This is a genomic window from Bifidobacterium reuteri DSM 23975, from assembly GCF_000741695.1.
Taxonomy (GTDB): Bacteria; Actinomycetota; Actinomycetes; order Actinomycetales; family Bifidobacteriaceae; genus Bifidobacterium; species Bifidobacterium reuteri.
The window spans coordinates 57,672-115,342 of sequence record NZ_JGZK01000006.1; the positions used below are offsets into that span (position 1 = coordinate 57,672).

Here is a 57,671-nt window from a genome sequence, read left to right on the forward strand (position 1 = left end):
GAGCGCACCTATGCCGCCGCGCAGGCTCATGCGGATACCGTCGGCGAAGAGACCGTGGGGTCTCTTGCCAAGGGCAAGAATTTCGACAAAAGGACGTCGCCGGGACGTGAGGGTTCCGTGGGCATGCTGGTGGCGGACGCCAATAGATTGTCTATCATGAGGCATGTCTATGCCGGCAACAGGTTGCCGGTGGTCGGTTTCTCCAATGACGGCAGCCTTCGCACGGATCGGCTCGACCTGAATAGGGACGGTTCGGTGACGGTGCGAGAGGTGGACAGTCTTCTGGCGCTGCAATTCAAAGCCGCCCATGAGACGCTGACCGGCCGTATGCTCAAAGCGGTGCTTGCCCAACAGTTCGGCAGCAAAGACGGGCGGATAGAACGCCGGCCGCTGGGCATTTCCTCCAATGTGGCATATCACTATGTGGTATGCGGTGGGGAGAACGGTGCACAGCCTGCGGTCTGTGAACAGGACACGGACTCGTCTAAGGACTCCGGTGCAGGTTCGGAAGCTGATGGGACACAGCATGACGATGCCGTGTCAAAGGCCGAGGAAGCGTATGAGAAAGCCCCGGTTCGCATCGTGGACCTGACGATCGACGGTACTTCGATTTCCGATGATGATCTGGTGATCATCGCATCCAACTCATATCTCCTGCAAGGCGGAGACTCCTTCTCAGCATTCCGCGCAGGCAGCAACTACGGCGAACTCGACATGCCATACAGCCAGCCGCTTATCGAGTATCTTGCCGCTCATCCTCTGGTACGGCCAGAAGTCCCTGTGACAGGTACCCAGGCCTGAGCGCAAGCCGTCTGCTTTCGGCTCTCCGGTGGTCTGCCTTGCGACGATTGCCAGAGTATCGGCCCCTATGACGAGTGAAGCCCGGCACTTACTTACGTACCGGGCTTCACTCATACCAGCAGGGTCTTGACGCGGATATGCAGTCAAGACCCTGCTGCAATCTTACTTGATGGCGTTCAGCCACTGCTCCTTGGTGGCCTTCTCGGCTTCGAGCTTGGCCTTCTTCTTCTCATCCGTTTCAGCGGCGATCTTGGCGTCGAGCTCTGCAAGCTGGGCGTTCAGTTGCTCCTCGAAGCTGGACTTTCGCGCATCGGCCTCAGGATCGGACTGCTTCCACGCGGCGTCCTCGACGGACTTGATCTGCTTGTCCACGGCATCCAGACGGTTCTCGATGCGGCGCATGTCCTCACGAGGCACGTAGCCGATCTGATCCCATTCCTCTTGGATCTTGGCGAGTTCCTGACGGGCCTTCTTGGCTTCGTCGTCGGTCTTCACCGGCACCAAGGCCTCGGCCTTGACCAGCAGCTCCTCCTTCTTGGCCAGATTCTCCTTCTCCGCGGTGTTCATCTGGTCGCGGTCGGCCTGGCGGGCGTTGAAGAAGGTGTCAGCGGCCTCGCGGAACTTGGTCCACAGCTCATCGTCCTCGGTGCGGCCGGCACGACCGGCCTTCTTCCAGCGGTCCATCAGATCGTTGAACTTGCGGGAGGTCTCTCCCCATGCAGTGGAATCCTTGAGCTCGTTGGCCTCGGCGATGATCGCTTCCTTGACCTCTTTTGCATGGTTGCGTTCGTTGTCGCGAGCCTGAGCCCACTTGCGACGGGCCTGGTTGAAGGTGGTGCGGGCGGCGGAGAAGCGCTTCCACAGCGCTTCGGCCTCGGGCTTGTCGATTCGGGTGGTGGTGCGCTGGTGGTTCTGCCATTCGTCGAACAGGGTACGGAACTTATCGGCGGTGGAACGCCAGTTGGTGTTGTCACCCAAGGATGCGGCCAGCGCTTCGGCCTTCTCCACAATGGCGGTACGCTCGGCAACGGCCTTGGCGATGGCGGCTTTGCGGGCTTCGGCCAATTCGGTCTTCTTGGCCTCACCGGCGGCCTTCAGTTCCTCGAACTGCGCCTTCAGCGCGGCGATATCGCCTACGACCGCGGGCTCGTTCGTCTCCTCGCCCAGCAGCTTGAGCGATTCGTCGATTTCACGGGCCTTGATGTTGGCGGAAGACAGACGGCCGGCGAACAGGTCAAGCTTGGCCTTGAGATCCAGGAAGCGACGGGCGTACAGCGCCAGAGCCTCTTCCTTGGAAACGTCAGGGAACTGGCCGACTTCGCGTTCGCCCTCGCCTTCCTTGACGAATACGGCACCATTGTCGTCCACGCGTCCGAATGCCTCGGAGGCCTTGACATCTGCGTCAGTGTAGGCGGTGGAGGTGGTGGTCGGAGCTGCGGTGTGCTGCTTGGCCGGCGTCTTCTTGGCGAAGGCGGCGGGGGAGGGGGCATGCGGCTTCGGCATTGAGGCAGGGGTCGGAGTCGGTTTGGCCTCGCTGACCGCGGGTGCGGGTGTCGTTGCCTGCTCTTCGGTTGCAGCGGTGTTTTCGGTTTCGGTGACAGTCTCGTCGGCCATGGCCAGCTCCTTACAAGCGTAGTGTGAGTGGGTGGAAGCGCCTCGGATGCCGACAATTGGCATGGCGTTGACGCAACCCTCACCTATTATATTGATTTCGTGGCTAAAGGTGCATCAATATCAGGATTCCCGGAGTGGCTCCCCTCCGAACGTGTTGTGGAGCAGCGTGTCATCGATACGCTTCGTAAGGTTTTTGAGCTCAATGGCTTTATCGGCATTGAGACCAGAGCGGTGGAAACTGGCGCTTCCCTGCTGAAAAAAGGCGAGACCAGCAAAGAGATTTACCTGCTGAGCCGTCTGCAGGAGGTCGGTCATGAATCCGACACTCCGATTGAGGATCGTCTCGGACTGCACTTTGATCTGACCGTTCCGCTGAGCCGGTATGTGGTGGAGCATTCCGGCGATCTGGCCTTCCCGTTCAAGCGCTGGCAGATTCAGAAGGTCTGGCGCGGCGAGCGCCCCCAGGAAGGCCGCTTCCGCGAGTTCGTCCAGGCGGATATCGATGTGATCGGTGCCGGCGAGCTGCCCGACCATTATGAAGTGGAACTGCCGCTGGTCATGGTCTCTGCGCTGGAGGAACTCCGTGCGTTCGGCCTGCCGAAGGCCACGGTGCACGCCAACAACCGCAAGCTGTCCGAAGGTTTCTACTGCGGACTGGGGCTGACGGACATCGAGGGCGTGCTGCGTGAGATCGACAAGCTTGACAAGATCGGTGCCGATGAAGTGACCAAACTGTTGGTCGAAACCTGTGGTGCCACTGAAGCGCAGGCCCGGGCATGCCTTGAACTCGCAGACCTGACCGCCGCCGACGGCGCCGAGCTGGCCGCCAAGTTCGATGAGCTGTGCGAGGCGCACGGCATCGCCAAGGATTCCGAGGCATACACGCTGGCCCGCCAGGGACTCGATACGCTGGCGATGATCGTGGATGAGGCCGCCGCCATCCGTCCGGGGTCGGTGATCGCGGACCTGAAGATCGCCCGTGGCCTTGATTACTACACCGGTTCCGTGTACGAGACCTTCCTCGACGGCGCTGCATCCCTAGGCTCCATTTGCTCCGGTGGCCGCTATGACAACCTCGCCTCTCAGGGCAACCGCAAGTATCCGGGCGTGGGCCTGTCCATCGGCCTGAGCCGACTGGTGAGCTACATGCTGCATACCGCCGGTGCGCACGCCAATCGCGTCTCCCCGGCTGCAGTGCTTGTGGCGGTCTGGAACGAGGAGGATCGCCCGGCTGCGAACCGCATCGCCGCCCAGCTGCGTGCCCGTGGCATCGCCACCGACGTGGCTCCCACCGCGGCAAAGCTCGGCAAGCAGATTAAGTATGCGGACAAGCTCGGCATCCCGTACGTGTGGTTCCCGGCCAGCGCCACCGAAGGCGAGGAATCCACCGGTGACGAGGTCAAGAACATCGTCACCGGCGAGCAGACCGCCGCCGATTGCACGTCGTGGGAGCCGGATACTGTGGTTGCCCAGCAAACCGTCGAAATCTGACGTATTCGAATCATATTCGAGTCAAATCGAGGAGAAGCATATAATGAGCCAGACGGCTTACAGAACACATCATGCCACCGACGTGACCGAGGCCCTGGTCGGCCAGAAGGTCACTCTCGCCGGTTGGGTCGATCGTCGCCGCGACCACGGCGGCGTGGCTTTCATCGATCTTCGCGACAACACCGGTCTGGTGCAGGTCGTCATCTACGACGAGGAAATGGCCCGCCCGCTGCGCAGCGAATTCGTCATCCAGGTCACCGGCGAAGTGCGACTGCGCCCGGACGGCAACGAGAACACCCATCTGGCCACCGGCAAGATCGAGGTCGTGGCCGAGAACATCGACATCCTCGCCAAGGCGGACGCCCTGCCGTTCCAGGTGTCCACCGCGCTCGAGAACGAGTCCGAGAACAAGCTCCCGGGCGAGGACGTGCGTCTGAAGTACCGCTACCTCGACCTGCGTCGCCCGTCCATGCAGTACAACCTGAAGCTGCGTTCCGACATGGCCAAGGCCGCCCGCCACGCCCTCGAGGACATGGACTTCACCGAGGTCGAGACCCCGACCTTCATCAAGTCCACGCCGGAAGGCGCACGCGACTTCCTGGTGCCGGCCCGTCTGGTGCCTGGCTCCTGGTACGCCCTGCCGCAGTCCCCGCAGCTGTTGAAGCAGCTCCTCATGGTCTCCGGTGTCGAGCGCTACTACCAGCTCGCCCGCTGCTACCGTGATGAGGACTTCCGCGCCGACCGTCAGCCCGAGTTCACCCAGCTCGACATGGAGATGAGCTTCGTGGACCAGGAGGATGTGATGGCCATGGCCGAGAAGGTCATCGCCGCCATCTGGAAGGTCGCCGGCTACGACGTCCAGCTGCCGCTGCCGCGCATCTCCTGGCAGGAGGCCATGGACAAGTATGGTTCCGACAAGCCGGATCTGCGCTTCGGCAACCCGCTCGTCGAGCTTACCGACTACTTCAAGAACACGCCGTTCCGCGTGTTCCAGGCCCCGTACGTGGGCGCCGTCGTGTTCAAGGGTGGCGCCGCCACGCCGCGTCGTCAGTTCGACGCATGGCAGGAGTGGGCCAAGCAGCGTGGCGCCAAGGGCCTTGCGTACGTGGTCTTCGCCGAGGACGGCGAGCTCAAGGGACCTGTCGCCAAGAACCTGTCCGATGAGGAGCGCAACGGCCTGCGCGAGGCCGTCGGTGCCGAGCCGGGCGATGCCGTGTTCTTCGCCGCCGGCTCCCGTGAGTCCTCGCAGCTGCTGCTCGGCGCCGTGCGCGTGGAGCTCGCCCGCCGCGAAGGCTTGCTCGACCCGAAGAAGTTCGCCTTCACTTGGGTTGTGGACTTCCCGCTGTTCAAGCCCACCGACGATCCGGACGATGACGATGTGGCCGTGGGCCACTCCAAGTGGACCTCCATGCACCACCCGTTCACCATGCCGAGCAAGGACTGGATCGACAAGTTCGATCAGGACCCCGAGCACGCCATGTCCGATTCCTACGACATCGTCTGCAACGGTGAGGAGATGGGCGGCGGTTCCGTGCGTATCCACCGCGACGACATCCAGGACCGCGTGCTCAACGTGCTGGGCATCGGCAAGGAGGAGGCCGAGGAGAAGTTCGGCTTCCTGCTCGAGGCCTTCAAGTACGGCGCCCCGCCCCACGCGGGCATCGCCCTCGGTTGGGACCGTACCGTGTCCATCCTCGCCGGCACCGACACCATCCGCGACGTCATCGCCTTCCCGAAGGCCGGCGGCGGCCGCGATCCGCTGACCGGCGCCCCGGCTCCGATTTCGGACGAGCAGCGCGCAGAGACTGGCGTCGACTACGACCCCGACGAAGATGAAAATTAAGTGATGGAGTGTCCTCGTCGTTGCTTCGTGGTTGCAGCACTGCGGTGTTGCGACCGTAACGTGGCGGGGGACGCGCAAGTCGCCTGAACATATACAGTGCCCGTATGGCTTTGGCCGTGCGGGCACTTCGCGTATATGCCGGGCGTCTCGTGCCGGCGCCCACCGTGTAGGGATTGCCCCACCATGTAGGGAATTTCCCATGGTGTAGGGAACTTCCCACCGTGTAGGGATGCAAAACGGCTTATTTCCGCCATTGTTCAAAAACGCATCCCTACATCATGGGGAAATCCCTACACCGTGGGGTTGTTGCGGGTGCGAACGGGCATCATTTTGCCTGCGTGCGCGCCGCTGGTGTTCGCCTTGACGTGCGTTGACCGCAATCGTCGGGTCGGCCAGCGCTCGGAATGGGCGTTCCGGCCGGCCGGTGAGCGGAACCTGCAACGCGTTGGCGACATGCTGCGCGAATTCGCGCTGATTCGGCTCGTTCCACAGATCATCGGCGAACACCTCGATAACCGTCCATCCCATGGCCCGCAATTCGCGGCGTTTGCGCTGGTCCCGCACGTATTGGCTGCGGAAGCGACGGTGATGGTCGCCATCGTATTCGATGCATACTTTGCTGGCCGGATACGCCATATCAACGGTGTATCCGGCATTGCCGTTCGCCCTGGTGATGACGTGATGCATGTCCGGCGAGGGAAGTCCGAACCGCAGCAGTGCGAGCCGGGCGCGTGTCTCCTGGACGGAATCGGAGGTTCGGAGCAATTCCAGCGCCTTCTCGCAGCGCGTACGTCCCACGATGCGCCGGAACGCCGCAAGCCGGTTTCGGAACTGATCGACGGAATACCGGAACCGTCGGGCGATCGCCTCGCCGAGCACCACCAGCTCGTCAAGGTCGAGATATTGCGCGTACTGGATCCACGTATCCAGCGGATGCATGCATGTCAGGCCGTTCGTCAACGTGCATATTGCGAACGGCTGGTTCCAGGTTCGATACAAGACGTTGTTCATCGTGGAGCGGTGTCTGTGGTCCCGAGTGGTGATGTAGAAATCGCTCGCCGGCAGCGTGCAGCGTCGTGGGCGTTCGATGGCATAGAGCTCCAGCGCCGTATGCAGCGAGAAGCAGATGGTTCGGTCGGTGCGCATGTGCGAAAGCAGTGTCTGACAGTCCGCCGATTTCGCGGCGGACTGGGCGGAGAGGTCCTGACGCACGTAGTTCTGGATTTCACCGGACTGCGTCGTCTCGCGGTAGTTGTATGCGGTACTCATGCCGGGCATGATAACCGATTCGCGAGCGGCATCGGCATGAAAACGGGTAATGTGGATAACTCAACGTGCATGGTTCGCTTCTGCGATGCGAATAACGAACATGCGTACGAAGAGCACGATGCAGTTGCCGCTCGTGACTTTGCTCATGTCACAAGTCGGTTATATCGTGAACGTGCATTGTTGGAGGTCTTCCCCATATGCCAAGGAGACCGGCGAAAGGAATCGATCGACGTTGCGTCTGTGAATGATGACGGTAAGAAGCGGAACCCACGCGTTGAAGCGTGCCGCCGCGTGTCATCATTCGAGGGATTGAGTCACTGGGTCGTATCGGCTGCATTATGGGTCAACATCGATGCATGAGTCAGCATCGATGAACCGCAAACAGCCAGCGGGTCTGTCGTCGTTCCCCATCGGTTCCATACCGTCATCACCGGGCGCGAGCCCAGCCTGACTATCGAGGCACGCCATGAACGAAAGGCGTGACTATGCAACCAACCATGCTTACGGTGACCGATGTCACCTTCACCTACCCCCACGCGCCGGAACCCCTGTTCCAACACGTCGGCACAACGTTCCCGCTGGGTTGGACGGCCGTGCTCGGCGACAACGGCATCGGCAAATCCACGCTGATGTCGATCGTGCGCGGCGAACTATGCCCGGATTCGGGAACCGTGACGCCCAATCCCCGGCGGTTGGTTATCGGGTATTGTCCGCAGGATATCGCTGTCCGGCCGGCGAACCTCGAGGATTTCGCGGCCGACTGGTCGCCCGAGGCCATCGCCGTGCGTGACGATCTGCAATTGGGTGATGACTGGCCGTATGCGTTCGCGAGACTGTCCGGCGGGGAACGCAAACGTGTGCAGATCGCCTGTGCGTTGACGTTGCGACCCGATGTGCTGATCCTCGACGAACCGACGAACCATGTCGACGCCGACACGCGAGACCGCATCATCGCTGCAATGCGCCGGTATCGCGGCATAGGCATCGTGGTCTCGCATGATGTGGACCTGATTGACGCCGTATGCGGCCGTTGCGTGATGTTCGAACGTCGGCATGTCGGTTCCCGTAACGTGACGGTGTTGAGCACGTTCCGCGGCGGATATTCCGAGGCCGTGGCGCAGATTGGCATGCGCGACGCGGCAAATGCGGCCAACGCTGACGCGCTCCGGCGCGAAATCGCCCGTCTGACCGCCGCGAAGGCACAGCGATACGCCAAGGTGCAGCAGGTGGAGTCACGCAAAAGCCACGGCGAGCTGATCGACCGGCATGATCATGACGCGCTGAATCGTCGGAAACTGGCGAAAATGACTGGACTCGACCGTGGCGTGACTCGCGCCTACGGTCAGATCGACGGACGATTGGCCGAGGCCCAGCGGCGTGCGGAGAGTATATCGACACCGACGAAACGATACGATGGTGAGCTGTGGCTGGACGTCGTGCCGTCGCATTGCCGCGAGGTGATTCGGCTTGGTCCGGGCGTGATTCCGTTCGGCGCGAATTCTACGGATGCCGTCGTGGACGCCGCTGAGGACGTTCCGAAGGCAACGGGTGGTACGGCCGCGGATGCAGTGGCCTCGGCGGATGGTATGACGGGCACGGTTTGTGCGAACGTAGCGGATATTGCGGGCAAAGGTGCGAAGGTCCCGGTAAGTGTCGTGGATCCGATGGCTACAGTGGCCTCGTCAGGTGAGTGGTCTCCGGGCCCGTTACCGTTGGCGGACGGTATGATTGCTGCGACGGCTGCCGGCGAGATTGCCGCAGACTCGGCTACCGCCGGCATGTTTGCCACTGACACGGTCAGTGCTGAAATCAGTGCCGGATTATCAAGGGTCATGTATTTCGGTGATCGCATTCGGGTGATGCCGCCGCAGGGAGGATCGTCGGCTGTTGGATTGCGGATTCCGTTGATTTCGATTGGACCGCGGGACCATATCGCAGTGACAGGTCCGAACGGGACCGGCAAGTCGGCGCTGATCCGAGCGATGCTGGCGCATACCGTCGATGTGCCGCGTCTGGTCATTGCACAGAACACCACGGATACGGATCGCGAGGATGCTATGCGGCGATTGGATGCGTTGCCGGCCGATGTTCGGGCGCAGGTTCTTGGCGCGTATGCGAGGCTCGACGCGGACCCGGATAAGTTGCGTGTGACAGGTCACCCGTCGCCTGGCGAATTGCGGAAGCTGTTGTTATGTCTGGCGTTGCCGGCCCGTCCGCAGCTCATCGTGTTGGACGAGCCGACGAATCATCTCGATCTGTCGTCCAAGAAGGCGTTGGCCAGCATGCTGGCGGGGTATCCCGGTGCGCTGGTCGTGGTATCCCACGACAAATGGTTCCTGCGTCTCGCCGGTTTTGGGGTGTCGGAGGAGGGACCTGCGGTGTAGGGGCGGCTCCTGAGGATTGCCACATGGTGTAGGGCCATGGTGCGGGGATTGTCCCACCGTGTAGGGATTGTCCCACCGTGTAGGGAATTTCTCATGATGTAGGGAATTCCCCACCATGTAGGGATGCAAAACGGCTTGTTTCCGCCATTTTGTAAAAACGCATCCCTACATCATGGGGAAATCCCTACACGGTGGGCCAATCCCTACACCGTGGAGCGAAGTGCGGGTGTCGTCACGACGTGGACGGTGTGGTTGAGGGCACGTTGCGGATGGTGAGATTGCCGTCGAGTCGTGGATGGCATGGGGGCATTATGATTACGGTGCGGGCGGCGCGTGGACGGGATTACGGTGTGGCTGGCGCGGGTGTCGTCACAATGCGGGCGGTGTGTGGGTGTCGTGACGGTGCGGTTGGCGAGGACGGCGTCGTGATGTGGACGGCGTGTGGGCGGAGCTACGGTGCGGACGGTGTGATTGCCGTCGCGGCGCAGGTGGCATTACGGTGCGTCTGGCGCGGGTGTCGTCACAATGCGGTTGGTGCGCGGGTGGCGTCACGGTGCGGCTGGCGTATTGTATACGGACGCACCGGCATGTGGACATGCCGCAGCAGATGCATCGGTATGTACGCGACGGGAACGGTCGGGCACACTGCGGATGTGCATGCCGCAGCAGACGCGCCGGCGTATGGGTGTGCCGCAGCGGATGCATCGGCAGGCGAGTGTACCGACATGTGGCAATCTGCGGCGCCGTCGAATCGGTGAAGTGGCGACGTCGGTTTCGCAGCGACGCGGAACGGGTCATAGACAAAACGTATAGCCGCGCCGCCGCCGTCCGCGTCCAATGACGCTATGCTGGGCGGGCAAGACGGCAGGCGCTCGCCGACGGACGACCGTGTGAACGGTCACGTTCACGCTGGTGTCCGCGAACAACGCCGCAGGCATCGGGACCGTATGAAGAACGGTCTAATGATGACGACGTGCGCCCGCCGCGCACATGGCGGACAACGCATGACTGACGACGCATGACAGACGATTTAGGGGGATGAGGCATATGACGTTGGAGATTCTGGATTGGCATGACGGCGATCTGCTGGCCAAGCCGGTGTTCGACAAGCTCAACGAGCTGGTGGCGGCCGGCGTGCCGGGAAGCAAGATCCTTGGCGTGACCATCAATTCCGACGAGGAGTCGGACACCGATCTGTGGTGCCCGAAGTATGGCATCCCGTTCGAGATCACGGGCAACGTGGTCGTGGTCCACACGCACAAGACCCGCAAGGCCCCGCCGGAGTTCGCCGCGGCGTTCGTCACGGCGGATACGCGCGCCGACCTGAACGGCGTGGTCAAACACACGCTCGAGGTCTCCAAAGTGAGCTTCGCGCCCATCGACGCCGCTGTGGAGGCCACCGGCATGGAATCGGGCGGCATGTCGCCAATCGGTCTGCCGGACGGCTGGCCGCTGCTGGTGGACCAGCACATCCTCTCGATTCCGAAGCTGTATCTGGGCTCGGGCATTCGCCCGTCCAAGCTGGTGGTGGACGGCTCCATCTTCGCCGACATTCCCGGCGTGCAGTTCGTGCCCGCCCTTGGCAAGCCGCGCGGGTAGGCAGTGCGGTTTACCGAGGGTTAGACGTCGAGCAGGTCGCCGGCGGCGATGGCGCGAAGGGCGGCGAGGTGCGCGGTCATCGCAGCCCTGCCTTCGGGGGTGATGCTCGCCCAGACGACCATGTGCCGGTTCGATTCGCCCCGACGCTTGGTCAGGACCACGTAGCCACAGTCGGCGAGGGTCTTCAGATGCCGTGAGCACATCGCGTCGCTCAATCCGAGCGTTTCGCGGATTGCGGAGAACGGCATCTCCCTCATACCGGAGAGCAGTCCGCAGATGCGCAGCCGCATCGGTTCGTGGATGATCTCGTCGAAGCGGGGCTCGACGCTTCCGTGTGCGTGATCAGGCGTCATGGTTCCCGCTCCTCACGAGTTGGACGAAATAGCGGTCGTAACCGTATTCGCCGAACCAGCTGAGCACTCCCATTGCCAGGGCGATTACCGATGTCTGGTCCGGCAGCCAATGCAATCCCAGTCCTCCCAAGAGGATGGCGGCCAGTCCGAGGAAAGCGAGCGCATACATCGCTATTGCCATCACCCACATCGTCGCATTACGTGGGGCGATTACCCCTCCCAACGTGTCGAAGTCGGAGCCTATCTGACGCTTGCGCCAGTCGTTCACCTGGAATCCGACGTATGTGGCCACCGCAAGGAGAATCCATGCCATTGTGCCGGATGCGGGGAACAGCATGGTGGCCCGGTCGGTGTGGAAGCCTATGTCGGACAAGAGGTCGAGCATGATGTCGTTGAGTGCGAGGCACATGATGATGCCGAGCAGACCGTTGAGCGCGTAGTACCATTGCGGTGCCATGATGCGGTCGGCGTTGACTTCGCGGTCCTGCTGCAATTGGGTCAGCAGGTCTGCTGCTGCGGTACGGTCGACGGTGGTCGGGGCAAGTGCAGCGTCCGAAGTCGGGACGTGGGGCTTGGGGGTGCTCATGATGGTCTCCGTCCGTGAGTCGGTTGGTGTTGATCGGATGAGTTGTGTGTTGATTCATGGCCTTGACAATGTTGTCTCGGCGGCGGGAAGAGCTTCTCGGTGAGGTGGTGGACGAACTGTCTCTTTTACTTGTGTGCAAGTAAAGTATAACTCTTTACTGCGAGTAAAGCAAGTTCTCCGCGTCGGCTGAGCGCCGCACGCCGATATCGTATATTCAAGGCGGTCGAGATTCGCTGGGATGGTCTGGATTCGCTGGGATGGTCGAGATTCGCTGGGATGGTGGATTCGCTGCGGGCAACCGGGAGACTGAATAGGGTCGATTGGAAGGGAGTAGCTGGGCTGGGCAGAATCGATTGGACGGAGCGATGTAGCCGGCAGGGGATGATGCGGTCGGCCGGCTGAGAGACCGAAGAAGCTGACGCAATTCAAGGTGTGGCCGGCATGTGGACGTGATGTGAACGCGCAGGAAACAGAGCTGTGCTATTCTCCCCTTCATGTCTGAAACGAACAATGAAGCAGTGCGTTCGCGCACGACACACGAACAACGGTCATTGCAGGACGCCTCGTCCGAGCGCAAGCTCGCCCCGCTCGTACCTGCTGCCGAGGACCCGAACCGTGCACTGGTCGAGCTCACCCATGTCGAGAAGCACTTCGGCGACCTGCATGTCCTCAAGGACATCAACCTGAGGGTCACCAAAGGCGAGGTGCTCGTCGTGGTCGGCCCATCCGGCTCCGGCAAGTCCACGATGTGCCGCACCATCAACCGTCTCGAGACCATCGACTCCGGCGACATCCGCATCGACGGCAAGCCCCTGCCTCAGGAAGGCAAGGAACTGGCGAATCTTCGCGCCGAAGTGGGCATGGTGTTCCAGTCGTTCAACCTCTTCGCCAACAAGACCATCCTCGACAACGTGACGCTCGCCCCCATCAAGGTGCGGCACATGCCCAAGAAAGAGGCCGAGGACCTGGCCATGGACCTGCTCGCCCGCGTGGGCGTGGACTCGCAGGCCGCCAAGATGCCCTCCCAGCTTTCCGGAGGCCAGCAGCAGCGCGTGGCCATCGCCCGCGCACTCGCCATGCGCCCGAAGGTCATGCTGTTCGACGAGCCGACTTCGGCGCTCGACCCGGAAATGGTCAACGAGGTGCTGGACGTGATGGTCGAGCTCGCGCACGAGGGCATGACCATGATCTGCGTGACCCATGAGATGGGCTTCGCCCGCAAGGCCGCCGACCGCATCGTATTCATGGCCAATGGTCAGATTCTCGAAGAGAACACGCCGGAAGAGTTCTTCGAGCATCCGAAGACCGAACGCGCCAAGGACTTCCTCTCGAAGATTCTGACCCACTGAGAGGTGCGCGCATGACTTTCAGCATTCGATTCAAACGCACGGCGGCGCGCGTCATAGCCGCCGCATGCGCGCTGGCATGCACCATGTCTTTGGCTGCATGCGGCGCGGATGAGACCGGCAAGATCCGCATCGGCATCAAATTCGACCAGCCGGGCCTCGGCTTCAAGAAGTCGGGCACCTATGTGGGCTTCGACGTGGACGTGGCCAAATACATCGCCAAGAAGCTCGGTTACTCTGAGGACGAGATCGTCTGGAAGGAGGCTCCGTCCAAGCAGCGCGAGGCGATGCTCCAGAACGGCGACGTGGACATGATCCTCGCCTCTTACTCCATCACGGACGAGCGCAAGAAGGCTGTATCCTTCGCCGGACCGTATTTCGTGGCCGGGCAGGATCTGCTGGTGCGCAAGGACGACCAGTCCATCAACGGTCCCGAAGACCTCAATGGCAAACGCCTGTGCTCGGTGACGGGTTCGACTTCCGCAGCCACCGTCAAGGAGAAGTTCGCCTCCGAGGTCCAGCTCATGGAACAGCCTGGATACGCCGAATGCGCCACCGCATTGTTCTCGGGCATCGTGGACGCCGTGACCACCGACGACATCATTCTCGCCGGACTCGCCTCCGCCTCACGAGGCAAGCTCAGGGTGGTCGGCAAGCCGTTCACTCAGGAATACTATGGCGTGGGCATCAAGAAGGGCGACACCAAGCTGGCCGTCAAAATCAACAACGCCATCGTCGATATGATTCAGGACGGCTCCTGGGAGAACGCGGTCAGCGACAACACCAAGGGCACCGACTACACGCCTGACGTGCGGTACAACCCGCCCACGCCGAACGAGGGGGAGGACGCCTGATGAACGGATTCCTGCAACTGTTTAGCCAGTATGATGTCCTGGGCGCTTTCCTGGTGAACATAGAACTGACCCTGTGGAGCGCCCTGTTTTCGATGATCCTCGGTGTGATCCTCGTCGTGATGCGCATTTCGCCGATCTCATCCCTCAGGGTCGTGGCCGGCGCGTATGTGGAGCTGTTCAAGAACCTGCCGCTGACCATCATCATGGTGTTCATGGTGCTTGGCGCCTACGCGCAGCTCAAACTCAGCTTCTCCGACACATTCGCCACCAACTTCTTCTGGCTCGCCGTGACCGGCCTGAGCCTGTACACGGCGGCATTCGTTTGCGAATCTCTGCGTTCGGGCATCAACACCGTGCCGATTGGCCAGGCCGAGGCGGCGCGTGCGCTGGGATTGGGCTTCATGCAGTCCGCCACCGAGATCATTCTGCCGCAGGCGTTCCGCGGTTCGGTGGCACCGCTCGGCAACACGCTGATTGCACTGCTCAAGAACTCCACCGTGGCCGCAGCGGCATCGGTCTCCACCGAAACCTCGTCGTTGATGAGCCAGATGATTGAATTCCGCCCGGATGTGATCATCCAGATCTTCCTGATCTTCGCCTTCGGATATGTGATTCTCATCATCCCGATCGGCATGCTCACCACATACCTGTCCAACAAGCTCGCCGTGAGGAGGTGACACCATGGCTGATACTTCGAATTCCGTATTGTTCGACGCCCCCGGTCCGAAGGGCCGTCGCACCATCCGCATCGCCAACTGGGTGGCCGGCATCGTATTCGCCGTGGTGCTGGTCCTGATACTCATGCGGTTGCACAATCCGCCGGACGGTGAGAACCAGCTCAGCTGGGAGCTGTGGAAGCCGGCGCTCGAGCGCGAGGCTTGGACTGACTTCTATCTGCCGGGCCTGTGGATGACCGTCAAAGCCACCGTGCTGGCCGTGGTCGGCGCCGTGGCGTTCGGCCTCGTGTTCGGCGTGGGTCGTCTGCTGCCGAATACGCTGTTGCGCGGCATATCCGCAATCATTGTGGAGTTCTGCCGTGCCGTGCCGGTGCTGCTGCTCATGATTTTCTTCTGGCGCTGGTTCGCCTTCGCTGGACTGCCCGACCCCTCCTACTGGGCGGTCGTGCTGGCTCTGGTGCTGTACAACGGTTCGGTGGTCGCCGAGCTGGTGCGCTCCGGCGTGGGCAACCTGCCGGGCGGTCAGCGAGAGGCGTCGCTGGCATTGGGATTGACCGAAACGCAATCGTTGGTGCAGATCGAGGTGCCGCAGGCGGTCTACGCCATGCTGCCGGCCGCCGTCACCCAGCTGGTGGTGGTGTTGAAGGACACCGCCCTGGGTTCGATCATCATGTACACCGACCTGTTGCAGGAATCACGTCGACTCGGCTCGATGTACTTCAATATCCTGCAGACGTTGGTCATGGCTGCGGTGATCTACTTCATCGCATGCTGGCTGCTGTCCAGGCTCGCCGAATGGCTGCCCGAGCGCATGCAGCAGCGTACCGCCGCCCCGGCCGAGCCTGAGCCGTTGGCGCCTATAGCCGCCGGCGACGCCTCCAATGTCAACCAGATCGCCGTGGCCAAGGAGGTCGAGGAGCTGCCGTTCGGCGGCGCCCCGCGCAAGTATCACGTGCACCATCGTGGAACCAACGCCTCGATCCGCAATTGGCGCAGGACGCGCTATGAACAGGGTTATGACGTCGAGCATCCGGAAACCGAGGAACAGCACGATCGAGGTGCCGGCAAGCCCGGTACGCCCCAGGCGCCCGATCCCAAGCTCTCGTCAAGGGAGCATGAGCATTCCGATCACGGCACGGTGTTCAAGCGTGGCGACAATATCGGGGGAGGACGCACGAGCCTCGGTGCGAAGCCGAAAATCTGAGCCGGCGGACACGTCGTGTCGATCGTCCGGGGAACCTTAGTCGGCGCTAGTGCGGCACAAAGAGTTCACCGAGTGTTCTATCGGCTCCACGGCTACGTAGCTGAACGGGGGATAGGTTGGAGCATATGATGTTGCGCAACCTATCCTCCGTTTTCGCTATTGCCGTATGTTTGCCTCTGGCCTTGGCCGCGGTACCTTCGACCGCCCAGGCCGACCAACTGCCCAACCCTGATTGGGTGTCGCTCCTGTCCGACTACGAAAAGGACTATTGGCAGGCGCCGGTGGACGCCGAACACGGCGGCAAGGTCCTTGACGCCGCCGCCATGAAGCTGGACGAGGACCTGGCGGTGCAGATCAACCATCTGGGATCGGAAAACCTGGATGACAACGGACTGAATGATCAGCGCAAACGCGCGCTCATCGATTCCGACCTGATCGGGGAGGAGACCATGCCCGACTCCCTGGGGCCTGTGCTGGGCAAGTACATGAGCGAAGGGTTCGCGCAAGGAAAGCTCAACAGGATCTCCGACCTGTTCAAATTCAACGTGGCCTCCACCTTCCAATCCAAACGTGCCGCCATGCATCCAAGGCCCTATCTGAACCGCTCACAAAGCACACTCGGCGGCACGAACGATCTTGCCGGACTTCCCGCCACACTCGACATCAAACAGTCGCCTTCGTGGCTCGAACACATCCCCGGCTATTCGACGCTCCAGAAGAACAGCTCCTATCCATCCGGCCATACCACCACCGCATATTCATGGGGTATCGCGCTCGCCGGCATGATCCCCGAACTGGCGCCGCAGATCATGGCCCGTACTTCGGAGGCGGGCAACAACCGCATCGTACTCGGCGTTCATTATCCGTTGGACATCATGGGCGGACGCATCGGGGCGTCGGCGCAGAACGGACAGTATTGGCATAACGAATTCGCCTCCGCCATCGTCCCGGCGGCCAGGCAGTTGCGCGATTACCTCACCCAACGATGCCAGGCGGACCATCACGGCGACACCTTGACCGATTGCATAGCCAATCTCAAAGCCGACTCCACCGGCGGCTACACGAATTCCTTCCTTGACCCGGTCGCCAAAGAACCGGTCAACAGTCAAGCCTCCGCAGTGCGCGTCTACACCGCGCGCATGACGTACACGTTCCCGCAAGTCCCATCCCAGGCCGGCGCGGCATTCGAAGCGCCACGCGGTGCCGCCGACGTGCTTCGTCTGGCATACCCGCAGCTGCATGCCGACCAGCGCAATGCGATTCTGAAGGCCACGGCCCTGGATTCGGGGTATCCACTGTGGGAGTCCTCCGAGGGGTGGCAGCGCATCAACTGGGCCAAGGCCCTCTGCGCGCGGGTCACGCTTGACCGCAATGGTGATGTGACCAAGGTGGAGACGGCCGACCAAACACAGTTGAGCGGGCCCACCGTGGTCAATGCGCAGTACGCCGACAATGGCAACCATCCGCAATCAGACACGCAGGCCGGGGAGAACAGCGCTATTCAGGCCGGTCCTGATTCCTCGGTGATTCACATGGTGCAGGTGCCGGCCCTGACTGCTGTGGCGGTAGGAACCGCAGCCGCCGTGCTTATCGGATTGCTCCTGCATCTGCGCGGCCGTCGCCGGCAGTAGACGCCGCCAATAGACTCCACTGCGAGTTGGGCCAGAGTTCAATCTTCGGACACATGCCGTTCTTGTCGGTACCGTGACCGGTTCATGTTCCCTCCATAGGGTTGGAAATTGACCATGATTGCTCAGCGGGCGGCCAACTTCCGCCCGTACATGGGCCACCGAGGAAGGGGACAGGGCAGTGAACCAGTATACCGACTTCAAGCGCGGCACGAATCGTGCCATCGCGCTTGTCGCATCTATCGCCACGCTGGCGGGGCTGGCGGGCATGACGCCTGCGGCCTTCGCCACGCCGGCAAGCCAACCGCCGGCCGCGACCGCGCCGGCGACCGTCGCCGAGGCAGGCTCCGACGATAACATCATCAAGGACGAGACCACGGCGCTGTATCTCAAGCGCATCGAGGTGGGCACCGACACCGTCACCATCGGCTCGAAGAACACGGCCGCCGTGGACATCTCCGGTTACTCGATCCGTGACGACAAGGACTCCGCAGACCATACCTACACCATCGCCGATGGCACTCAGGTACCGGCAGCCGGCGAAGCCGTCTTCAACCTGGACAAGCTTGCAGGCATCGGCCTCGGCAAGGAAGACAAGGTCCGCGTCTATGACAAGACCGGCAAGCTGGTGCTGAGCTTCAGCTGGAACGGGGACGACAAGAACGCCGTCTACGTAGCCAACACGGATGCCGATGGCATGGTCAAGGAAGGCGAGACCACCGATCCCGACAAGCCCGGCAGCGGTGATCCCGACAAGCCGACCGAGAAGTTCACCGTCGACGCATGGCCAGGCCTTGCCGAGGTCACTGCCGTTGACGGCACGGATGAGTTCGGTGCTGGTCAGGCCACCGGCGAGCACACCGACGGCAACCTGTCCGGCCTGGTCTATGAGCCCGGTGCCAACGGGCAGCCCGGTACGCTGTGGGCGGCCGACAACGACCTCAACCCGACCCTCGGCATCACTGGTCCCAAGGGCGCAGGCGCCATCAACAAGTTCGTCTACAAGGACGGCAAGTGGCAGCAGGATTCCGCCAACGGCTGGACGTTCGACAAGGACGGCAAGACCAAGGGTGGCAAGCAGCTGCACTTCAAGGACGGCAAGGGCGGAGTCGACTCCGAAGGCATCACGCTGATCAATGGCGACTCCTCCAAGGGCGTGTTCATCGGTGCCGAGCGCGACAACGAGAACAAGAAGGAGCCGCGCCCCTCGATCCTGAGCTACGACGTGAGCCAGGCTGCCACCGACACGAACGGTGATGGTGCCCAGGACCTCGCCGCCACCCATGAGTGGAACCTGGTCTCCGCGCTCAGCCAGTTCGGCGTCGAGCTCGAGAAGGGCGACGACGCCAACCTCGGCGTCGAGGGCCTCGCGTTCATCCCTGATTCCGTGCTCCTCGCCAACCACTTCAAGGTGAACCTCTACCCGGACCACATCACCGAATACAACCCGGACAGCTTCGGCAACGACTATGGTGGCCTGTTCTTCGCCGCGCTCGAGAAGACTGGCGGCATCTACGCGTTCGCGCTCGAGACCGTGAACGGCAAGGACCTCGTGTTCCCGGTCTCCCAGATCACGCTACCGGCAGCGGCGACCGCAGCCGGCTACTCCGGACCGCGCGACCTGTTCTGGGATGCCGAGCACAACCAGCTCATCGCCGAGGGTGACAACTCCCTCAACGGCGAGGATGGTGCCACCACCTCCAAGATCGGCACCTACGAGTTCAAGGACGGCGCGCTGCAGCTCACCAAGCTGACCGAAACCCCGAATGAGATTGGCCAGCAGAACTCCGAAGGCTACGCGGTCACCCCGGACGCCGAAGCCACCAAGGTCGTGGACGGCAAGAGCTACAAGCCGGTCTTCTGGGCGGACGATGGCGTGACCGACGGTCATTCCCTGCGCCAGGGCTGGATTGAGACCGCAGTGCCGGCCTCCACCAAGACCACCATCAACCTGCTCAACTTCAACGACTTCCACGGCCGCATCGACAAGAACCTCACGGTCCCGTTCGCGGCGACCATCGAACAGCTGCGCGCCGAATACCCGAACAACTCGCTGCTGCTCTCGGCCGGAGACAACATCGGCGCCTCCCTGTTCAACTCGTCCATCCAGCTCGACCAGCCCACCATCGACGTGCTCAATGCGCTCGGTGTGAAGGCCTCCGCCGTCGGCAACCACGAATTCGACCAGGGTTACGACGACCTGACCGGTCGCGTGATGAACGGCACCAAGGACAACAACAAGGCCCAGTGGGACTACCTTGGCGCCAACGTCTACAAGAAGGGCACCAAGGCCCCGGCCCTGCCCGAATACAGCATCCAGGATGTCGATGGCGTCAAGGTCGGCGTGATCGGCGCGGTCACGCAGGAGACCTCCACTCTGGTCTCTCCCGGCGGCATCGAGACCATTGACTTCGGTGATCCGGTCGAAGCCGTGAACCGTGTGGCCAAGCAGCTCACCGATGGCGATGAATCCAACGGCGAGGCCGACGTGATCGTGGCCGAATACCATGAGGGCGCACCAGCCAACGAGGATGACGAAACCGGCAAGCCCACGCTTGACGAGCAGAAGGCCTCGAGCCCGGTGTTCAAGGAGATCGTCGACCAGACCGACCCGGCAGTCGATGTGATCTTCACCGCCCACACCCACATGAAGTACGACTACACCGACCCCGCCCACAACAACCGCCCGATCATCCAGACCGGCAGCTACGCGGCGAACGTCGGCCAGGTTGTGCTCGACTACGACAAGGCCGACGGCCAGGTCTCCTACGTCAAGTCCGGCAACAACAAGGTGGACACCAGCAAGTCCGATGACGAGCTGGCCGCATCCGGCGACGAGACGGTCAAGAAGGTCAAGGAGATCGTGGACGCGGCTCTTGAGGTCGCCGACCAGAAGGGCAACGAGAAGGTCGGCTCCATCGCCGCCGACATCACCACCGCCTTCAAGGACGGCGCCCGTGATGATCGTGCCTCCGAATCCACGATGGGCAACCTCGTGGCCGACTCGCTGCTCGAATCGCTGAAGTCCGCCGACCGTGGCGGCGCTGAGATCGGCGTCGTGAACCCGGGCGGTCTGCGCGCCGAATTCTGCAAGACCGGCGAGAACGAGAAGTGCACGCTCGCGGCCGACGGCTCAATCACCTACGCCCAGGCCAACGCCGTACTGCCGTTCCTCAACAACCTGTGGACCACCACCCTGACCGGTGCGCAGTTCAAGGAAGCGCTGGAACAGCAGTGGCAGCTCACCGAGGACGGCAAGGTGCCTTCGCGCCCGTATCTGCAGCTCGGCCTGTCGCACAACGTGTCCTACACCTACGATCCGAACGCAGCCCAAGGCCACCACATCACCTCGGTGACCGTCAACGGCAAGCCGCTCGATCTCAACAAGGACTACCGCATCGGCTCCTTCAGCTTCCTGCTTCAGGGCGGCGACAACTTCCGCGTCTTCGCCCAGGGCAAGGACACCAAGGACACCGGTCTGGTGGATCGCGATGCATGGATCGACTACATCGGCAAGAACTCGCCGCTCCAGCCCCGCTACGACCGTCGTGCCGTGGCCGTGACCGGTGTGCCGACCAAGGCAGTCAAGGCCGGGGACTCGTTCACGCTGAACTTCTCCAAGCTCACGCTCACCTCTCTGGGCGTGCCGCAGGAGACCAAGCTGACCGCCACCCTGAACGGCAAGACCGTGGGCGAAGCTCCGGTCAACAACGGCGACACCGCGTCGCTCAAGGTGACGGTTCCCGCCGACACCAAGGCCGGCGACCTGACCCTTACCGTGGTCAGCGCCACCAACGGCACCACGGTGAACCTGCCGTTCGCCGTCGCCGCAGGTGAGGGCGTCAAGCCGCAGCCCGGCAAGCCTCAGCCTGGCAAGCCGGTTGCGAAGCCGAACAAGAAACTGTCCGACACCGGTTCCTCCATCGCTCCGCTGGTCGCTGCGTTGGCGATCACTGCGGCCGGTGGCGTCACGGTGCTCGTCATCAAGCGCCGCGAAGCCTCGCGTCACTGAAGAACCCAGCCGGCCGAACCGTTATGACAGAGCACTATCATGCGGCATACATGACATGACGGCATGACGGTAAAAGCCGGATTAGCCTGCCATCGGCATCAGGGCGTCCGCCCACAATCCGCTCATAGGCGGGGCGTGGACGGACGCCCTGATTGTTGTGGGCGCTGAGTGTGGGCGCTGAGACGTGCACGTTGAGATGGCAGACTGCCAGTTGGGAAATCACATACAGGCATTACGGGCGGCTAGACTGGGGGACTATGACTGACGAGAAGGAATATGGATCGCTGGGACGTCTGGCCCCCGAGTGGGATGGCGACGGACGACAGCGCAATCTCACCGCCGACGATATCTACGAGCGGTTCTTCGGCTGGGTGCAGGAGGTCAAAGGCATCGAGCCGTGGCCGCATCAGGAGGAGGCCATCATGGACCTGCTCGCCGGCGACCATGTGATCCTCAACACGCCCACCGGCTCCGGTAAATCGCTGGTGGCGCTCGGCATGCATTTCGCCGCCTTGTGCACCGGCCGGCGTTCGTACTACACCGCACCGATCAAGGCCTTGGTCTCGGAGAAGTTCTTCGATCTCGTCGAGGTGTTCGGGCGCGACAACGTCGGCATGATCACAGGCGACAGCCATATCAACGCTGACGCGCCCATCATCTGCTGCACCGCCGAGATTCTCGCCAACCAGGCGCTGCGCGAAGGCGTCCATGCGGACGTGGGGCTCGTGGCCATGGACGAGTTCCATTACTACGGCGACCCGGAACGTGGCTGGGCATGGCAAGTGCCTCTGCTCACCCTGCCACAGACCCAGTTCCTGCTGATGAGTGCCACGCTCGGCAACGTGGACGCCGTGGCCGACAAGCTCGCTGACCTCAACGACACGCCCGATGTGGACGTGATCGCCGACGCGCCTCGTCCGGTGCCGCTGAGCTACGAGTACACGCTCGACCCGCTCGAGAAGACCGTCGAACTGACCTTCCGCAACGGTGAGACGCCGATCTACGTCGTGCATTTCTCGCAGGACGCCGCATTGGAGACCGCGCAGGCGCTCGCCTCCACCGGCGTGTCCAGCAAGGAGCAGCGACAGGCCATCGCGGATGCCATCAAGGGGGTGAAGTTCACGACGGCGTTCGGCAAAATACTCCAACGGCTGCTGCGCACCGGCGTCGGCATCCACCACGCCGGCATGCTGCCACGCTACCGCCGTCTGGTCGAGCAGCTCGCCCAGCAGGGCCTGCTGCCGGTGATCTGCGGCACCGATACGCTGGGCGTCGGCATCAACGTGCCGATCCATTCGGTGGTCCTGACCGCCCTGACCAAGTTCGACGGCACGAAGATGCGGCGGCTCAGGGCCCGTGAATTCCATCAGATCGCAGGCCGCGCCGGCCGTATGGGCTTCGACACCGAAGGATTGGTGATTGCCGAGGCCCCCGAATATGAGATCGAGAACCAGAAGGCGCTCGCCAAGGCAGGCGGCGACCCGAAGAAGCTCAAGAAGGTCAAGCGCAAGAAGGCGCCCGAAGGATTCGTGACCTGGAACGAAAACACGTTCGACAAACTCATCGACGCCGAACCGGAGACCTTGGTCCCGCATCTCAAGATCACGCATTCCATGGTGCTCAACGAGGTCGCGCAGGGCGGCGACGCCCGCGCCCGCGTCGAGGACCTCATTGACGACAGCGCCCAGACCCCGGAGCAGAAAGAGCATTTGCATCAGCGCGCCGACGAGATCTTCCAGACCCTGTTCGACACACAGGTGATCGAAACCGAGGACAGGCAGGACGGCGGCAAGGACTATTTCATGACCTTGGACATGCCGGACGATTTCGCACTCGATCAGCCACTCTCCCCGTTCCTGCTCGCCGCCCTCGAACTGCTCGACCCCGAATCAGAGACCTATGCGCTGGACGTCATCTCGATGGCCGAGGCCACGCTCGAAGACCCCAAGCAGGTATTGCGCGCCCAGGAGCGCCAGGCGCGAGACAAGGCCCTCGAGGAGATGAAGGCCGACGGTCTCGACTACGACGAGCGCATGGACAAGCTGCAGGAGATCACCTATCCCAAGCCTCTGGAGGACATGCTCGAGGCGGCGTTCGACCAGTACCGGCATGACGTGCCATGGGCGAACGATTACTATCTGAGCCCCAAATCCGTGGTGAGAGACATGGTGGAGACCGCCTCCGACTTCACCGGATATATCGCCCGATACAATATCGCCCGCTCCGAAGGCACGCTGCTGCGCTACCTGTCGGACGCCTACCGCACGCTGGCCCGCACTGTACCGCCTGAGAAATGCGACGAGCAGCTGGAGGACATCATTTCCTGGCTGCGCGTGCTCGTCCGCTCCATCGACTCCTCGCTGGTGGACGAGTGGGAGAACGCCGGAGATTCCTCAGCTCAATCCGAGGCTGCCGCATCCCTGGCCGCGCCCGGCAAAAAGAACCAGGTGGTCGAGGACCGGCGAGGGCTCATCGTGCTGGTTCGCAACGCCCTGTTCCGCCGTGTGCAGCTCATGGACCTCGACGACCCCGACAAACTCGGTGCGCTCGACAAGGACTGGGGCTACGGCGTGCACGAGTGGGAGGACGTGCTTGACGACTATTACGACGAGCACGAATACGTCGGCATTGGTGCGGACGCACGTTCGCCCAAGCTGTTCATGCTTGACGACCGGCATGAGCAGGACGAGCACACGTGGAAGGTGCGCCAGATTATCGACGACTCCGATGGCGACCACGATTGGGCCATCGAAGGCGTGGTCGACCTCGACGCGACCCAGGACACCGGCGAAGTGGTCTTCTACGACTACAAGGTGGGCAACGGGGACTGACATCGTAATATGCACAAACCAGCATATCGAACAGATGTTCGAGCCGTGCTGTAGGGTGGAACCATGAGTCAGAACGATCTGTTCGGGGCGTCGGATGCGCCGGAGACGATGACGCGGCCATTGGCGGTGCGTATGCGGCCGCGCACATTGGATGAGGTCATCGGGCAGCGGCATGTGCTGGGGGAGGGCAGTCCCCTGCGCCGCCTCGCCAATCCGGCCAGCAAGGGAAGCCTCACGGCCCCAAGCTCGGTGATTCTCTTCGGTCCGCCCGGCGTCGGCAAGACCACGCTCGCCACCATCGTCGCCGGGCAGTCCGGCCGCGTGTTCGAGGAGCTCTCGGCCGTGACCAGCGGCGTCAAGGATGTGCGTGACGTGCTCGTCCGCGCCCACGAACGTCTCGTCTCGCGCGGCCAGGAGACCGTATTGTTCATCGACGAGGTGCATCGGTTCTCCAAATCGCAGCAGGACGCATTGCTGCCTGCTGTGGAGAACCGTGACGTGACCTTCATCGGAGCCACCACCGAAAACCCGAGTTTCTCGGTCATCAAGCCGTTGCTGTCCCGTTCGGTGGTCGTCAAGCTCGAATCCTTGGAAGCCGACCAGCTCACCGAGCTCGTGCACCGTGCGCTGGACAGTGAACGAGGGCTTAAAGGCGAAGTCAAAGCCACTGATGAGGCCATAGCCGACATCGTGCGCATGGCCGGAGGCGACGCGCGCAAATCCCTGACTATCCTCGAGGCTGCCGCCGGTGCGGTCACGGGGGACGAGGCCCGCAAGAAGGGCGCCCGCCGCCCCATCATCACACCGGACGTCGTCGCCAACGTGATGGACACCGCCACCGTGCGCTACGACAAGGACGGCGATGACCACTACGACGTGATCTCCGCGTTCATCAAATCGATGCGCGGCTCCGACCCGGACGCCGCCATCCACTACTTGGCCCGCATGATCAGAGCCGGTGAGGATCCACGGTTCATCGCCCGACGCATCATGATCGCGGCGGCCGAGGAGGTGGGGCTCGCCGCTCCGCAGATCCTGCAGGTCGCCGTCGCCGCCGCCCAGGCCGTGGCCCTGGTCGGCATGCCAGAGGCGCGCATCATCCTCGCCGAGGCGACCATCGCAGTGGCCACGGCGCCCAAGTCGAACGCCAGCTACAACGCCATCAACGCCGCGCTTGCCGACGTGGACGCGGGAAAGATCGGCGCGGTGCCGCTGTATCTCAGGAACGCTCCCACCAAGCTCATGAAAGAATGGGGCAACCATGAGGGATACAAGTACGCGCACGATTGGCCCGGCGCCGTGGCGCCTCAGGAATACATGCCCGAGATGCTGCGCGGCACGGAATACTATCATCCCAACGATCGCGGTTACGAGCATGAGGTGAGCCAGCGCCTGGCGATAATCCGACCAATTCTGCATGGCGAAGATGGCGGGAAGAGGTAAAGTGTAACGGAACAGTGAAGTGTTCCAACGGTGGTGTAGGGAAATCGGTGCGAACAGAGGAGCGTGGAAGGGCATGTCGGTCATTCTCATTGTCGACGACGATCAGGCCATCGGCGAAATGCTGAGCCTCGTATTGGAGAACGAGGGATTCCAGACCGTCACCTGCACGGACGGCCTTCGGGCGGTGGAGATGTTCCCGACGGTCAAGCCGGACCTGATTCTGCTGGATGTCATGCTTCCCGGGCTGGACGGCACTGAAGTGGCCCGTCGCATTCGCCAGACCTCGAATGTGCCGATCATCATGCTTACTACGAAATCGGACACCACCGACGTGGTCGCGGGTCTCGAGGCGGGAGCGGACGACTATGTGCCCAAGCCTTTCAAGGTGGCCGAGCTTCTGGCGCGCATCCGTGCCCGTTTCCGCATCGCCGCACCAATGTCGGCGACTGGTGGGTCAGAGACGGCTGCGAACGCCGCCAATGTCAATCATGTCGAACGTGGCGGCATCGTCATCGACCGTCTGGAGCATACCGCCACCAAGGACGGCAGGGACCTGGGCCTGACCCCGATGGAATTCGAGCTGTTGTTCGTGCTCGCGGCGGCTGCGGGTGAGGCCATCAGCCGCTCGGCGTTGCTGCATGACGTGTGGGGGTATGAGAGTTCGGGCGACACCCGATTGGTCAACGTGCATGTGCAGCGCCTGCGCGCCAAGGTGGAGGATGATCCGGAGAACCCGCAGATCATCCAGACCGTGCGCGGCATTGGCTACAAGTTCGTTACGCCTGAGGGCTGACGGTGTCTGACTCCAAGACGCCGAAGATGAGCGGGGATACGGGGCGCCGGGAGCATCGTGCCGAGCCGGTGTCTCGCCATAGATTCAGCGTCAGGCGTCTGTTGCGCCATGGCCGATCTGAAGTGCGACGTTCATTGCAGGCGCGTACAGTGGCCCTGACAGTGATTTTGACGCTATCGGTCGCGGTAGTGTTCTCCGTGGTCTCCATGGTGTCTGTACGCGCCTCATTGCTGACTCAGACCACGTCACAATCCCAAGCCGATTTCTCCAATATGGTCGAACAGGCCCAGAACAATCTGGACGCTTCGGATGCCACCACCACGGTGCAGATCCAGCAGCTGGTCAACGATCTGGCGTCCAACCTGCAATCGGACGGCTCCTCCAATCTCGTGGGCGTCTACCTGTGGAGCCGTGAATCCACGGCGCGTTCCATCATCCCGGTGTCCACAGAACCGACGTATGAGGATGTGATCACCGCAGACATGCGTTCCGCGGTGGCCTCCGACCTTGATGGCAATGTGTTCTATCAGCCGGTGGGGCTATCCATCGCCTCGGATGTGATGACCGGGAATACACCGGGAGCCGTGTTGGGGACGGTGCTTGATTACGGGCTGGCGGGAGACCTCGAATTCTTCGCTGTGTATTCATATACGTTGCAGCAGCAGTCACTCACGCAGATTCAGCTGAGTCTGCTGACTGTTTGCGCCATGCTGTCGATAGCGGTGGGCGTGGTGATGTGGCTGGTGATACGTGGCATCGTGCATCCGGTGGAACGTGTGGCCGACGCCGCGGCGACGCTGGCCTCGGGTGATCTGGACACGCGTGTCAAGGTGGATCGCAAGGATGAGCTTGGCGTTCTGCAGCGGTCGTTCAACAGTATGGCCGATTCGCTGAATCAGAAAATCGATGAGCTTGAAGAAGCCAGCGCATCCCAGAAACGGTTTGTCTCTGACGTCAGCCATGAGCTGCGCACGCCGGTGACCACGATGCGGATGGCTTCCGATCTCCTGGAGATGAAAAGGGATGGTTTCGATCCCGCCTCGCGGCGCACGATCGAACTGCTGTCCGGACAGATCAACAGATTCCAGGACATGCTCGCAGATTTGCTTGAGATCTCCCGGTACGATGCCGGATACGCGGCATTGGATGCCGTTGATGCCGATGTGCGTGATCCGGTCAATGACGCAGTGGATCAGGTCTCCGGCATCGCTGCGGCAAAACATGTGGAGATCCGGACCATGCTGCCCAACGTGCCGGTATGGGCCAAAGTGGATGTCCGACGCGTCACACGTATCATCCGCAACCTTCTGGCCAATGCCGTCGATTTCGCGGAAAACGGGCCGATTGCGGTTCGTATCGCCGCCAACCGCAAGGCCGTGGTCATCAGCGTGCGCGATTTCGGCGCAGGCATGGACGCGGATACCGTGTCTCATGTGTTCGACCGGTTCTGGAGGGGCGACCCCTCCCGCTCGCGCATCACCGGAGGTACGGGTCTGGGGCTTTCCATCGCGATGACCGATGCGATGCTGCACCATGGTTCAATCACCGTGCGCTCGGCGATCGGCCAAGGCACTTGGTTCCTGGTAGCACTGCCGTGCGATCCGCGAGGAGCTCATCTGTCTGAAGGGGACCTGCCCATCGCGTTCCGCGGAGCCGATGCTGACGACTTCGCGGTGACTGGAGGATTCGGTGTGGCGGCGAGCCCGGTCGCCGAACGCGGGGAGATTGCGGCGGGACATCCGCCATCGGATACGGTTCAGGCTCGGGTTCAGGCTTGGGTTCAGGCTCGGGCTCAGGTTCAGGCTCAGGCGTCCGCGGACGATGCGCATTCGGAAAACCAGCCCGATGACAATGGAGGTCCACAATGAACAGATGGTGTCGTTCAGCGGCCTCTCTGGCCATGGCGCTCGTGTGCTGTCTGACGGTCAGTGCATGTTCGAGCCCTCTGGCATTGCCGTCCAGCGGCAATGTGCAGACGCTTGAACCCATGGAACAACAGTCCCGTCGTGTCTATACCAATCCACAGGGGCCGGTTGAAGACGCACAGCCGGAAAGCATCGTCAAAGGGTTCTATGACGCCATGCCGGCAGGCGTGCAATCCGACGGATACCACGTGGCCCGTCAGTTCCTAGCCTCGTCGGCCTCGGCGGCATGGGACGGCGATGGTGCGGCGCTGATCTACAACGGCACTCCTGATTTCCGGCGTCGCGCCAATACTCTGACATCGCCGCAAGGTACGGAGAACTCTCTGATTGTGGAGGTCGAGCTTCAGGTCGTCGGCACATTGGACCAGAACGGCTCATACCGTCCGGTGCACGACAGCGAGCCACGCAAGATCCCGTATACACTGGTCCAGCATAAAGGGCAATGGCGCATCTCCCGTTTGGACGATGGCGTGGTGATTTCCGTCGCTGATTTCGATCAGGTCTTCCGTCAGGTCTCGGTGTATCAGGTGGCTTCCTCGGGCAAGCAGATGATTCCGGACGTGCGCTGGCTGAGCTGGCGCAATTGGCGCGCGCGGGCGGTCCTGGAGGTGCTGGGGGATGTTCCGGACTGGCTGCGAGGCGCGGTGAAACAGGCGGACGTGTCCTCGATATCGTTGACGACTGATTCGATTCCGGTGCAGAACAATGTGGTCGAAGTGAGACTGACCAGCGGCATCAATGCGATGAGCGATGAGGATCGCGCCATCCTCGTGCACCGCATCAGATTGACGCTTGGTGATGGGGGCACCGGTTATTCATTGAAGGTCACCGGCGACGGTGTGGATTATTCGGATGCCGATACGAACCTCAAGCTCGGCGTCGATCAGCCTGCGGTCGGCGTATATACCTTGACCGGAGGCCACATCGTTTCCCTGTCCAGCTCCAGCCCATTGCGCATAGCGGATGTGTCGGATGCCGAGGATGCGTCAGGCCTCGCATATTCGGCGAATGGGGGAGCGGTGCTCCACTCCAATGGCATCGCGGAGTGTCTGAACGCGAATGGCGGATCCTGCGGCACGGCATTCGGTGGCGCGAGGCTGAAATCACTGACTTCCGGAGCGGACGGCGAGGTGTGGGGAGTCGGTGAAGACGGACGGACGCTGTACGTGTTCAGCGATGGGAAAACCGTGCGACTCGAGATTCCCTGGCTTGATTACGGGGGGCAGGTCTCTTCGGTGAACGTCTCGCCGGAAGGTTCGAGGCTGGCATTGGCCATCGATGGCGGTGCGTTGAGCGGCGTGGCCGTCACCGGGGTCATACGGGATTCGTCCAATACGGTGACCGGGTTGAGCGATGCTGCGGCGTTGGTCTCCCAGGTGCAGCATGTGGCCATGCTGACGTTCTATAACGACCTCAATCTGGTGTACGCCACCGAGGTGTCTGCCGACGGCAATCAGGCTGCGTACCGTCAGATCGTGCCGGGGCCGGCGGTCAACCAAAGGCTGCCCGAAGGTTCGATAGTGTCGATGGCATCCGGGCAGATCAGTTTGTACCGTCGTCTTGCCGTACTCGACAGCACCGGCAATGTCCGTTCGGTGTCCGGGTCGTTGGACGGATCCTGGTCCATAGCCGATAGTCAGGTTGACGCTCTGGGCTCCCAATGAAGTGACAAGGAACAACAAATGAGCCTCCTCATGTATGAGGAGGCTCATGATGAAACCGGCTGCGAGGCGGGAGCGGCTGTGGCAGGCGGATCAGATGCCGCCGTACTCCTTCTTGAACAGCTCGGCGGGCACCTCGGAGTTCAGCGGCACCTCGTAGATGAGGTATTCCATGTTGAACGGGATGTTGAACAGGTGGCGGGTCACGCCATACTCTTCCTTGGTGCCCAGGAAGTTGAAGTTGTCGGGGCATTCAGGCTCCCACTTGGCCAGCAGGTCAGCGGCGTCGCCGATGGTCTCCGCCACGCCTGCCAGATGCTTGACGCCATCCACCTGCTTGAGGATAAGGAACACGGTCTTCATAGTTTCCCTTTCTGTGAACTGTATTGCGGCAACCTTGTCGCCCGGCTGACGGGCGGCATTGCCACCGTGCAACCATGTACCATTATGGCGGAAAATCGGCATGAATTCGCCGAAATAGGGCGCATTCGGGCCACTGTTACCAATTTGTTATAAACCTGTTATCAAACTGTTATCGCTCACGATTGAACAATGCGCCTGTTCGTTCCATACTGATAACTGTCGATGACATGGAGTCATCAATGTGGATGGAAGAACATCCAGAGAATATTGCTCGAGGAGGAGTTTTCATGAAGAATTGGAAGAAAGCCATTGCTCTCGTTGCTTCGGCTGCCGCTCTGGTGAGCGTCGCGGCCTGCGGTTCCAGCAACAATGCCGGTGGCAGCAGCAGCGATGGTGGCAAGAAGACCGTCGGCTTCGTGGCTGTCGGCCCTGAGGGCGGCTTCCGTACCGCAAACGAGAACGACATCAAGTCTGCGTTCGCCGACGCCGGCTTCGAACTGGTCTACTCTCCGACCCAGAACAACGATCAGCAGAAGCAGATCCAGGCATTCAACAAGTTCGTCAACGACGAAGTGGACGCCATCATCCTGTCCTCCACTGAGGATTCCGGTTGGGATGACTCTCTGAAGAAGGCCGCTGAGGCCGAGATTCCGGTCTTCACCGTGGATCGTAACGTCGAAGTCAAGGACGACGCCGCCAAGAAGGCCATCGTCTCCCACATCGGACCGTCCAACGAATGGGCTGGCGAGCAGGCCGCCGAGTTCGTGAACAAGAACTTCCCGGACGGCGCCAACGGCTTCATCCTGGAAGGCCCCGCCGGCCTGTCCGTGGTGAAGGACCGTGGCACCGGCTGGTCCAACAAGATCGGCTCCAACATCAAGGTCCTCGAGTCCCAGTCCGCCAACTGGTCCACTGATGAGGCTAAGACCGTGACCGCAGGTCTGCTCGACAAGTACAAGTCCGACAACCCGCAGTTCATCTTCGCCCAGAACGACGAGATGGGCCTCGGTGCCGCTCAGGCCGTTGACGCCGCCGGCCTCAAGGGCAAGGTCAAGATCATCACCATCGATGGTACGAAGAACGCCCTGCAGGCTCTGGTGGACGGCGACCTCTCCTACGTGATCGAGTACAACCCGATCTTCGGCAAGGAGACCGCTCAGGCCGTCAAGGATTACCTGGATGGCAAGACCGTCGAGAAGGACATCCAGATCGAGTCCAAGACCTTCGATGCCGCTTCCGCCAAGGAAGCCCTGGACAACGGCAGCCGCGCATACTGACGGCAACCCGATCCTGATGCAGACGAACCGAACTGAGTGAATGATGGTGTGAGAGGGATTCCGAATCCTTCCACACCATCACTCATGTTCGGCCGAAACATCACAAAACGATAACAAATCCCTTTTCGTTTAAGGCAAAGACATGACTGATAAAACCCCTATCGTCGTGATGAAGGGCATCACGATTGAATTCCCGGGCGTCAAGGCTTTGGACGGTGTCGACCTGACCCTGTACCCGGGCGAAGTGCACGCTCTCATGGGTGAGAACGGTGCAGGCAAGTCGACCATGATCAAGGCTTTGACCGGTGTCTACAAGATCGACGCCGGCTCCATCACCGTGGAAGGCAAGCCGCAAAGCTTCAACGGCACGCTCGACGCCCAGAACGCCGGCATCGCCACCGTATACCAGGAAGTGAACCTGTGCACCAACCTTTCCGTCGGTGAAAACGTGATGCTGGGCCATGAAAAGCGTGGTCCGTTCGGCATCGATTGGAAGAAGACCCACGAAGCCGCCAAGACGTATCTGGCGCAGATGGGTCTGGAATCCATTGATCCGCACACCCCGCTGAGCTCCATCTCCATCGCCATGCAGCAGCTGGTCGCCATCGCGCGCGCCATGGTCATCAACGCCAAGGTGCTGATTCTCGACGAGCCGACCTCCTCCCTGGACGCCAACGAGGTGCAGGACCTGTTCAAGATCATGCGCAAGGTGCGTGACTCGGGCGTGGCCATCCTGTTCGTCTCCCACTTCCTCGACCAGATCTACGAGATCACCGACCGCCTGACCATCCTGCGTAACGGCAAGTTCATCAAGGAGGTCATGACCAAGGACACCCCGCGCGACGAGCTCATCGGCATGATGATCGGCAAGTCCGCCGCCGAGCTGAGCCAGATCGGCGCCAAGAAGTCCCGCCGCGAGATCGAGCCCGGTGAGAAGCCGCTCCTCGAGGTCAAGGGCCTGGGCAAGAAGGGCACCATCAACCCGGTTGACCTGGACATCTACAAGGGCGAGGTTGTCGGCTTCGCCGGCCTGCTGGGCTCCGGCCGTACCGAGCTCGGCCGTCTCCTCTACGGCGCCGACAAGCCGGATTCGGGCACGTACGAGTTCAACGGCAAGAAGGTCAACATCTCCGACCCGTACACCGCCCTGAAGAACAAGATCGCCTACTCCACCGAGAACCGTCATGACGAGGGCATCATCGGCGACCTGACCGTCCGCCAGAACATGCTCATCGCCCTGCAGGCCACCCGTGGCATGTTCAACCCGATTCCGAAGAAGGAAGCGGACGCGATCGTGGACAAGTACATGGAGGAACTCAACGTTCGTCCGCGCGACCCTGATCGCCCGATCAAGAACCTCTCCGGTGGTAACCAGCAGAAGGTGCTGATCGGCCGCTGGCTGGCCACCCACCCCGAACTGCTCATCCTCGACGAGCCGACCCGTGGTATCGATATCGGCGCCAAGGCCGAAATCCAGCAGGTCGTCCTCGACCTTGCCTCCAAGGGCATGGGCGTCGTCTTCATCTCCTCCGAGCTTGAAGAGGTCGTGCGCCTGTCCGATGACATCGAGGTCCTCAAGGATCGCCACAAGATCGCAGAAATCGAAAACGGCGACACGGTCTCCCAGGCGACCATCGTCGAAACCATCGCCAACACCAACGTGAACGGAAAGGAGGCGTGAGATGGCTGAAAAGGCAAAGGAAGAGGGCAATGCCCTCGTCAAGAAGCTGCTGAGCAACAACCTGACCTGGTCTGTCGTCGCATTCATCCTGCTGATTGTCATCTGCACCATCTTCCAGCATGACTTCCTCGCTCTGAGCTGGAACACCAACACCGGTGGTCTGGCCGGCCCGCTGATTACCATGCTTCAGGAATCCGCGCGATACCTGATGATTGCCACCGGCATGACCCTGGTCATCTCCACCGCAGGCATCGACCTTTCCGTCGGCTCCGTCATGGCGGTGGCCGGTGCCGCCGCCATGCAGTCCCTGTCCAATGGCGTGAACGTGTGGGTGTCTATCCTGATTGCCCTGCTCGTCGGCCTGGTCATCGGCTGCGTCAACGGCGCTCTGGTCTCCCTGCTTGGTCTCCAGCCGTTCATCACCACGTTGATCATGATGCTCGCAGGCCGTGGTATCGCCAAGGTGATCACCTCCGGTGAGAACACCGATGCCTCCGCAGTCGCCGGCAACGAGCCGCTGCGCTGGATCGCCAACGGCTTCATCCTGGGCATCCCCGCCAACTTCGTCATCGCCGTCGTCATTGTGATTCTTGTCGGCCTGCTGTGCCGCAAGACCGCAATGGGCATGATGATCGAGGCCGTCGGCATCAACCAGGAAGCCTCCCGTATGACCGGTATCAAGCCGAAGAAGATCCTCTTCCTCGTGTACGCCGTGTCCGGCTTCCTTGCGGCCATTGCAGGTCTGTTCGCCACCGCATCCGTGATGCGCGTCGACGTGGTCAAGACCGGTCAGGACCTCGAAATGTACGCCATTCTGGCGGTCGTCATCGGCGGCACCTCGCTGCTCGGTGGCAAGTTCTCCCTCGCCGGCTCCGCTGTCGGCGCTGTGATTATCGCCATGATCCGCAAGACCATCATCACCCTCGGCATCAACGCCGAAGCAACCCCGGCCTTCTTCGCCGTCGTCGTGATTGTGATCTGCGTGATGCAGGCTCCCAAGATTCACAACCTGGGTGCGGCAATGAAGCGTAAGCGCGCGCTCAAGGCTCAAGCTAAGGCGGTGGCAGCATGACAACAGCTACGGCAAACAAGGTAAAGGCTCCCAAGAAGGGCTTCAAGCTCGATCGTCAGATGATCCCGACCCTCGCGGCCGTCGTGATCTTCCTGCTGATGATCATCATGGGACAGGCACTGTTCGGCACCTATATCCGACTGGGCTTCATCTCCTCCCTGTTCATCGACCACGCATACCTGATCATTCTGGCTGTGGCCATGACACTGCCGATTCTGACCGGCGGCATCGATCTGTCCGTCGGCGCCATCGTGGCCATCACCGCAGTCGTCGGCCTGAAGCTGGCGAACGCAGGTGTACCCGCCATCCTGGTCATGGTCGTCATGCTCCTGATCGGTGCCGTGTTCGGTCTGCTGGCCGGTACTCTGATCGAGGAATTCAACATGCAGCCGTTCATCGCGACCCTGTCTACGATGTTCCTGGCCCGTGGTATCGCCTCCATCATCTCCACCGACTCGCTGACCTTCCCGGACAACAACAACTTCGCGTTCATCGCCAACGAGATCAAGATCATCGACAACCCGAAGATCTCCAACGATCTGTCCTTCAACGTCGGCGTGATCATCGCTCTGATTGTTGTAATCTACGGATACATCTTCCTGCATCACACCCGCACCGGTCGCACCATCTACGCCATCGGCGGCTCGCGCTCCTCCGCGGAGCTCATGGGTCTGCCGGTCAAGCGCACCCAGTACACCATCTACCTGACCTCCGCGATCCTTGCCGCCTTGGCCTCCATCGTGTACACCGCGAACATCGGTTCCGCCAAGAACACCGTCGGTGTCGGCTGGGAGCTCGACGCTGTGGCCTCCGTGGTCATCGGCGGTACGATCATCACCGGTGGCTTCGGCTACGTGCTCGGCTCTGTGCTCGGCGCTCTGGTCCGCTCCATCCTCGACCCGCTCACCTCCGACTTCGGTGTGCCGGCCGAATGGACCACCATCGTGGTCGGCCTCATGATCCTCGTCTTCGTGGTGCTGCAGCGCGCCGTGATGGCGGTCGGGGAGAAAAAGTAGCGTAGCCCGCGCTACCGGGCCGAAAGGCCGTCTCCCTAAGGACGCTGCAAGACAACTGAATATCGGAAACTGAATAACGATAACTGAATAGGCGGGTGCCATCCAGGCCTCTCCGAGGTCATTCCTGGTCACGGCAGTGGCCCGGTGCATCACCCGCCACCTCTTTCTTCTCCTTATCTTCCTTTCATCGCACTGTGGGGCGCGTTCCCGGGTTCATAACCCAGGGGCGCGCCCCACAGCGTTTTTGGTATCTGGTAATCCCATGGTTTGGCTGTGGCGTTTGTCATATGCGGCTCGATTGTTTTGGCCTTGGAATCTATTGGTTTTCTATGTTGGATTTCTTGCGGTGGGGAGGTTCCGGAGAACAAGGTCTAGGCGCAAATGAGTCAAGTACACAAGATTCAAGATGATGTGGAGCGTTTCGTGAATCCTTGCGGTGTGGACGGGTGGCGATGGTGAGTTGATGTTCGGATGGCAATGCCCGAGTCTGCCATGAGCCTAATATTCCTTGATGGCGGTAACGGGATGCGTTTGCGCGAGAAGCGACTCGCTCCTATCTGTACCACAGCAATACAGCACTGCACACGCCGGTTGGTAAACCTGACTTCCAGACGTTTCACAATGATGATGTAGAGGAGACCTATCATGTCCCAATCGCAGCGGCAGCCCGATTCCGCCGTCGTCCAGAACTCCGCAGACAGCGAGCGCATTCCACCGCGACTCATCGGCGCCATCGTGGCCGTGGGATCGCTGGCCTTCATCGGCATCCTCACCGAAACCGTGATGACCGTGCTCTTCCCGGCATTGATGCGCGAATTCAACGTCGACACCGCAACCGTGCAGTGGATCACCACGATCTACCTGCTGTCCGTGGCGGCCTCAATGCCGATCAGCTCGTTCCTCAAGCGCCGGTTCCGACTCAAGGCCATCTTCCTGGCCGCTGTGGCGCTCGGCGTCACCGGGTCGCTCATCATGATCGTGGCGCAGGCGTTCCCGCTCATGATTCTGGCCCGCATCATCCAAGGCGTCGGCTCCGGCGTCGCCACGCCGCTGATGATCAACATCATCCTCGAGCAGTCGCCGCGTTCCAAGATCGGCCGTCTGATGGGCGTGGGTTCACTGGTGATCACCGTCGCCCCGGCTATCGGCCCGACCGTGGGTGGCGCGGTGACCAGTGTGCTGCCGTGGCGTGCGATTTTCGTTGGCGCGGTGCCGTTGATGCTCATCGCCGCGGTGATCGGCTGCATCTGCATTGAACAGCGCACGCCCACCGAAGACGCCTATCTCGATCCGGTCCAGCTGTGTCTGATCGTCCTGGCGCTGGTGGGACTCGTCCTCGCCCTGAATCAGGGCGGCGTGGCAGTGAGCGCGGCGGTGAGTGGGGGAGTGACCGCAAGGCCCGGCATCATCGCCGTAGTGAGTCTCATCGTGGGCCTTGGCTCCCTGATCCTGTTCGCCAAGACCTCCCAGCGTGCCTTCTCCCCGTTGCTGCGGCTGGGTATCCTGCGTGACCCAGCCGTGCTGCTCCATGCCGTCGCTTATCTACTGCTGCCGCTGGTGGGCATCGGCTATGGTTATGTGATCACCAATGTGTCGCAGCTCTCACTCGGCACGTCCGCTTTCGTGGCCGGTTCGCTGGTGCTGCCCGGTGCGTTGATCGGTGCTGTGTGCGCGCCCGTGGGCGGTTGGTTCTATGACCGGTTCGGTGCGGTCAAGCCGATTCTCATCCCACTGGGCATCGCAATCCTGGGACCGGTACTCATGCTGGTCTTCTCCATGCATCTCACGCCCGGTCTGCTGGCTGGATTCTATTTCATCTTCGGTTTCTTCTACGCCATCGGCAATGCGAATGTGATGACCAGCGGCCTGTCCGAAGTGCCGCATGAGTTCCGTCCGGACGGCAACGCCATCTTCAACACCTGCCTGCAGTTCGGCGGCGCAGCGGGTACAGCCCTGTTCTCCACCGTGCTGACCGTGGCCCAGGCCGGTGCCGGGGCCGAGGGAACGCCACGGTTCGCGCACGCCACCGCAGTGGGCGGTGCATGGACCTTCGCCGTGATGATCGTGATCTGTCTGATCGGATGGGGGTGTCTGGCGTCCGCCTTCCGCATCCGTGCGCGTCGTGGGGCCATAAAGGTCTGACGCAGGCGCAAGGCAAGCGCATTGTTGACACAATATCCGTACTGACGCCTAGGTTGTTGGAATATGGGAATCGAGAACACGGATAAGCTGATAGTCAACTGTCTGCCGCTGAACGAATCCGAGCGTCAGGCGTTTGCCAAGGCCGCGCGGGACGTGCCGCAGCAGTTTGTGGGGTGTGAGGCACATCGTGGGGATATGGTCTGGCCTGTGGAGGTTCCTGACGAACTGAAATACCGGGCCACTGCGGTCATCGGCAACATTCCGGTGTCCGAGGTCGGGCGATACGCACGGCTCGAGTGGCTGCAGACATTCAGTGCAGGAGTGGATCCGTATCTTCGGCCCGGCGTATTGCCGCGTGGCGTCATGGTCACCAGTGCCAGCGGCGCATATGGACAGAGCGTATCCGAGCACATGTTCGCCATGATGTGGGCGCTGATGAGGAACATCAACCGGTATGCCTCCAACCAACGTGACCGTCGGTGGGAAGACGTGGGGCGGGCGCTGAGCCCGCAGGGTGGCATCGCGCTCATTATCGGCACCGGGGACATCGGTTCGCATTTCGCACGGCTGGTACAAGGAGTGGGCATGCGCACGTTTGGTGTACGCCGTCATCCTGAGGTGCCTGCGGAAGGCATGGAGAAGATGTACGGGTTTGAGCGCTTGGATGCGTTGCTGCCGTTGGCCGATGTGGTGGCGCTCGCGGTCCCGCATTCGCCCCAGACCCATCATCTGCTAGATGCCAGACGTCTTGCAAAACTCAAGGACACTGCCATTGTGATCAACGCCGGTAGGGGAGACGCCGTCGATGCGGATGCGCTTGCCGCTGCATTGCGGGAGAACCGTATTTGGGGTGCTGGTCTGGATGTCACCGAACCTGAGCCATTGCCCGAGTCGAGCCCGCTGTGGAGCGAGCCGCGATGCCTGATCACCCCTCACGTGGCGGGAGGCAATCATCTGGAATCCACGGGCGATCGCATCATCGGCATCGCGTTGAACAATGTGTCCCGTTACGCGCACCATCAGGAGTTCATCAACCTCGCCTGTCGATGAATGGCGGTGGCGACATAACAAAGGGGTGCGGACGTCGTTGTCCGTACCCCTTTTACGTGATGATGGCGGGAAGCGCCAATCACCACTGGTTCGCGCCGGTACCCTCGAACTTCACGGTGAAGCCGCGCTGGTAGTGCAGGAACATGGCGGCACCGTAGCGATCCACCTCACGGTGGGTGAACAGCATGCGGATGGCGAAAGCGGTCTGCACGTCCTCAGGCAGCGCAAGGAAAGCCTTGTGCGCATCCCAGTACGGGTGTTCGGTGATGGCGGCATCCGGCACGTAGGCGTAGCCGTAGCCGTCCTCGTTCACGTAACCCATGAACGGCAGATCCCATGCGTTGTGGTTGGTGAGCTGCTGCTTGAAGTACTCGACCTCGTCCAGCGCCTGGTCGCTGATGCCGAACTTCTTGGCGACCTCGTTGCCGTGGGATGTCTTGGTGTCCGCATCCTTGTTGAACAGATCGGGGTCTACGATGATGACTTTCTCCTGCTCCGCCATGATTGTTCCTTTCGCCGGAAGCTGCGCATGCCATAGCATGTGGTGTTCGATTACGTAGTTAAACGCACATCTTCAATCCTTGCTCAGATGGGCAAGGATGGGCACATTGGCTTGTGCTGGTTCCTTAGAATAGCAGCAAAAACGGCTTAATTAGGCTGATTAACGAACAATTCATATGGTGGTAACCGCTTTGGGGCGTTGTGTGAGATTTCTGGCGTTCGGTGTTCTTTTTGTATAAAAGCGAACATTTGCATTGTTTGTTTTGGTGGCGTATTGGATATAGTGCTGACCACTTAGTCAATAAGCTCCAGACCATTGGCATCGCGATGCCATGGAGAACCATACTGGCTGGTCAGAATCAGGATGCCCTCCACCAGTCCCCAGACGGCGGCTGCGATGGGTCCCAATCCCAACAGCACCCATCCGACCAAGGTGAGCAGCAGCTGAGCCACGGCCTTGCCGGTGTTGCCCAGATAGAAGTTGTGCACGCCCAGACCGCCCAGGAAGATGCCGAGAAGCCCTGCGGCCAGTTTGGATTTTTGGGAATAACCGGCGCCGTACTGCGGAGCGCCATACTGTGGAGCCCCGTACTGCGGAGCCCCGGGCTGTGGGGCTGCATATTGTGGGGTGCCATATTGCGGAGCGCCGTACTGTGGGGCTGCGGGCTGCGGCGCGCCATACTGCGGTGCGCCATACTGCGGCTGGGTGTATGGGTTCGCGGGTTGCGCATACGGATTGGGCTGGGCCGCCGTCGGCTGGCCGTAAGGCGCGTATTGCGGCTGCTGTGGTTGCGCGTATTGCGGTTGCTCCGTCTGGGCATATGGTGTCTGTTCCGATTGCCCATAGGCGGGTGCGGCCGGAGCATGTGCGGACGATGGGGAAGCCTGGGGAGTGTTCTCCGCTGGAGTGTCGGGTTCGGGATTGGTCGTGTCGTACGGTTGTTGTGCGTTGCTCATCATCAGGTCCCTTCTTGAAACTGCGGCATCACATAAGTCGCATGGAGCTGTGATGCATACGTCATTGATACACATCTTCTCATATTTCGTCCCGAATAGGATGCGTGACAGGCGATACCGCCCTGAACACATCGGAAGGTCGGTGGGTTTCCCTCACCGACCTTCCGATGTGTCAGCAATACCGTATACGAGGCTTATTCGCGCACCAGCTTGATGTGCTCGATATCCTCGCGCTGTGAAGCGCGGTAGAGGACGAAGCGGTTGCCGATGGACTGCACCACTTCCGCACCCAACTGGTCGGCGAGATCGGCGGCGGCCTCCTTGGCGGTCATGCCGGAACCGTCCTGCACGGCGCATTTCATCAGCTCATGCGCCTCGATGGTCTCGTCGGCCTGCTTGATGGCGGCTTCCGTGAGATCGTTCTTGCCTACATAGAACAACGGCTTGAGTGAGTTGGACAGTGCGCGCAGCTGCTTGATTTGCTTCTTGGTCAATGCCATGGGTTCATCCTTACGTCAAGTAACCACAACAGCATAGCCGCCGGGCCGGTCATGCGAGGATGTTCATGGCGATGATCGCCGCGATATAGCAGACGATTATCATCGTGAACGCCGCATCGCGCCAGCTCGGGGAGAAGACTCGCCAATGCGTGCGCGTGATGCCCTCCTCATAGCAGCGCGCGTCCAATGCCAGACTGAGATTGTCGGCATGGCGCAAGGTGCCGGCGAACACGGGCACGATGATTGCGCTCATCGCTTTGACGCGCTGCGGGAGCGATCCGGTTTCCACTGTGCCTCCGCGTGCGGCCTGAGCGTTGATGATCGATGTGGTCTCGCTGGTCAATGTGGGGATGAAGCGCAGTGCCAGGCTCATCACCAAAGCGATTTCCTGCGTGTGTATGCCGAGGTGCCGCAACGGTTTGAGCAAGGACGCGAAGGCGTCGGTCATGGCGGTCGGCGTCGTGGTGTTCAGGAAGATCGCACCCATGATGATCACCAATGCGAAACGACAGGTGTACAGCACGGCGATGGTGACGCCGTCGCCGGTGATGCTGAACGGTCCCCATGCCACGAGCGTGGGTCCTGTTCGCACGACCACCAGGTTGGCGAGGCTCATCAGCGCCAGCAATGCCAGAATCGGGTGGATGGCGGCGATCAGACGCAGGGGATTGAGGCGTGCGGCGGCAATCATCCCCAAGGTCAGGGCGATGCCCAAACCAAGCTGAATCGGCGTGTTCACTGCGAACATGGTGAACATCGCGGCGAGGAAACAGACCATCTTCGCGCGGGGGTCCAGTCGCTGCATCACCGATTGCTTGGTTGACGTCGGGTGTACGGCTTGTATGGCCGATTGCCCGGCGGACGACGGGGCCTGCGCGCTCGAAGTCGCAGTGTGTGTTCCAGCTTGCGCGAGATCGGGACGGACGCCATCCGATGCCATGGGGGCGTCATGCGCGTCGGGCATCCGCACCACTCGGTCCGCCAGTGCATACGCTTCCGCACGGTCGTGGGTGACGATCAGCATGGTCACCCCCTGTGCCTTCAGGGTGCGGATCAGCTCATGTATCCTCGAAGTGGCGTGCACGTCAAGGCTTGCCGTGGGCTCATCCATGATGAGCACATCCGGCCGGCACGCCACCACGCCAGCGATGGCGACAAGACGCTGCTGCCCTCCGGAAAGATCGAAGGGGGAGCGGTCCGCCAGATGCGCGATGTGCAGCATCTCCAACGCCTGCTTCACACGTTCCTGCACAGTGGACTCGCCCAACCCCTGGTTGCGTGGCCCATAGGCCACGTCCTCGGCCACCGTATCGGCGAACAGCTGGTGTTCGGGGTGTTGCATCACATACCCGACATGGCGTCGCAGCTCCGCCAGTTGCCTGCGGTTCGCCAGACGGGGCTTGCCGTTGCGTCGTGTGCATGCGGTCGCCGTCATACTTGCGACCGGAACGCCGGCGACTTCGACGCTGCCGACCACAGGCTTGGCCAGCGCGCACAGCAGGCGCGCCAACGTGGATTTGCCCGAACCGTTGGCACCCATCAGCGCCACGGTCTTGCCGGCATCCATATGGAAGGAGAGGTCTCTGATCACGGTCCGCCCGGAACCATATCGGTAGCTCAGATGCCGCACTTGGATGGCCGGAGACATTGCGGCGGGCTCCTTCTGTCCCAGCAGCGGCAGTGGTGAGGTCGGTGCGGCCCCCGCGGCAACGGTACCGACGGCGGGGTCGGGGCATGTTATGTCGGCAGTAGCTGGGACTACAGTGCCTGCGCCGTCGGTCCCATGTGGTTCGGCATCGTGTGGTTCGGCATCGTGTGATGCCGCGATTGCCGTGATATGGCCGCCTTCCATGTGCACTACACGGTCGGCGTGCAGGGTCTCCATAGGTCTATGCGTCACATGGATGATTGTGGTGCCCCGAGTCTGCAGCGTATCGAGGATGGCCATGACCTCGCCACGAGCCGTCTCATCCAGCATGGCGGTAGGCTCGTCGAGCACCAGTATCCGTGAATTCATGGCCAACATGCCGGCGATGGCCGTGCGTTGCTGCTGCCCGCCGCTCATACGGGTCGGATCGGAACCCCGGTGTGAGGACAGGCCCACGGATTCGAGCGTTCTCGCTATGCGCATCCCGATGTCTTCGCGGGGGATGCCGAGGTTCTCCGGTCCGAATGCGATGTCATCCTCCACGATGGTGGTGACGATCTGATCCTCGGGGTTCTGGAACACCATGCCGATGCCCCTGCGCGCCGCACGATAGGCGTCGGCATCCGGGCCGGAGTCCGAGCCGAACACGTGATGCCCCAACAGGGTGATGTCACCGCCGTCTGGGGCGGTCAATCCCGCAATCAGCCGAGCCAACGTGGACTTGCCCGAACCGTTAGGACCCACCAGACAGATTCGCTCCCCGGGTTGAATGGTCAGGGATACATCATCCAGCGCCCATGTGGCGCCATGGTCGTAACTGAATCGGACATGGCGCAATTCGGCGATGGGTGACATGTCCGGGGAGTGGCTATCGCTCATGAATCACTTCCTGGGGCCTTCATATACAGTTTGATGCGCCACGGGCTATTGCGGCTCATGACGCATCAAACGGAGCGTGGATTCACTGCTGCTTGGCGAGCAGGTTGGAGATCGGCTTGTAGATCAGGAAGGTCACCACAGCGTGGATCGCCATCTTGGCCACGTTGAACGGCAGCAGGATCGGCAGGATCATCGCGGCCACAGCCTGCACCGTCATATGTGCGTAGATCGGCGTCACCACGAGGTTGCCGAGGAGCGCGGCCACAATGGCCAGCACCGCGCCGACCAGAATGCCGATAAGCGCGCCCTTGCGAGTGCGGTTCGCGCGGTAGATGAACGAAGCCGGCACGGATAGGCACAGCGCCACGAGCACCGCCATCAGCGTGCCCCACGGATCGGCGAACAGATGTGGTACGAAGCCGAGCACGGAGACGATCGCGGCTGCGGAGGGGCCGAAGGCGAAGCCGGCGATCAGGCATACGATGCCGGACGGGTCGTACTTCAGCCATGTGACCGGGGTGATCGGGAATTCGATGAAGCTGGTGACCATGGCCAACGCCACGAACAAGGCGTACATGGCGATGCGCTTGGTGGACCAGCGGCCGGAATCGGCCACACCGGTCGAATGCGAGCCGAGCTTGGCGTTGGAGACGTCGCCGGCGGCGGAACCTGAATCCGAACCAGCCCCCTGCGCCTCAGGCGCGACGGAACGGACAACCTGCATGCGAATACGCGAAGAAATGCTCATGTGAGCCCTCGTTTCTTCCATCCGGACTGTAACCGTTGGCTTCGGATTCTCACCGAATCGGCCGCTCTCGCGGGTCGCGGGCTCGCCTGCATTTCCGTTATGAATCCCGGATGCGGCATCACCGCCAGTAAGGAATTGCACCTTCCCTGAAACTGACAGCCAATATTCATACGCCATAGGGCGTACAGATGCAAGCGCTGTTTCATTTCGGGTGACAGCGATACGAAAACAGGGGGAGGAGCACCCCCGAAATGTCGGCGTGTCTACGTTGCGGGCATTGTTTCATATGTTCATTTTTTGTTGCTGTGAGCGATAATGATACAGTTCGATACTGTTCGTTTTCGGTTGATGCCGGGTCGGAAACCCAGTAATCACGCCATTGTGTAGTGTTCGCACCATCACGGTGATTGTTCGTTTCTGCACCGTGTATTGAGACAGTTCAGTCGCCTATGCCCAATTATTAAGTCGGGGGGTAATTATTCGGTGTAATTTCACGAATCGTTCACTGCGCCGTAGGGAGAGGTGAGAAGATGCGCGTAGGACCGGTTGTTTCTAGGTCCAAGGGTTCCGCGAAGGCGGAGGGTGCGAAGCGCGCCCCAACGGGTATTCGAGTCATTGCCGGTGTATTGGTTTCCGCAATGACGTTCACCTGCGCAATCCCAGCTGCTTATGGTCAGACTTCCGCAGGTTCTGCGGTTTCCGGCTCCTCTTCAGGAGTCACCGTGATCTCCAATGGTGCTGTGGTCACGGATTCCACCATCGTGTCCGCTGCGGAAACACTGCGACGCACATCAGGTGACGGCAATGATACTGCAACTGCTCAAACGTCATCTTCTCAAACATCTGCGATCGGGCAATTCCCCTCTGATACGCACTCCGCATTCACCACGAGGACCATTCTGGATGCCGGCGATGAATCCGCCGATACGCAGTCGGCCGATGATACCGAAGCCGACAATGCCCAGACCGGCAATGCTGACAATGCTGGCAATGCCGCTTCCGATGATGCCGTTGGGTCCTCCGGCGCGACCGAGCCGGCGCGAGCGGTAGCTGATACGTTAGGCGGCCGCGACTACGCAGGACAGGTCACGAAGGAGATCGGCGGCAAGACCTACATCCTGATCGGCAATGAACAGCAGTTGCGCGCCATAGGTTCCGGCAAGAAGGTCGTTGGCGGCACTGTTTATCAGGTTCCGCAGAAGGTAGTCAATACGGGTAGTGTGCTGTTGCCAAATCTTGAATGGCAGGATGCCGGCGATGAATCGGTGGCGTATGCCGGTGATGCCGATTTGGCTGATAACGATACGTTGCGTGACGAGAATTTCGATGACCATGATGCGGTCTCAGCCTCATCCAGTTCCACTCGAACCAAATACTTCGTCAAGGACGCTGATGGCAATCGTCTGGACGTGACAGACGGCACGTATGGCCCCAATACCGGCTTGAGCTATGCCTCGGATGGGAACTACATCATCTTCCGCGATATCGATCTGTCCCGTAATGCCGCTGATCAGAACAACACGGACTGGTCACCGTTGATGTTCTCCGGGACCATGCTCGGCGCGGTAGCCGCCGACGCCGCGACAGCCGGCACTCTATTCGATGTGATTGATGCGGATGGCCCCGGTGTAAAGAACAACCCCGCCAAGCCGGTTATCGCTCATGTCGTGGTGAATCAGCCCGAAGGCAACCTCGATGTGGACAAGCAGCAGGGCATCGGCTTCTTCGCGTCGATCACGAGCACTTCGAGCATCACGAACAACGGCAACAACAAAGGTGGTGTGCAGAGCCTGGGCACGGTCACGGTCGCCAATCTGAAGCTTGACGATGTGACCGTGAGCAACAACGCCACGGTCGCTCACGTGGATGAGACACTGGTATCTGCTCTGCTCAAGTTGGTCGGCTTGCTGCTCAAACCACTGGGCCTTGGTCTGGATGAACTGCTTACCGTACACAAGAACAACCCGTCCAATTTCGCGACCGGTGCATTCGCAGGTCGTATCTATGGTGATGTCAAGGTGACCGGTTGCGAGGTCACAGACGCCACTGTCGCGAATGGCAAAGGGATGACCGGCGGATTCGCCGGCTACGTTGAGGGTGCAACCCGGTACGATATCGCTTCGGAGTCGCTGGGCACACTCATTACGGTGCTCACGGATATTCTGAACGTAATCCCATTTCTGGGCTTGGGTGACCTTGTCGACTGGCTGCTCGGCAGCACGTTGGGCCTGAACGCTTTGGTGCCGGTCGGTTACTACAACCCGGAGATCTCCGACTCGCATGTGGTGAACTTCAAACAGAACACTGTGATCGGCAATGATGATTCGGATTACGCAGGTGGATTCGTCGGTGCGCAGGTCGGCGCGATCATTGAACAATCCTCAGTGACCAGTGAGAACGCGTTTTCCGTGAAGGCCGGGAAGTATGCAGGTGGATTCGTCGGCGTGAGCCGCAACGGTGAAGTCGGCGGTCTGCTTGGATCATTGGGCATCACGATTCTTTCCGCATTGCGCCCGCAAAGCCTCATCGAAGAGTCGTCGCTTAGCGTGACCGGCGACCGGGGCCAGGTGGAGATTACCGCAGCAAACTATGCGGGCGGATTCGCAGGGCGCTTGGCGAATGCCTATGCGATCAATGATTCCTTGAGCGCAGCTGTGAATGTCATCGCTACGGCATCCCATGCTGGTGGTTTTACCGGTCGAGCTTCGGCCGGCTGGGGTTTGGAAGCGGGAACCGATTCGGATGAGAAGCTCTCCGATACCTCTTTGGTTAAAAACCTCACGACTATCCTCACCAAACTGCTTGGCACCAATCCCGACGGCGCCGGCGCTTTGCTGACCATCGCCGGGGTCAATCCGTCCGTTGTCCTTGGTGCGCAGATGGACGGCGACATCACCGTCACCTCTCAGGGTGACTACGCCGGTGGTCTTATAGGCGATGGCTCGGGCACGATTATCGCCGATTCGACTCAGGAACGTATCGCAGATCTGTCATTCTGGAAATACGACAGTTCACGTGCCATCCCGCAGCAGCGTTCAACTGTCGTCAAAGGGTTGCGTTCGAGCCAGGCTGATGGTTCATATGCAGGCGGCATTGCGGGCAATCTTCAGCCGACCACTGTCGCCGGCTTGCTGAACAGCGTCGTGAAAATCGGCGACTTGACCATGCTCCAGAAATTTGATCAATTCGCGCCATTCACCGTTGACAACGTGACCATGCAAGGCATCCAAGACGGATGGTCGGTGAAGGCGGGCGGCTATCGGGCTGGCGGTGCAATCGGTTGCGCTACCGGTGGTGATATCACCAACACGAATCTGAGCGCATTAACCAGTGTGGAAGCACGGGGAGAAGCTGGCGGTTTCATCGGTTTTTCCGGCCCGGGAGACACTGTTGGGGCGAACAGCCTGAACCTGCTTGGCTTGGTCAAACTGTCCGGTTTGCTTTCGGTCGCCGAATACTCCTCTGTCGAAGTGGCGCAGTCCAATGTGACCGGCATCGCAAGCGGCTTCACCGTTCAGGCGACAGGCAGCAACGCCAACGGTGAAACCAACACCTATGCCTCAGGCGGTTTCTACGGTCAGGCGAACAGCACGAAAACCCGTGAAAGCCATGTTGCGAACCTCAAGTCCGTCATCGCAGACAGCACCATGTCGGACGGCATGGCCGGCGGTTTCGTCGGCTATTCGACAACCGGTGGCCTGGCGGAAGCCGTCAGCGATTCCGATGATTCGGAGGCGCTGAAGAATCCGCTGACCGGTTCGCTCATCTCCATCGACGACCTGCTTGGCGCAGTGCCGTATCTCATCCCGGACTACAAGGACACCACCGTGTCTTACGTGAACGGTGGCTATGTGGAAGCCGATACGGCTGGCGGTTTTGCAGGTGACCTGCAGAGCGGCAAAGTCAACCAGTTCTCCAGCAAGGAACTGGAAGACACGGCGATGCAGGCTATTCAGACGCGTGTCGCTGCGGACGATTACGCCGCGGTCATCAATCTCGACCATGTTGCCGGCGGCGCATATGCAGGCGGCTTCGGCGGCAAGGTGGTATCCGGCGCGCTTGCATCCGCCGGCAAGGGCGGCATCAGTCTGCTCGGCAAACTCGGCACCGTGCAGTTGAGCAATCTGGTGGATTTGGTGCAAGGCTACGTGCCGTACATCTCGTATGCCTCCGTGAAAAGCGATGCGACAACGGTAGCAGCCGATGCCAGCGGCAATGCCATCAGCGATCCGAAGACCCCGGGTCTTGTCGTTTCCGCTGACCGTCTCGATCAGACTGATGCGCAGTCCGGCTCCGCCGGCGGTTTCATAGGCTACGGCTCCGGCGTGCAGGTTTCTCATTCCAATGTGACGCAATTGCGCTACACCAAGGTCACCGAGCCGAAAGCTCTTGAAGGTGCCGACGGGTCGTCATACTTCGATACTGCCAAGAGCGCGTATGCGATTGACGGCAAGCGTTACGCCGGCGGCTACATCGGCAAGATGGACATCGGCTCCGCCGCCTCCGTGGGCAATGGCCTGAGCCTGCTCGGCCAGAACTTGACGCTCGACGGTGTGGCAAGCGTACTCTCGGTGGTGGTCTCCACCATCGAACACTCCGACGTGACCGGTGACGCCGCCGGCTATTCGGTCATCGCCAGCGACACAAGCGAACAGAATACGGTTGTCGGCGATGGTACCGCCACTCCAGGCAGTGCGGATAATCCTCTTGGTGAAGCCGGTGGTTTCGCCGGCCGTGTGATGGGCGGGCATATCCAGGATTCCAATTCCCATAACTTCGCCTATATCATCGGTCAGATCACGGCAGGCGGCTATGCCGGTGGAATCGCGCCGGGCGATGCGGCGGACATCCTTGGAGAGCATTCCTCGATACTGTCCGGACTGGTCGATACCGATGAGGCTCTTGCGTCCGTATTGCAGGACTTTGTGCCGACGATTCGCAACTCCTCCACGGACGCGGTGCCATGTGGTGCCGCGATTCGCGCGCAAGCCGTTTCGGAAGCGGGCATTCGCCGCGGTATGGCCGGCGGTTACGTGGGCCACAATGAAGGCGGACACATCTGGGGCAACAACAGCTCCAGCTGGAAAAGCGAGAACGACGACAACGGGTATAGCGGACCCAAGCACAAGGCATATGCCGCGCGTATCCGTTCGGTGTATGGCGCAGAACTCGCCGGTGGCTTCACCGGGTTCATGGAATCAGCCGATACCGCCGAAACCGGCAATCTCAGCCTGCTGTTCGGCCTGATCAAGGTCAACAATCTGCTGGGCGCCTTGAAGATGGCGTATCCCACCGAAGAGCATTCGGAAGTCACCGGCCCCTTGCGCAATCTCGACCTCGCCACGTGGCAGGCATGGGTGAAAGCCGTAGGCATCAATGGCGCATACGGCAAGGAATTCGCAGAGCTCATCAAGAACTCCGGCACCATCACCTCCACTGATCAGCTTGACGGATACATCTATGGTTTCAATGTGGTGGCAGGCCGCAGCGAATACTCCAATGATGCCGATCTGCTGGATTCCGGTGCAGCAGGAGGCCACGTCGGCCTGATGCGTACGGGCACCATTACCGATGGCCAGTCGCTGGACGTGAAGACCGTGTCCGCCATGCGTGCAGCCGGCGGCTACGCGGGCACCATGGAATCCGGTACGGCGGCCCAGTTCGGATCCGTGCAGCTGCTGGGGGAGAAGGGCCTGAACCTGAGCTTGGCCCAGCTGCTTGGCGTGGCCGAGGTGTTTGTCCCTGTCGCCAAATCCTCCAGCGTCAATGGCTACCGCAAGGGCATGAAGGTCGAGGCCACAGGTACGGATATCACTCATGGCACTGGTAATGCCGGCGGCTACGTCGGTTTGGCGGTCGGCGCCCAGATCTGGGGCGACCGCGACGCCAATGGCAATACGCTGGCCGATGGCGCCGAGGCGAGTGCGGCTGCCGGTGCGAATGTGACCAATCTGCGTAAGGTCTCCGGCCGCAACAATGTGGGCGGTTATGTGGGCATCGCCACATCCGGTTCGGTTGCCGACGTGAATACCAATGCATCCAGCGGATTCCTCCAGGGCGTGATCGACCAGCTCATTCAGGACGTCAACCCTGGCGGTCTGATCAATGTGCTGCAAGCCACCGTGGTGACCATTCGCGGTGCACATGTAAGCGCGGACAGCAGCGACTGGGGTTATACCGTCGAGAGTGCTTACACCGATGAACAGGGCGATGTGCAGTACGCCATCAACGCCGGCGGGTTTGCCGGCTCGTTGCAGGCTGCGATTCTCGGAGACAAGGATTCGGCCAAGGGCACAGGAACCGCCGCGGACGTATCCAAGGATCCCGCTGCAGTAACCGTATCCGACCTGCGTGCCGTAGAAGGCGGCCAATACGCCGGTGGCTTCTTCGGCCTGGCCGACGTATCCAGCGTGGCATCGGTCGGCGGCAACACCGCCGGCACGGGTGACGACACCAACCTGGTGCTGAAACTGCTCAAGGTCGGCAATATCGGTGTGCTGGAAGCCTTCCGCGTGTTCATCTACGACGGTCGCGTGGCCGGCGTGCCGGATGGCATTCAGGTCAACGCGCATACGGCCCAAACCTATGGCATGCTCGATAGCACGCGATTCACCGGCGCGGCCGGTGGCTTCGGCGGCGGCCTGATCAATGGTTCGGTGAAGAAGTCCACGGTCACCAACCTCAATAGTGTGACCGGCCTGAACTACACGGGTGGTTTCATCGGCCATCTCGGCAAGTCAGGCACAGTGAGCGCCGACAAGGTGACAGCCGCCGATTCCGTACTCGCCGGATTGACCGCCGGCGTTATGGACATCTGGGGTTCTCATGTGGAGGATTCCTCGGTTGCTGGTATCAGCGCAGGCTTTACCGTCACCGCTACACATAACGGTGAGGACTATGGCCGTGATGAATCGTTGACTGATGCCACTCATCGCAAGGGTGAGGAGATCGCCGCAGGTTTCACCGGTTATGCCGACCTTTCCCGCATCTCAGGCAGTTCGGTGACCAATTTCAAGAAGGCATCGAGCGGCGAACTCGCCGGCGGTTTCGCCGGACAGACCACGAAAGCGTATCTGGTGGACGCCAAAGCGAACTCCGCGCTGGTGAATCTGCTGGTCAAGTGGATTATCAATCCGCTGCTCAAACTCCTATACGTCGAAAAGATCGAGAATATCGGCAACAATCTGAGTCATTATAAGGACCAGTTGTTCGGCCCATTGACCAAGTTCATCGATCTGGAGCTGTTCACCGACGGCAATGCATTGTATGTCAACCTGCTTGGGCTGAAGATCGGCGTTGCCCTCGATAAGACCGGCACGGACACCGAAGACACCGCATACATCTTCATTGGCGATTCCAAGATCAGCGTCGGCTGCTCGAAGGATGGCGTCGACCCTGATTCCGTCAGCAATATCAACGCCCAGCTGATCAAAGCCAATCGCACGAAGATCGCAACCTCTTCGGTGCAGGGCATCGCCGACGGCTATGACGTGTTCGGCGGAGACGCCACCCAAGGGTCGGACGGTACCGGCGCGACCGGTTACGCAGGCGGCTTTGTGGCCGTGAACGACGAGGGTCTGCTCGAAGACAACGACATGACTTATGCGGATACGATTCGTGGCGCTTCCGGTCTGGTCGGTCCGTTCTCCGGCAGGACGAATCTCGAATCCGTATACGACTTCAATACTGTGCATGGTATCGAAGGCAACGGCAACACCTACCACATCTATCGTGATGTGCCGGAGACGTGGTCGTATGCGTTGACTGCCGAACGCAAGCAATTCACTTACGGATCGCACATGGACAATGCCACAAAGGCTGATGGTACGGCGAGCGGTACCGCAGGCGTGCTCACGCTGAACCTGAACCGTTATGACGTGGCTCATCTGGCTGAGAATACCGTAATCAAGCAGTTCTCCGACTACACGGACGCCGTGATGGCTAACAATGTGGGCGGCTCGAATACTGGAACGTCGTCCACGGGCGTCAAGAACGAGGCCGCGCCGCTCGGCGTGTACGTGTCCGACGCCAAGGCCGTGCTCATGCTCGATGCCGCAGTCGAAGACAACAACGGCGGCTTCACCCCCGAGCCGGATGACGGCCAGGACCCTTGCGGCAAGGATGGTTGCCAGACCGTGGACCTCACCCTGCAGAAGGTGTGGAAGGATTACGGCCGTGTGGCACGACCGGATGCCATCGCATTGAAGATCACGGCAACGTACACCAACGACGCGGGGGAGAAGGTGACGCCGGACTCCATTCAGTGCTTCGACGGTGATTGCAATGCCGTGGAACAGCCGAATGGCTGGACCGTCGTATTGGATTCCTCCGACGGCGCTCTGTGGAGCAGCACGTGGCGCAAGAAGATCACCGGTCTGCCGGTGGCCTTCAAGGACGATGCCGGCAACCTGCACTACTACACGTACACCGTTTCCGAAACCTGGATGATGTTCGGCACAGGCGATATCACCCAATGCACGACATCGGTCGGAGCCGATGCCAAGGAAGGCTGCAAGACGCCTGCCGATGCCGGCTACTCGGTCTCGGTGTCATACGCCGCAGATCCGAACAACACCACAGGCGAAGGCAACAAGGAGTATGTGGCCACGGTGACGAACTCCGTACCTCTGCCGGAAACCGGCGGTCAAGGCACGGCATGGTTCGTACTGTTCGGTCTGCTGTTGCTCGGTCTCGGTACCGCATGGTATCTCCGGGCGAATTCGAGCGGCACAACAACGCCGCCTCGCCGACGTGGACGCCACGCAACCGCATAATCGCAAGATTTCCCGCAGCTTCGGCTGCGGGCCAACCAATATCAGCCAACGTCGTTTCCCGAAACAGAAGGTCGGGAAGCAACAACAGAAGAAAGGAACCAGTGATGAACTCACTGACCAGGAAGCTTGCGGCAGGCGTGATTGCCGCGGCCACGATGCTCGGCATCGCAGGCCTGGGAGCCACCACCGCCAATGCTGCGAATGCTTCTGACGGCGTGATCAAGATCAGCAGCTCCAGCGCGGAGTTCAACGGCAAGACCGTCACCGCCTACCAGATGTTCACCTATGACAAGGAAGCCGTGGACAATGGTACGGCCACCAACGGCGGCTATGCGCTGATCGACAGCTGGGATGCGTTCTTCAAGGCCAAGGCCACGGACTTCGGTCTGACCGATGTGACTGACGACAATGTCGATCAGAAGGCATACGACTACGTCTCCGGCCTGAATGATACCGCTGTGGTTACGTTTGCCAAGACGGCATCCGATTGGGCCAAGACCAACGATGCGACTCTGAGCGGTGCTAATCTCAAGTACACTGCGACTGCCGCCGTTGATGGCGCCAAGTACACTGCCACAATCGAGAACCTGCCGTATGGCTACTATGTGGTCAGCCCGCAGGGCGGCTCCACCGATACCACGAAAAAGCGCGGTACCGACGCCATCCTGCTCAATGTGAAGAGCAACACCGCCGTGGAGCAGGAACTGAAGTCCACGTATCCGACCGTGGAGAAGACGGTTGATGGCGATAACCACAACAGCGCCCAGATCGGCGACACCGTGAACTTCAAGCTCGCCTCCACCGTGCCGGATATGGCCGAGTACACCAAGGGCTACACCTTCAACTTCTCCGATACCCTGTCCAAGGGCCTTACGCTGAATCTGAATGCCGCGGGCGATGCCTTCGAGCCGGTCGTCAAGATCGGAACCACGACTCTCACCAAGGGTACCGATTACAACACCACCTATTCCGTCGACCAGACCACCGGTAAGACCACTCTGACCGTCGAGATGATCGACTTCCGCAATCTGCATCAGAACGATGCAGGCAAGGCCATCACCGTCGAATACTCCGCGACCCTGAATGAGAATGCGGTCGTCGGCGGTACCGGCAACGACAACACCGCCAAGGTCGAGTACAGCAACGACCCGATCGAAGGTGGCACCGGTGAATCGCAGGAGGACAAGACCTACACCTACGACTTCAACTTCGGCATCGACAAGGTTGACGCCGAGGATTCGAACACGAAGCTCGCCGACGCCCAGTTCGAGCTGCAGGATTCCACTGGCACGAAGATCGAACTGGTGAAGGTCAATGACAACACCAACACCTTCCGTCCGAAGACCGCTGCCGATACTACAGCCGCCACCGATGAGGATGTCAAGACCGACGCCGCTGGCGCTCTGAACTTCACCGGTCTCAAGGAAGGCACCTACAAGGTCGTGGAGACCAAGGCTCCTCAGGGCTATAACAAGCTCACCGCTCCGATTGAGGTGGTTATCACCGCCCAGTACGATGCAGAAGGCAAGCTGACCGAATGGGGTGTCCACAAGTCCGGTGACGCCTACGCTAAGGACAATACCACCATCACCGTCCAGAACAATAAGGGTCTCGAGCTGCCCTCCACCGGTGGCATGGGTACAGCCCTGTTCACCGTGTTCGGCGTGCTGATCGTGGCTCTGGGCGCCGGCTGGTACGTGAAGTCCAACCGCAAGTCCTCCAAGCACGCTGCCTGAGCCAGTCACGGGCTCTTTGATCGTGGGAATACCGCAGGCTCCCCTCGTTGAGGGGAGCCGTCCCGCGCAAGCGGAGTGAGAAGAGCCCCAAGACAATAGGACAACACATGAAGAAGCTGCGCGGCATTGCGCCACTGCTGGTCATCGCGATAGGACTGTCTGTCCTGTTCTATCCGACAATCAGCAATGTCCTCGTCATGAAGAACGCTTCGCGTGCGGTCACCAACTATGATGCCGCCGCGCAATCCATCTCAGATGAGCAGTATCAACAGATGCTGGCTGCCGCGCACGCCTATAACGAACAACTGGCCTCGAGCAATGCCGAGGCTACGGATGCGCTTGCATCGGCTGTGAATACCGAATCCGTCAATAAGGAATACAACAACCTGTTGAATCTCGATGGCGACGGCATGATGGGGTACATCACCATCCCACGGCTCAAGGAAACCATGCCCATCTACCACGGCACAGCGGAAAAAGTGCTGCAAGTCGGCATTGGCCACCTTGAACAGACCTCACTGCCGGTCGGCGGCGAATCGACGCACGCGGCGCTTTCCGGCCATCGTGGACTGCCCACGGCCAAACTGTTTACCGACCTGAATCTGATGAAGAAGGGCGACCGTTTCTACATCAAGATCCTCAAAGACACCTACGCCTATCAGGTCGATAAGATCACCACAGTACTGCCCACGGACACCAAGGAACTCGCCATCGAACCCGGCAAAGACCTGGTGACTCTGATCACCTGCACACCGTACGCGGTGAACACGCACCGACTGCTCGTGCGTGCCCATCGCATCCCCTACACGCCCGAACAGGCCGAGGAGTCCAAGCCGACGTTCCGTGTGGATATCCCTCTGCAATACCTACTGCCATCCATCGGACTTATCACATTGCTCGCCGGATGGACCATATGGCGACACCGAACGCAGCGTCGTGCAGCGGCTGCCGTTCATGACAATGCCGGCAATACCTCGGCGTCGGCGGCACAACAACGTACAGAACCCTACCACGACACCACCATAGACGAAACACACAGGAAAGGACGGGCCAGACATGGCAGACATGCATAACAGCTTGGGCATCGCGACACGGCGCATGCTCGGTGCAATCAGCGGTCTCGCCGTCATCCTGTCCCTGATGGTTGCAGGAATCGCCACTGCTGCCATCGCCCCGCAAGCACAGGCAGCCAGCGTAGGCAGCCTCACCATCGATGCGGTATGGGATCGCGGTGAAGCCGATGCTGCACCGCTCGCCGGCGACACCTATTCCATAGTGCGCGTGGCATCCGTGGACTTGGACGATGACGGGAACATCGCGGACTTCCATATGCTTGACTCGTTCACACAGTTCGATCAGAACTGGGGGAGCATCACCTCATCGCAATACCATGACGCGGCTGCCAAGATTTCAGCTTACGTGAAACAGCACGATCTGTATGCACAGTCCGCCACCACCAATGCAAACGGCAAGGCGCTTTTCGCCGGATTGCCGCTTGGCCTCTATCTGGTGGAGCGTACAGGCGTGGCCGATGCCAATGCGTCGTATGACTGTGATCCATTTCTCGCGGCAGTACCCGGCAGCGACAATGGTGCCTCATTGCTGGACGTTACCGTCGAGCCCAAATTCAGCGAGCAGAGTACGGTGACACCTCCGACGAATAAGCCCGCACCAAAACCGGAAACGCCAGCCGACACCGGTTCGGCAGTCAGGTCTATCGCCATCGCGGCCATCGCACTGGCCGTGATCGCCTTGCTGATCGGCGTCTATCGCCATCATCGAGTGGAGCTCTGAACACTATCTGTGTGAGCATGGAAGCAAGTGTGCATAGAATGGAACCCATGAGTGAAAAGCATGCCGTACAGCGAACCATCAACAAACTCGCATTGATTGTCACCACATACAAGCGCCAGCAGCTGCTCGAAGTGCTCTTCGATTCGATTCTCGCTTTGGAGCAGGCTCCGTGGCGCATCGTGATCGTGGACAACGAGCATTCCGACCGGACCGCGGATATGGTCAATGAACTCTCGGCCAAGGTGACTGGCCAGTGGGGGACCACTGTGGCCGACCTGTCCGGCAACGAGGAACGTGTGGTGTATGCCCCGCAGACCGAGAACCTGGGCGGCGCGGGCGGCTTCTCCGCAGGCGTCAAGAAGGCGTATGAGCTGGGTGCCGAATGGTTCTGGGTGATGGACGATGACGTCGCCGTGCTTCCGGACGCCATCGGCAAGCTCGCCAAGTGGACCGGAAGGCATGAAGTGATTCAGGGGTCCCGCTATGACTATGACGGAGGCCCGTTCTACTGGCAATATGACTTCATCGTGCCGCTCGGCATCCCGAATCCCATCGCCCCGGCCGCATTCGGCCCGGCCGGTTACCGTGTGATGGATACGCTCTGCTTCGAGGGCGGCCTGTTCAACCGTCGCGTGGTCAAGGCGATTGGCCTGCCCGACCCGCGGTTCTTCATCTACTGGGACGATACGATCTACGGCTACCGCGCCAGCAAGGTGACCAATCCGATTGTGGTGCCGGATGTGATCCTGCGCCGTACGCGCGAGATCGGCAACTGGGATATCGCCGGCGTGCGACAGCTCAACTCCACGTCGGACATGAACCGCTATCACATCATGCGCAATCGTGGCTATATGGCCCGATACTTCATGGTGCACGGTGACTTCCACCCGCTGATCTTCGGTGTCGGCACGGTGCTCACGGCGATCAAGGAAGTGATCCGCCTGGTGATGGTCGACCGCGAACATGTGAGGACCGGTCTCGTCAAGATCGCGCAGGTTGGTGGGATTCCCGCAAGCTTCTCCACGATCCCGACTGGAAACCCATGCCGCCGCTGGCATGACGTTGTGTTGCCCGGACCTTCTTGGCTTATTTGGTTCTGGGCATATTCCTGCCAATTGTTCTGGGCATAGGTGGGTGAGATACGAAGTTCTGGGCATAATCCTAGGGATTGGAAGCCGTAAGTGGCTTCCTGGACGTGGGATTATGCCCAGAACCACAT

The 57,671-nt window shown here is 60.8% G+C and carries 36 protein-coding genes, 1 pseudogene and 1 riboswitch (1 of these 38 only partly in view); of the genes and pseudogenes, 27 read left to right on the top strand and 10 right to left on the bottom strand.

Annotated elements, in window-relative coordinates; genetic code table 11:
- On the top strand, positions 1-801 hold the final stretch of the coding sequence (locus BREU_RS06955; protein ID WP_081886600.1) for a bifunctional metallophosphatase/5'-nucleotidase. Its footprint begins 1,041 nt before the window's first position; only the last 801 of its 1,842 coding nucleotides appear in the window; its start codon lies beyond the left edge, outside the window; its stop codon occupies positions 799-801.
- Positions 802-963: 162 nt separating this feature from the next.
- Here the strand turns inward: BREU_RS06955 and BREU_RS06960 are convergent, their stop codons facing one another.
- On the bottom strand, positions 964-2,415 hold the full coding sequence (locus BREU_RS06960) for a DUF349 domain-containing protein (protein WP_044088656.1): 1,452 nt from the start codon (positions 2,413-2,415) through the stop codon (positions 964-966).
- 99 nt (positions 2,416-2,514) lie between these two features.
- Here BREU_RS06960 and hisS point away from each other — a divergent pair, with 99 nt between their 5' ends.
- Together hisS and aspS are read left to right on the top strand one after the other, a co-directional pair.
- Positions 2,515-3,906, top strand: coding sequence for a histidine--tRNA ligase (hisS, locus tag BREU_RS06965; RefSeq protein WP_044088734.1), 1,392 nt, complete (start codon positions 2,515-2,517; stop codon positions 3,904-3,906).
- 43 nt (positions 3,907-3,949) lie between these two features.
- On the top strand, positions 3,950-5,749 hold the full coding sequence (aspS, locus tag BREU_RS06970; RefSeq protein ID WP_044088655.1) for an aspartate--tRNA ligase: 1,800 nt from the start codon (positions 3,950-3,952) through the stop codon (positions 5,747-5,749).
- A gap of 276 nt (positions 5,750-6,025) precedes the next feature.
- On the opposite strand, the gene BREU_RS06975 is transcribed toward aspS, so the two are convergent.
- Positions 6,026-7,018 (bottom strand): endonuclease domain-containing protein, encoded by a 993-nt coding sequence (locus BREU_RS06975; protein WP_044088733.1) that lies wholly within the window; start codon positions 7,016-7,018, stop codon positions 6,026-6,028.
- 485 nt (positions 7,019-7,503) lie between these two features.
- Here BREU_RS06975 and BREU_RS11295 point away from each other — a divergent pair, with 485 nt between their 5' ends.
- A complete protein-coding gene (locus BREU_RS11295; RefSeq protein WP_052382068.1) occupies positions 7,504-9,402 on the top strand; it encodes an ATP-binding cassette domain-containing protein in 1,899 nt (632 codons plus the stop codon).
- 1,047 nt (positions 9,403-10,449) lie between these two features.
- Complete coding sequence (locus BREU_RS06985; RefSeq protein ID WP_044088654.1) at positions 10,450-11,001, top strand: YbaK/EbsC family protein; 552 nt, start codon at positions 10,450-10,452, stop codon at positions 10,999-11,001.
- A 20-nt stretch (positions 11,002-11,021) separates the two neighbouring features.
- Here the strand turns inward: BREU_RS06985 and BREU_RS06990 are convergent, their stop codons facing one another.
- A complete protein-coding gene (locus BREU_RS06990) occupies positions 11,022-11,354 on the bottom strand; it encodes a transcriptional regulator (protein ID WP_044088652.1) in 333 nt (110 codons plus the stop codon).
- The gene (locus tag BREU_RS06995; RefSeq protein WP_044088651.1) at positions 11,344-11,940 is read right to left on the bottom strand and encodes a hypothetical protein; all 597 of its coding nucleotides are present in this window, start codon (positions 11,938-11,940) and stop codon (positions 11,344-11,346) included. Before BREU_RS06995 ends, BREU_RS06990 begins: the two co-directional genes overlap by 11 nt.
- Before the next feature lie 494 nt (positions 11,941-12,434).
- On the opposite strand from BREU_RS06995, the gene BREU_RS07000 reads away from it, so the two are divergent.
- The 11 genes from BREU_RS07000 (at position 12,435) to BREU_RS07050 (ending at position 30,317) form a co-directional block, all read left to right on the top strand.
- On the top strand, positions 12,435-13,289 hold the full coding sequence (locus tag BREU_RS07000) for an amino acid ABC transporter ATP-binding protein (protein ID WP_308810335.1): 855 nt from the start codon (positions 12,435-12,437) through the stop codon (positions 13,287-13,289).
- Between the two features lie 11 nt (positions 13,290-13,300).
- Positions 13,301-14,140 carry a glutamate ABC transporter substrate-binding protein gene (locus tag BREU_RS07005; protein ID WP_044088650.1) on the top strand — a complete coding sequence of 280 codons (840 nt, stop codon included), beginning with the start codon at positions 13,301-13,303 and terminating at the stop codon, positions 14,138-14,140.
- Positions 14,140-14,817: an amino acid ABC transporter permease gene (locus BREU_RS07010; RefSeq protein ID WP_044088649.1), complete on the top strand. Its 678-nt coding sequence runs from the start codon at positions 14,140-14,142 to the stop codon at positions 14,815-14,817. Before BREU_RS07005 ends, BREU_RS07010 begins: the two co-directional genes overlap by 1 nt.
- Positions 14,818-14,821: 4 nt before the next feature.
- Complete coding sequence (locus tag BREU_RS07015; RefSeq protein WP_238567027.1) at positions 14,822-16,021, top strand: amino acid ABC transporter permease; 1,200 nt, start codon at positions 14,822-14,824, stop codon at positions 16,019-16,021.
- Positions 16,022-16,149: 128 nt separating this feature from the next.
- Complete coding sequence (locus BREU_RS07020) at positions 16,150-17,652, top strand: acid phosphatase (protein WP_044088648.1); 1,503 nt, start codon at positions 16,150-16,152, stop codon at positions 17,650-17,652.
- 178 nt (positions 17,653-17,830) lie between these two features.
- Complete coding sequence (locus tag BREU_RS07025) at positions 17,831-21,661, top strand: 5'-nucleotidase C-terminal domain-containing protein (RefSeq protein WP_044088647.1); 3,831 nt, start codon at positions 17,831-17,833, stop codon at positions 21,659-21,661.
- A 257-nt stretch (positions 21,662-21,918) separates the two neighbouring features.
- Complete coding sequence (locus tag BREU_RS07030; RefSeq protein ID WP_044088646.1) at positions 21,919-24,492, top strand: DEAD/DEAH box helicase; 2,574 nt, start codon at positions 21,919-21,921, stop codon at positions 24,490-24,492.
- A 63-nt stretch (positions 24,493-24,555) separates the two neighbouring features.
- The gene (locus BREU_RS07035) at positions 24,556-25,935 is read left to right on the top strand and encodes a replication-associated recombination protein A (protein WP_044088645.1); all 1,380 of its coding nucleotides are present in this window, start codon (positions 24,556-24,558) and stop codon (positions 25,933-25,935) included.
- Positions 25,936-26,008: 73 nt separating this feature from the next.
- The gene (mtrA, locus tag BREU_RS07040; protein WP_044088644.1) at positions 26,009-26,728 is read left to right on the top strand and encodes an MtrAB system response regulator MtrA; all 720 of its coding nucleotides are present in this window, start codon (positions 26,009-26,011) and stop codon (positions 26,726-26,728) included.
- A 26-nt stretch (positions 26,729-26,754) separates the two neighbouring features.
- Positions 26,755-28,596: an MtrAB system histidine kinase MtrB gene (gene mtrB / locus BREU_RS07045; protein ID WP_081886612.1), complete on the top strand. Its 1,842-nt coding sequence runs from the start codon at positions 26,755-26,757 to the stop codon at positions 28,594-28,596.
- Positions 28,593-30,317 (top strand): LpqB family beta-propeller domain-containing protein, encoded by a 1,725-nt coding sequence (locus BREU_RS07050; protein ID WP_044088643.1) that lies wholly within the window; start codon positions 28,593-28,595, stop codon positions 30,315-30,317. Before mtrB ends, BREU_RS07050 begins: the two co-directional genes overlap by 4 nt.
- A 90-nt stretch (positions 30,318-30,407) precedes the next feature.
- On the opposite strand, the gene BREU_RS07055 is transcribed toward BREU_RS07050, so the two are convergent.
- Positions 30,408-30,677 carry a hypothetical protein gene (locus BREU_RS07055; protein ID WP_044088642.1) on the bottom strand — a complete coding sequence of 90 codons (270 nt, stop codon included), beginning with the start codon at positions 30,675-30,677 and terminating at the stop codon, positions 30,408-30,410.
- A 287-nt stretch (positions 30,678-30,964) separates the two neighbouring features.
- On the opposite strand from BREU_RS07055, the gene fruE reads away from it, so the two are divergent.
- From fruE to BREU_RS07085, 6 genes are all read left to right on the top strand, one after another.
- Positions 30,965-31,954, top strand: coding sequence for a fructose ABC transporter ATP-binding protein FruE (gene fruE, locus BREU_RS07060; RefSeq protein WP_044088641.1), 990 nt, complete (start codon positions 30,965-30,967; stop codon positions 31,952-31,954).
- A 142-nt stretch (positions 31,955-32,096) separates the two neighbouring features.
- On the top strand, positions 32,097-33,635 hold the full coding sequence (gene fruK / locus BREU_RS07065) for a fructose ABC transporter ATP-binding protein FruK (protein ID WP_044088640.1): 1,539 nt from the start codon (positions 32,097-32,099) through the stop codon (positions 33,633-33,635).
- A gap of 1 nt (position 33,636) precedes the next feature.
- The gene (gene fruF, locus BREU_RS07070; protein WP_044088639.1) at positions 33,637-34,707 is read left to right on the top strand and encodes a fructose ABC transporter permease FruF; all 1,071 of its coding nucleotides are present in this window, start codon (positions 33,637-33,639) and stop codon (positions 34,705-34,707) included.
- Complete coding sequence (fruG, locus tag BREU_RS07075) at positions 34,704-35,723, top strand: fructose ABC transporter permease FruG (RefSeq protein WP_044088638.1); 1,020 nt, start codon at positions 34,704-34,706, stop codon at positions 35,721-35,723. Before fruF ends, fruG begins: the two co-directional genes overlap by 4 nt.
- A 645-nt stretch (positions 35,724-36,368) precedes the next feature.
- Positions 36,369-37,865 (top strand): MFS transporter, encoded by a 1,497-nt coding sequence (locus BREU_RS07080; protein WP_044088637.1) that lies wholly within the window; start codon positions 36,369-36,371, stop codon positions 37,863-37,865.
- A 63-nt stretch (positions 37,866-37,928) separates the two neighbouring features.
- A complete protein-coding gene (locus BREU_RS07085; RefSeq protein WP_044088636.1) occupies positions 37,929-38,915 on the top strand; it encodes an NAD(P)-dependent oxidoreductase in 987 nt (328 codons plus the stop codon).
- Positions 38,916-38,994: 79 nt separating this feature from the next.
- Here BREU_RS07085 and BREU_RS07090 read toward each other — a convergent pair whose 3' ends face one another.
- The 5 genes from BREU_RS07090 to BREU_RS07110 form a co-directional block, all read right to left on the bottom strand.
- Positions 38,995-39,417 carry a hypothetical protein gene (locus BREU_RS07090; RefSeq protein ID WP_044088634.1) on the bottom strand — a complete coding sequence of 141 codons (423 nt, stop codon included), beginning with the start codon at positions 39,415-39,417 and terminating at the stop codon, positions 38,995-38,997.
- Between the two features lie 293 nt (positions 39,418-39,710).
- Positions 39,711-40,376, bottom strand: a complete 666-nt coding sequence (locus BREU_RS07095) for a TM2 domain-containing protein (protein WP_081886601.1) — start codon at positions 40,374-40,376, stop codon at positions 39,711-39,713.
- Between the two features lie 191 nt (positions 40,377-40,567).
- Positions 40,568-40,873, bottom strand: coding sequence for a YhbY family RNA-binding protein (locus BREU_RS07100; RefSeq protein WP_044088632.1), 306 nt, complete (start codon positions 40,871-40,873; stop codon positions 40,568-40,570).
- A gap of 49 nt (positions 40,874-40,922) precedes the next feature.
- Positions 40,923-43,400, bottom strand: a complete 2,478-nt coding sequence (locus tag BREU_RS07105) for an energy-coupling factor transporter ATPase (protein ID WP_044088631.1) — start codon at positions 43,398-43,400, stop codon at positions 40,923-40,925.
- 82 nt (positions 43,401-43,482) lie between these two features.
- Complete coding sequence (locus tag BREU_RS07110) at positions 43,483-44,148, bottom strand: ECF transporter S component (protein ID WP_044088630.1); 666 nt, start codon at positions 44,146-44,148, stop codon at positions 43,483-43,485.
- A 5-nt stretch (positions 44,149-44,153) separates the two neighbouring features.
- Positions 44,154-44,306: riboswitch (FMN riboswitch) on the bottom strand.
- A 480-nt stretch (positions 44,307-44,786) separates the two neighbouring features.
- Here BREU_RS07110 and BREU_RS07115 point away from each other — a divergent pair.
- From BREU_RS07115 to BREU_RS07135, 5 genes and pseudogenes are all read left to right on the top strand, one after another.
- Positions 44,787-52,922 (top strand): LPXTG cell wall anchor domain-containing protein, encoded by an 8,136-nt coding sequence (locus BREU_RS07115; RefSeq protein ID WP_081886602.1) that lies wholly within the window; start codon positions 44,787-44,789, stop codon positions 52,920-52,922.
- A gap of 104 nt (positions 52,923-53,026) precedes the next feature.
- Entirely contained in the window at positions 53,027-54,658 is a 1,632-nt protein-coding gene (locus BREU_RS07120) for a SpaH/EbpB family LPXTG-anchored major pilin (RefSeq protein WP_044088629.1), read from the top strand.
- 107 nt (positions 54,659-54,765) lie between these two features.
- Positions 54,766-55,731 carry a class C sortase gene (locus BREU_RS07125; protein ID WP_044088628.1) on the top strand — a complete coding sequence of 322 codons (966 nt, stop codon included), beginning with the start codon at positions 54,766-54,768 and terminating at the stop codon, positions 55,729-55,731.
- Positions 55,715-56,452, top strand: a complete 738-nt coding sequence (locus BREU_RS07130) for an isopeptide-forming domain-containing protein (RefSeq protein ID WP_044088627.1) — start codon at positions 55,715-55,717, stop codon at positions 56,450-56,452. Before BREU_RS07125 ends, BREU_RS07130 begins: the two co-directional genes overlap by 17 nt.
- A 47-nt stretch (positions 56,453-56,499) precedes the next feature.
- Positions 56,500-57,512, top strand: a pseudogene (locus BREU_RS07135) (glycosyltransferase family 2 protein).
- Positions 57,513-57,671: the final 159 nt, after the last annotated feature.

What these genes read in the sequence shown, in the direction of transcription:
- BREU_RS06960 (WP_044088656.1), bottom strand. Translation starts at nt 2,415, where the DNA reads ATGGCCGACGAGACTGTCACCGAAACCGAAAACACCGCTGCAACCGAA.
- aspS (WP_044088655.1), top strand. Translation starts at nt 3,950, where the DNA reads ATGAGCCAGACGGCTTACAGAACACATCATGCCACCGACGTGACCGAG.
- BREU_RS06975 (WP_044088733.1), bottom strand. Translation starts at nt 7,018, where the DNA reads ATGAGTACCGCATACAACTACCGCGAGACGACGCAGTCCGGTGAAATC.
- BREU_RS11295 (WP_052382068.1), top strand. Translation starts at nt 7,504, where the DNA reads ATGCAACCAACCATGCTTACGGTGACCGATGTCACCTTCACCTACCCC.
- BREU_RS06985 (WP_044088654.1), top strand. Translation starts at nt 10,450, where the DNA reads ATGACGTTGGAGATTCTGGATTGGCATGACGGCGATCTGCTGGCCAAG.
- BREU_RS06990 (WP_044088652.1), bottom strand. Translation starts at nt 11,354, where the DNA reads ATGACGCCTGATCACGCACACGGAAGCGTCGAGCCCCGCTTCGACGAG.
- BREU_RS06995 (WP_044088651.1), bottom strand. Translation starts at nt 11,940, where the DNA reads ATGAGCACCCCCAAGCCCCACGTCCCGACTTCGGACGCTGCACTTGCC.
- BREU_RS07000 (WP_308810335.1), top strand. Translation starts at nt 12,435, where the DNA reads ATGTCTGAAACGAACAATGAAGCAGTGCGTTCGCGCACGACACACGAA.
- BREU_RS07005 (WP_044088650.1), top strand. Translation starts at nt 13,301, where the DNA reads ATGACTTTCAGCATTCGATTCAAACGCACGGCGGCGCGCGTCATAGCC.
- BREU_RS07010 (WP_044088649.1), top strand. Translation starts at nt 14,140, where the DNA reads ATGAACGGATTCCTGCAACTGTTTAGCCAGTATGATGTCCTGGGCGCT.
- BREU_RS07015 (WP_238567027.1), top strand. Translation starts at nt 14,822, where the DNA reads ATGGCTGATACTTCGAATTCCGTATTGTTCGACGCCCCCGGTCCGAAG.
- BREU_RS07020 (WP_044088648.1), top strand. Translation starts at nt 16,150, where the DNA reads ATGTTGCGCAACCTATCCTCCGTTTTCGCTATTGCCGTATGTTTGCCT.
- BREU_RS07030 (WP_044088646.1), top strand. Translation starts at nt 21,919, where the DNA reads ATGACTGACGAGAAGGAATATGGATCGCTGGGACGTCTGGCCCCCGAG.
- BREU_RS07035 (WP_044088645.1), top strand. Translation starts at nt 24,556, where the DNA reads ATGAGTCAGAACGATCTGTTCGGGGCGTCGGATGCGCCGGAGACGATG.
- mtrA (WP_044088644.1), top strand. Translation starts at nt 26,009, where the DNA reads ATGTCGGTCATTCTCATTGTCGACGACGATCAGGCCATCGGCGAAATG.
- mtrB (WP_081886612.1), top strand. Translation starts at nt 26,755, where the DNA reads ATGAGCGGGGATACGGGGCGCCGGGAGCATCGTGCCGAGCCGGTGTCT.
- BREU_RS07050 (WP_044088643.1), top strand. Translation starts at nt 28,593, where the DNA reads ATGAACAGATGGTGTCGTTCAGCGGCCTCTCTGGCCATGGCGCTCGTG.
- BREU_RS07055 (WP_044088642.1), bottom strand. Translation starts at nt 30,677, where the DNA reads ATGAAGACCGTGTTCCTTATCCTCAAGCAGGTGGATGGCGTCAAGCAT.
- fruE (WP_044088641.1), top strand. Translation starts at nt 30,965, where the DNA reads ATGAAGAATTGGAAGAAAGCCATTGCTCTCGTTGCTTCGGCTGCCGCT.
- fruK (WP_044088640.1), top strand. Translation starts at nt 32,097, where the DNA reads ATGACTGATAAAACCCCTATCGTCGTGATGAAGGGCATCACGATTGAA.
- fruF (WP_044088639.1), top strand. Translation starts at nt 33,637, where the DNA reads ATGGCTGAAAAGGCAAAGGAAGAGGGCAATGCCCTCGTCAAGAAGCTG.
- fruG (WP_044088638.1), top strand. Translation starts at nt 34,704, where the DNA reads ATGACAACAGCTACGGCAAACAAGGTAAAGGCTCCCAAGAAGGGCTTC.
- BREU_RS07080 (WP_044088637.1), top strand. Translation starts at nt 36,369, where the DNA reads ATGTCCCAATCGCAGCGGCAGCCCGATTCCGCCGTCGTCCAGAACTCC.
- BREU_RS07085 (WP_044088636.1), top strand. Translation starts at nt 37,929, where the DNA reads ATGGGAATCGAGAACACGGATAAGCTGATAGTCAACTGTCTGCCGCTG.
- BREU_RS07090 (WP_044088634.1), bottom strand. Translation starts at nt 39,417, where the DNA reads ATGGCGGAGCAGGAGAAAGTCATCATCGTAGACCCCGATCTGTTCAAC.
- BREU_RS07095 (WP_081886601.1), bottom strand. Translation starts at nt 40,376, where the DNA reads ATGATGAGCAACGCACAACAACCGTACGACACGACCAATCCCGAACCC.
- BREU_RS07100 (WP_044088632.1), bottom strand. Translation starts at nt 40,873, where the DNA reads ATGGCATTGACCAAGAAGCAAATCAAGCAGCTGCGCGCACTGTCCAAC.
- BREU_RS07105 (WP_044088631.1), bottom strand. Translation starts at nt 43,400, where the DNA reads ATGAGCGATAGCCACTCCCCGGACATGTCACCCATCGCCGAATTGCGC.
- BREU_RS07110 (WP_044088630.1), bottom strand. Translation starts at nt 44,148, where the DNA reads ATGAGCATTTCTTCGCGTATTCGCATGCAGGTTGTCCGTTCCGTCGCG.
- BREU_RS07115 (WP_081886602.1), top strand. Translation starts at nt 44,787, where the DNA reads ATGACGTTCACCTGCGCAATCCCAGCTGCTTATGGTCAGACTTCCGCA.
- BREU_RS07120 (WP_044088629.1), top strand. Translation starts at nt 53,027, where the DNA reads ATGAACTCACTGACCAGGAAGCTTGCGGCAGGCGTGATTGCCGCGGCC.
- BREU_RS07125 (WP_044088628.1), top strand. Translation starts at nt 54,766, where the DNA reads ATGAAGAAGCTGCGCGGCATTGCGCCACTGCTGGTCATCGCGATAGGA.
- BREU_RS07130 (WP_044088627.1), top strand. Translation starts at nt 55,715, where the DNA reads ATGGCAGACATGCATAACAGCTTGGGCATCGCGACACGGCGCATGCTC.